This is a genomic window from Halomonas sp. G15 (assembly GCF_021282295.1).
Lineage (GTDB): Bacteria > Pseudomonadota > Gammaproteobacteria > Pseudomonadales > Halomonadaceae > Halomonas > Halomonas alimentaria.
Genome location: NZ_JAJSPA010000003.1, coordinates 1 through 55,547, shown reverse-complemented (window position 1 = coordinate 55,547; position 55,547 = coordinate 1). Strand labels below are relative to the sequence as shown.

Genomic DNA, 55,547 nt, shown 5'->3' with positions numbered 1-55,547 from the left:
GCCCCGGCGCCTGGATATGACCAACCTCCCCATCGTAGTGGAGGAGCGTATCCAGGGGGTCTACGGCATCGCCAAGGATGTCACTGAGCGCCAGGAGAACGAGATGCGCCTGCGTATTCTGGAGCGGGGAATCGAGGCCAGTGTTAACGGTGTTGTGATCGCCGATGCGCGCCGCCCGGATATGCCGGTGACGTATGTCAACTCGGCTTTTCTTGAGATGACTGGATATCAGCGGAATGAGGTGCTGGGGAGTAACTGCCGTTTCCTCCAGGGGCCTGAGACCGACCCCCAGGCACTGCAGCAGCTGCGAGACCAGCTTGCCGCAGAACAGGAGGTGCACGTCACCCTGCGCAACTACCGTAAGGATGGCCAGGCGTTCTGGAACGACTTGTATATCTCGCCCATCCTCAATGACGCCGGCCAGGTGACCCACTACGTCGGTATCCAGCACGACATCTCTGAACACAAGGCCTACGAGGCGCAACTGGCCTACCATGCCAGCCACGATGCGCTGACTGGACTTGGCAATCGAGCCATGCTTGAGGACCGGTTGGCACATGACCTGGCGCTGGCGGCACGCCAGGGGACTCGTTTGGGAGTGATGTTCATCGACCTCGACGAGTTCAAGCCGATCAACGACAGCCTGGGGCATGCCATCGGGGACCGCCTGCTCCAGCAGCTGGCACAGCGGCTGACTCAGGTGCTGCGACGAGGCGACACCCTGGCGCGCTTCGGGGGAGACGAATTTGTGATCCTGCTCAATGGCCTCAAGGAGGAAGAGCAGGCCTTGGAGGTGGCCGAGCGGCTGCTGGAGTTGGTGGCGCGTCCTTACCGGATAGAGGGGCACGAGTTGCACCTGACTGCCAGCATCGGCATCGCCGTCAGCGCTGATGACGGCACGCCGCCCATGGAGCTGATCCAGCAGGCAGACATGGCCATGTATCGGGCTAAGCAGCAGGGACGCAATGCTTACCAGTGGTTCACCCCAGAGATCACGGCGCGGGTTGGCGAACGGGTGGCGCTGCGCAACGAGTTGCAGGAAGCCATCGAGACAGAAGCCTTTGAGCTTCATTACCAGCCGCTGTTCGGCCGTGATGGCGAGGTTGTCGGCCTGGAGGCCCTGCTGCGCTGGCAACACCCCGATCGGGGCAACATCTCGCCGGCGACCTTCATCCCTTTCGCTGAGCAGACTGGCCAGATTATGCCGATCAGTCGCTGGGTATTATCGCGCGCCTGCCGGGATATGGAGACACTGCGCCGAGAAGGTCTGACCTCGCTGGGGGTGTCGGTGAACCTCTCCCCGCTGCAGTTCCATCGCGGCAACTTCCTCACCACCCTGCGCGAGACACTGCGGGAGACCGGACTACCGCCCCGTCAATTGACCCTTGAGCTCACCGAGGGCGTGCTGATGAACAATACCGATAGCACCATCGATACCCTCGATGCGCTGCGAGGGATGGGCATTCGCGTGGCCATTGATGACTTCGGCACCGGCTATTCGAGTTTCAGTTACCTGAAGAACCTGCCCATCGACACGGTAAAGATCGATCGCAGTTTCATTCGCGAGATCGAGCGCAACGACCGTGACTCTGCCATTACCCTGGGGATCGTTTCCATGGCTCACCACTTAGGGCTTAAGGTGGTGGCCGAAGGGATCGAGACACCAACCCAGCATCGGTTGGTGAAAGAGCATGGCTGCGACGTCTTCCAGGGATTCCTGCTCGCCAGGCCGATGCCGCTCGAGCGGCTCAAGGCGTTTCTGGATGTTTCGACCGAGGTGCGAGAAGGGCATATCAAGGAATGGCTTTAAGTTCCTGGCGCAAGGCCTCCAGTCGTGGGGTCAGGTCCTCTCCCAGTGATTCGAATGCCGGTCTGGCGTAAAAGAAGCCTTGCTGGCGAGTAATGCCGTTGCGGCCCAGCCAGAGTGCTTCACCATGGGTTTCGACGCCTTCGGCGATTAGCTCGATGTCCAGCTCCGTTGCCAACCCGCGCACTGCGTGTAGCAGCGCCTGACGCCGCGGATCCTGATCGCATCCCATGACCAGTTCACGATCCACCTTTATCTTGTCTGGCTCTAGCACGGTGAGCAGGTCGAGGTTGGCGTAGCCATTGCCGAAATCGTCCAGCGCGGTGGTAAAGCCCATCTCGCGGTAGCTGTCGATGATGTGCTTGAGGTGCGCCTGATCAGTTACTCGTTCGGTTTCAGTGAATTCGAAGACTAGCCTTTCGGTGGGCCAGCCAACCTTTTCTGATACCTCCAGCGTTGCCTGGATGCATGCTTCCGGTTCGTACACAGCGTTGGGCAAAAAATTGATCGACAGTCGCTCGCGCATGCCCAGCCGGCTGGCGATCTCGATGGCCTTCACGCGACATGCTTGGTCAAAGCGATACATCAGCTCATCGGTCACTTGAGAGATTACGCTCCAGGCGGATTCATCTCCCGGGCCTCGCACCAAGGCTTCAAACGTGGTCACTCGAGCGCTGGCGAGGTCGATGATAGGCTGAAACGCCATGGTGAAGTCGAATGGCAGTGGCCCATCGCAGCGGGCACAGCGGTGGGGTCCTCGGGCACACTGGGGCATTGCGCGTCCTTAAAGCGGTAAGTGAGATGGTTGCCACCATGCTGGGAGGGCTGGCCGCCTTTTCCCATATGATATTGATGTTTATCGGCCAGGCGGAGTTAAGCTCAAGTCTGGTGTATGGGAGGAGGTAGGAAGGGTGGCGTATCCTGTTGATTGATCACGACCAAGATCTCAACCAACAGAGTGGATACGCCATGACCGATTCTACCCTCCGGGCTCTTTCACAACTAGAACCCCAGGTCGCTGACCCGCTGCATGAGCTGCTGCGCCAAGGCGCCCGTGACCTGATTGCCAAGGCTGTCGAGGCTGAGCTGGCCACCTTCCTGGCGCAATATGCCGATCAGCGGCTCGACGATGGCCGCCAGGCTATGCGACGTCAACTACTTTGGCCGCTTGGCGACAATTAAAATGGCCGGTTGGGTGGGGTAATTGTCGTCAGTCTGACGACCCGGCTTTTCCTCCTTGTAATTGACGTTGATAAGCACGCTTACGGTAGCTTTCCCCGCTCAGCTCCATCAGCGTGGCGTGGTGCACCAACCGGTCGATGGCGGCCACCGCCATCATGCTGTCGGGGAAGATGCTGTCCCAGGCGCTGAACGGTTGGTTGGCGGTGATGATCAGGCTGGCCGACTCGTAGCGATGGGCGATCAGCTCGAACAGCACTGACGTCTCGGCCTCGCTGCGTTGGACGTAGCCGATATCGTCGATCACCAGCACGGCGTACTTGTCGAGCTTGATCAGGGCGTCGCTCAGGCGCAGTGCCTGCTTGGCAGCCTGGAGCTCCTGGACCAGGCTTGAGGCGGTGGCGTAGCGCACCCGGTAACCCTGGTCGACCAGCGTATGCCCGAGCCCGGCCGCCACGTGGCTCTTGCCGACGCCGGAGGGCCCAAACAGCAGCAGGTTGTGAGCCTGGTCGACCCACTGCGTGTCGCCGGCCAAGGCGCTCAGTTGCCGGCGCTGCTCGGCCGCGATGGCGTCGAACTCGAAGGACTCCAGCGTCTTGCCCACCGGCAGCCGGGCCTCCTTGAGGTGCCGGGCCAGCCGGCGTCGCTCACGCTCGGCCAGCTCGTGCTCGCATAGGGCGGCCAGTGTTTGTGGCAGGCTCCAGTTTTCGGCTCGGGCGCGGGTTTCCAGCTGGGGCCAGCAGGCGGCCATGGTGGGCAGGCGGAGCTGTCGCAGTAGCAGCGGCAGGGTCTGGGCATCAGGCATGGCAGCACACCTCTGTGGTCGGCACGCTGGGCACCAGATGGTTGTAGCTGGCGATGTCATGCTGAGTCACCTGGGGGAAAACCAGCGTGGCGCTCGGCGTGGCGGCGAAGCGGGCCTGGAGCTCGGCCAGCGTCGGGCTCTTCCCGCGCGCCAGGGCGCTCAGCCAGTAACTGGCGATCGCCTCGGCCTGGTCCTGCTCGGCGGCCAACGCCAGAGCGCCAACGATGCGCTTGCAGGCCTCGGCGACCGGCAAGGCGGCGGTCAGCCGGGCGTACAGCTCGCGCCACTCCGCACTCGGCAGCAGGTCGTCGCGGAACGTCAGCCCCGCCAGCGCCCGGGGCTTGCGGACCAGCCAGCCGATCACATGGCGGTAATCGATGACCCGCAACCGGCCGCTTTCCGGCGTGGCATGCAGCCGCCTCAGCGTCAGCAATGCTTGCTGTGCGTGATGCAGCACCAAGCGATCATCGTAAAGGTGCACCCGCAGGTTCTCGCCGATCAGCCGGGACGGCACCGAGTAGAGCACCTTGCGCACCTGGATGGTGCTGGAGGTAGTGACGCGCACCGTCACCTCGCTGTAGTCGGTACCGGGCCGGCTGGGCAGTGGCTGCAGCGCGCCACGCTCGACGGTGATCCGGGCCGCGTTGCGGCGGTTGATCGCGGTGGTCACCTCATCGAGGAAGGCCTGGTAGTCATCGAGGCTAGCGAAGTCCTGGGAGCCGCGCAGCGTCAGGCGCTGTTGCAGGCGCCGCTTGAAGTGGCCATGCGGCGACTCGATGCTGGCGTTTTCATGGCCGCGCCCCGGGTTATTACGGGTGGCCGTCATGCCGTAGTGAGCGCACAGGGCAGCATAACGCTCGGTGAGGTCGGCTTCCGCCTCCCGGCCGAGGTTGCGGAAGGCCGCCGACAAGCTGTCGGTGCGGTGCTCCGCGGGGACACCGCCAAGCCGCTCCAGCGCACGGGTCAGGCCTTCAGCCAGCGCCGGGTAGCTCTCGCCACCGAGCACCACCCGGACATAACACCAGCCGCTGTAGGCCAGGCGGAAGTGGTAGAGCCGGTGATCAAGCAGCTCCCCTGCCACGGTAATGACAATCCCCTTGAGCTCGGTGAAGTCGGAGAGGCCGCGCAGCCCGGGGCCATGGGTTTGCGGGAACATTACCTCTTTCTCCGGGCCATGCGCGGCTCGCCAGCCCTTGACCCGGCGCTGCAGGGTTCGCAGCAGGCTGTCCGGGTACTGGCCGGGGTGCTGCTCCTGCAACCACTCCAGCAGGGTCAGTGCCTGCAAGCCCGGGGCGGCGGCCAGCTGGGGGACGAGCGTGGTCTCCCACACATCGGCGAAGGGGTCGGGCCGGGTTCGCCAGTGCCGTGATGCCGGCGGCTCGGAGGACTCGGCCCGGCGTTCGAGGCGGCGAGCGGTTCTGACGGAGAGGCCGGCCTTGGCGGCGGCGACCTCCTGGGTCTGGCCTTGTTGACGTTGCGACATATAGAGCGTGACCTGTTGGCTGGTGACCGCCATACCGGCTCCCTGGTGGGTCGGGACAAGCGGTCAAGCTTAGGGCAACCGGTCACAGTAGTTGTCGTCGGCCGGCCAGAGTAATTGTCGCTCTATAGCCAGGCTGTGGTCCGCAACGGCTACCTGCCCGAGCGCACGATCCAGACTGGGATCGGGGATGTCAGCGTGCGGGTGCCCAAGGTGCGTGATCGCAGCGCAGGTGGCGCTCGCTTCAACAGCAGCCTGCTGCCGCCCTACCTGAAGCGTGCCCGCAGCATCGAGGAGCTGATCCCCTGGCTCTACCTGAAGGGGATCTCCACCGGCGACTACCAGGAGGCCCTGGCGGCGCTGCTGGGCGACCAGGCCAAGGGCCTGTCGGCCAACACCGTGTCACGACTCAAGAAACAGTGGGAAGACGAGCACACCGAGTGGCGGAAGCGGGACCTGGCCGACCGGCGCTACGTTTACTGGTGGGCCGACGGAATCTACAGCAACGTGCGCCTAGATGACCGTCTGTGCCTGCTGGTGATCATCGGGGTCACCGAGCAGGGTCGCAAGGAACTGGTGGCCGTCGAGGACGGCTTTCGCGAGTCGGCGGACAGCTGGGAGACCCTGCTGACAGGTCTGCGAGAGCGCGGCCTGACCGAGGCTCCCAAACTGGCGGTGGGCGACGGTGCCATGGGGTTCTGGGCGGCGCTGAGCAAGATTTACCCGGCGACCGACCATCAGCGCTGCTGGGTCCATAAGACCTCTAACGTGCTGAACAAGCTGCCGAAGTCGGTGCAGCCCAAGGTCAAGGCCGACCTCCATGACATCTGGATGGCCGAGACCCGTGACGAGGCGCATAAGGCCTTTGATCGCACGCTGAAGCGCTTCGAGGGCAAGTACCCCAAGGCGATGGCGTGTCTGGCCAAGGATCGGGACGAACTGCTGGCGTTTTACGACTACCCGGCAGAGCACTGGGTGCATATCCGCACCACCAACCCGATCGAGTCGACCTTCGCCACGGTCCGACTGAGGACCAAGCGCAGCCGGAACTGCTGTTCCCGGGCGACGACCCTGGCAATGGTCTTCAAGCTGCTCCAGAGTGCCGAGAAGCGCTGGAAGCGCATCAAGGGGTTTAGAAAGCTGGAGCTGGTTGTGAACAACGTCCAGTTCCGGGATGGAGAGCAAGTAACCGATCAGTCAGACAGGACTGCCGCCTGACCACCATCCACCAGATTTGACTATAACTCGCCAGGCGTGACAAATCTTGAAAACGTGATGTTGTATTCCCTCCGATATGGCCGAAGTTGCCGATAGAAGCTGGCCATCAGTGCCGAGGGCAGGGTGAGGGTGGTTGTGTCAGGCGGGGCGTCGCCCTAAGGTTGCTCTTTTCAAGCCACCCTCAGAAAGGCATGGGTAGATGATCGACGAGCACCGCGGACGCGGGCGGCATGACAACCTGATGCAGCCGCTGCCACCGGATGATGATCCCGGTGGTTGGATGATTAGTTACATCGATGTGATGACCCTGCTGGTGGCCCTGCTTGTGCTGGTGATCGCGCTGGGGAGGATCGGCGTAGGACCGGGTCTTGTGGATTCCGAAGCACCGGGAGTCGAGGCCGTGGCTTCAGCTCCAGAAAAGCCGAAGCTGGGCATACCATTGCCGGAGCCGTTGCTTGAGGCCGGGCTGCAGCGCCGGGCCGTATCGGCTCCAGCAGGACAGCTGGTGCCCTCGGCGATTGCCGCGGCACTGGGCGTGGCGGGGCTGCCTCGCCAGGCGCCGTCACCGCCGTTTCTGCTTGCTCGCCCCAAGACTCCCAAGAGCACGTCGCAGCTTGTTGCGCCCCCGTCCATTGTGCTGTCCAGCGGCCTGGATCTGAACGCCCCCCTTGCCGATACCCTGTTGATCCTCACGGACAACCCTCCGGCTGGATTTCAGGAGGTGGATGATCAGGCGATAGCCGGGGCGCGGTTCGTGTCGGAGTCGCTACGCCAGGCACCCTATCTGCCGGACCTCGAGGGCATGGAGGTCTCACGGATTCCCGAAGGCGTGCGGCTGCGGGTGGAGGATCGACTGCTTTTCCCCACTGCTGAAGCCGAGCTGACCGATGAGGGATTCGCGCTGGTCACAGGGAGGCTGCGCGAGCTGGTTGAGCGTTACCCCGGAGAGGTCTCGGTCGAGGGGCATTCCGACAGCCGCCCGATCAGTACCGAGCGGTTCCCTTCCAACTGGGCGCTGTCGAGTGGTCGTGCCATTGCTATTGTCGAGGCACTGGTGGCGGCGGGGGTCGAGCCGTCACGGCTTCGTGCAGTGGGGCTGGCGGATACGCGGCCACTGGAAAGTAACGATACGGCCGATGGCAGGGCCCGCAATCGGCGGGTCGAGGTGACGGTCCAGGCCCGGTGACTTTAGTTCCGACGCAGTAACGCCTGAAGGTCTTCATCCAGGGGTAGGCTCAGCTGAACGCTAGCCAGGATAGTGGCATTACGCGGTACCACCACACGCAGTGTCACATAGAGAGTCTCCTGCCCCTGAACGTAGGTGCCCATCAGTATGGCACCGTCATTGCCGATGTTTGTCTGCCGGAGTGTGCGATTCCTGGGGGTTGAAAGGCCATCCTGATTAACTAGAAGGTTGCTGCCCTCCAGCAAGACCTCTCGTGTTGTGATGCCGCCCTGGGCGAGGGAGGAGAGTGCCAGTTCGGCACCGAGGCGCCCGAAGGGGGTGGTAATGTCTGGAGCGTCAAGGTCGATCCAGCTTGCGGCTACAACGCTGGGGTTGCGCTCACTGAGGGCAGGAAAGGTCTCCAGCATCTCAGCGACAGAGCTGTTCAGGGCATCGTCAAGCGAAGGCGGCGGCGGTGCATTGTGAAGTGCGCCTTGGTGATTGGCACATCCTGCCAGGCTCAGGAGTAGTGCCAGGCAGCAGAGGGCATAGCGCATCGCGTTGCTTCTCCCAATGGTCGAGTTGCGGGTGTGATTATCCGTTGGCTTCTTTCCTTCCCCCAGCCTTCCAAGAAACGGCCTCGTGACGGCGGAGAGGAAAAGGGGGCTACCGTGCTCAGGTGAGGCGGACGGCTGCCCCTGAATCGCTTCGAGGGTTCCTGCTGGTGACGGCCTAACCACGCCACTCACTTCACAGGCTAACTATTCCAGGCTAGCGTGAAGTCGATCCGATGCACGAGCTTGAACCAGCCTTGGTCGAGAATGGCCCGATGGAGGCAGATTTTTACAGCAGCATCAGCACAGAGGGTAACTGGCTTGGGTGAAGCATCAGCATGCTGTCCCCCTGGGCGCCCTCTATGGGTTTTATGACGGCAAATTCCCCTTCCTCCAGATGAAATTCGTGAATCTCTCTTTCCCCTTCCGGTAGGCGGAGGTGGATGGAGCGATAGGGATCATCCTCGCCATAGATCAGTCGGTGGTAGACCTTGAACAGGGTGTATAGCCACAGACCATTGGTGAAGGAGGGCCAGCGTGAGGGGGTCTGGCGGGTCTCTTTATCAATTGTCATGCCATTCTGTTCGGCACGGCGGATGGCGTCTGCCAATGGCCTTGCCAGCAACTCGCCGGCTGCACCCTCGCAGCCAGTTTGGCACTCCAATGCCTCGTGGAGGCGGGCTTCGATGCTACACAGGCTGCCAAGAGAGTCTATTCGATAGTCGCGATGACACAGTGCCTCTGGTGAACATCCGCCATTCTCCCAGCCATGAATGACTCGCAACACGAGACTGCCCTGCCGGATAGGGCGCTCCACCAGTTCGGCAATCGCCACTCGCAGATGCAGCAGGCGCTCCGTGGTCATGTTGTCAAAGGCACTGTAGGGATCGGCGAAGATCTCATGCAGGCGGCCTGGTGCGTGTTCCTTGGCTTCAGTGAAGGGCATCGCAGGTGTCCGGCGGCTGGAAAAGGACGAATTGGGGTAAATGCTCGTGTAGCTATCGGCCGACATCCAGACAACTTTAGCTGGCGGTCCATCGCCAGCCCGATCACCCCAGTTTGCGAAGAATCTTAACATTCTTATCTTGGCGGCAGCGGTATCTGCCTTGGCCAGTCGTCGGCGACCAGGAAGACACGGTGCCAGCCGGCGTCGGGATGCCATAGGGCGATCTGCAGCGGGGCGGCCGGGATCTGGAAGTGCTCGCTGAGCTGAGCCTCCAGGTCGAGCAGGCGCAGCAGGTGCTCGGGGCGGGGCAGGGCGAGCCAGTGGGGCTTGTGAAGCTGGGTGCCATGGGTGCCGGGGGGCAGGCCGTCGCGGTAATGGTGCCAGTCCCGCCAGTAGAGCCAGCATCCACGCAGGTGATCGTGTGTCGCCTCCCGCGGGGGCGGCAAGGGGTGTTGCCAGGGGGCGAAGAGCACGCCGGGCATGGCTACCTGACGCTGCAGGTTCGCCAGCTCATCGGCCACATGTCCATGGGCTCCTAGCTTGGCCCTGATGGCGTCTCGTGTCTCGGGCAGGTCGGTCAGGCGCAGCTGATGGCGGTGCAGGTGCTCGCGCTTGCCGGCCAGGCTGTCGGCGCCCCCGGGGCCGATCCAGCGCGCCTGGCTCTGGGGCTCGCCCGGCCCCTCGAAAAGCCCCAGATAGAACTTGATGGCCACTTCTAGGTGGGTGATCGAGGCCTCGCCATGGCGTCGATAGAGCAGGTCCAGCTCGCCGAGGGTCAGCTTGCCGCTCATGACGCGCAGGTTGTGGGCGAGCAGTTCGGTGCCCGGTGCCCAGGCCAGCAGGAACTGCCAGAGCCGCTCGTGGTAGAGCCCCATGCGGCCATTGAGCGTGTTGCCGATGCATCGCTCCAGCGGCTGCGGCCAGGCCTCCAGGGTATCCAGCCAGCGGGCGGTGCGTTCATCGTCCTCCAGGCCCAACGTTTCCCGGCTCGGGCGGCCCGGCCAGGGCATGCGGATCAGGTCGGGGACCAGCAAAAGCCACGCCAGATCGCGCACCAGCGGGTGATGGCAGCGGTACAGCAGGGGCAGGACATCGGTGGTCATGCAAGCTTCCTGTGCGTTGGCGGTGGAACACTGCAGGTATTCCCTTGTTTCCTTATACTTCAGCGTACATCCATGACCCGCCAGGTGGTATTTCGCCATGCGACACGCCCTGCTTCCCATCGCCAGCCTCGCCGCCGCCGTTTCACTTGGCGCCTCGCCTCTGCATGCCCAGGAGCCGGTCACGGTCTCCTCCAAGATCGATACCGAGGGCTCGGTGCTGGGCGAGCTGATCATTCAGCGCCTCGAGGCCGGCGGTGTCGAGGTGGAAGAGCGCCTGCAACTGGGCGCCACCAGTATCGTGCGCGAGGCGCTGCTGGCTGGCGAGATCGATCTCTACCCGGAGTACACCGGCAACGGGGCCTTCTTCTTCGACATGACCGACAGCGACGTCTGGCACGATCCCCAGGCCGCCTATGAGACGGTCCGTGAGCTGGACGCCGAGAACGGCCTGACCTGGCTGACGCCGGCGTCGGCCAACAACACCTGGGCGATGAGCGTACGCGGCGAACTGGCCCGCGAGCACGAGCTGGCGACCCTGGAGGACCTGGTTCGCTATCTGGACGAGGGCGGTGAGTTCAAGTTCGCCGCCAGTGCCGAGTTCGTCGAATCCGAGCAGGCGCTGCCGGCATTCCAGCAGGCCTATGGCTTCGAACTGGACGATGATCAGCTGCTGGTGCTCTCAGGGGGCAACACCGCCTCCACCATGCGCGCGGCCGCCCAGCAGACCAGCGGCGTCAATGCCGCCATGACCTATGGCACCGACGGCGGCCTCAAGGCGCTGGACCTGGTGGTGCTGGAGGATACCCTGGGCGTTCAGCCGGTCTATCAGCCGGCGCCGGTGGTGCGTTCCGAGGTGCTGGAGACCTGGCCGGAGATCGAAAGTCTGCTGGCGCCGGTCTTCGAGGCCCTGGACCTCGATACCCTGCAGCGGCTCAACGGTGATGTGGCGGTGAACGGGCGTGCCCCGGCCGATGTGGCCGCCGACTTCCTCTCCAGCCTGGAGGAGTAGGCGAGTGCTGCGCAGGGACGCGCCTATCAACCGGGTGATGCTGTCGCTGGCACTGGTCGCGCTGGTGACCTGGCTTTCGCTCCCTCTGGGGAGCATCGCCCCCAACCGGATCGTGCCCGGCACGGCCCACGTCATCGCATCGACCATCGGCTGGCCGCTGGCGCTGGTGAGCTGCCTGCCGCTGGTGGGCCTGCTGGCGCTGGCCTGGCGGCCCGGCCGGAATGACTATCGCCTGGCGCTGGGCCTGACCCTGTTGCTGCTGCTGGCGCTGCCGGCCTGGCTGGCGCTGATGGCGTCACGGCATCTCGACCCCGAGCTGCCTCAGGCGCGGCTGGGTATCGGCGCGGCCTGGTGGCTGATGCTGTTCTGGCTCTCGCTGGTGTTGATTGAGCTGCGGACGCGCCTTGCCCTGGCCGGCTGGCGGTTGGCGCTGCTGATGCTGCCCGTGCTGGGCGGCTGGTGGTTGGCGGCCGGCTGGCTCGAGCCACTGGCGCTCTGGCAGGAGCTCTCAGGCCGCCGCGGTGCCTTCCTGGAGGCGGTGGTCGACCACCTGCTGCTGGTGGGTGGAGCAGTAGGCACGAGCCTGGTGGTGGGCGCGGGCATCGCCCTGGCCATGCGTCAGAATCCGCGTGTCGAGCGTCTCGGCTTCGCGCTTCTCAACTTCCTGCAGACCATTCCCAGCCTGGCGCTGTTCGGCCTGCTGCTGGCACCGCTGGCCTGGCTCGCCTCTCGGTTCGAGTGGCTCGCCACATTCGGGGTGAGCGGGATCGGTTGGGCGCCGGCCTTCCTGGCGCTGCTCGGTTATAGCCTCTTGCCCATGGTGCGTAACACCTTCGTCGCCCTCTCCGAGGTGGACCCCGGCGTGCTGGAGGCGGCACGCGGCATGGGCATGAGCCGTGGCCAGGTGTTTCGCCAGGTGCGCCTGCCGCTGGCCCTGCCGGTGGTCATCGAGGGCGTGCGCATCACCACCGTCCAGGCGATCGGCCTGACCGCCGTGGCGGCGCTGATCGGCGCCGGTGGCCTGGGCACCTTCATCTTCCAGGGGCTGGGCCAGGCGGCCATGGATCTGGTGCTGCTCGGTGCCCTGCCGATACTGGCCATGGCGCTGGCTGCCGATGCCCTGCTGGGTGCCCTGACGCGGCGCCTCGATCACCGCACCGACCTGGCCCCGGGAGCCACCCCATGATCGAACTCAAGAGTGTCACCAAGCGTTTCGGTGGCGAGACGGCGGTGGATGCCATCTCGTTGACGGTGAATCGGGGCGAGCTGTGCGCCCTGGTGGGCACCTCGGGCTGTGGCAAGTCCACCACCCTGCGCATGATCAACCGCCTGATCGAGCATGATGGCGGCGAGATCCATATCGACGGGCGGCCGATTCGCGAGTTCGACGGGCGGATCCTGCGCCGGCGGATCGGCTATGCCATCCAGAGCACCGGGCTCTTTCCGCACTGGACCGTGGCCCGCAACATCGGCCTGGTGCCGCGGCTGCTCAAGTGGCCGGCGGCCCGGGTCAATGAGCGCGTCGAGGAGCTGATGGCGCTGCTCGGGCTTTCCGTCGAGCAGTTCGCCGACAAGTACCCGTCCCAGCTGTCGGGTGGCCAGGCCCAGCGGGTTGGCGTGGCTCGGGCGCTGGCGGCGGATCCCGATATCCTGCTGATGGACGAGCCCTTCGGCGCCCTGGACCCGATCACCCGCGAGGGCCTGCAGGCCGAGCTACGCGACCTTCAGTCACGCCTGCAGAAGACCATCGTCTTCGTGACCCACGACATGGATGAGGCCCTGGCGCTGGCCGACCGCCTGGTGGTGATGAATGCCGGACGCATCGTCCAGCAGGGCAGGCCCCTCGAGCTGCTGCGGGCACCGGCCGATGACTTTGTGGCATCGCTGCTGGGCGGGGATGATCGCGGCCTCAAGGAGGCCGCCATTACTCGGGTGGCCGAGCGCATGCAACCGCTTTCGCCGCGTCTGCTGCCCCAGGCCCGGGTGCATCGCGACGCCACCCTGCGCCAGGCCCTGGCGGTGATGTTCCGTGAACATGCCGACAGGCTGGCGGTGGTCGACGACGAGGCGATGCCAGTGGGGGAGCTCTCGCTGCGGCGTATCGTCGGGGCGGGTCGCGAGGGAGGCAGTGACACGTGAGGATGGCCCTCCTGACACGCTGGTCCGCGCCGCTGGTCTGGCTCGCCCTGCTGCTGGCCCTGGCAGTGGGGGGCGAGTGGCTCGAGCCGCTGCTTCGCTGGAGCGAACCCGATGCCCGCCGGGTGCTCTACCCCCAGGCCGACCTGCTGACCTTGCTGGCGCGCCATGTGCAGGTGGTGGCGATCGCCTCCGGCCTGGCAGTGGTGATCGGGGTGGGGGCGGCGATCCTGGTGACGCGCCCCGGGGGGCGCGATTTCCTGCCCTTGGTGGCGCAGTTCGCCTCCATGGGACAGACCTTCCCCCCGGTGGCGGTGCTGGCCCTGGCGGTGCCGGTGCTGGGCTTTGGCACCTGGCCGATCATCGTGGCGCTGCTGCTCTATGGGCTGCTGCCGATCGTGCGCAATACCCTGGCGGGACTGGAAGGGCTCGATCCCGCGGTTGAGGAGGCCGCTCGCGGCATGGGCATGGGCGGCGGCCAGCGGTTATGGCAGGTGGAGCTGCCCCTCGCGGCACCGATCATCCTCGCCGGCATCCGCACCTCGGTCACCGTCAACATCGCCACGGCAGCGCTGGGGGCCACGGTGGGGGCGAGCAACCTCGGCGCGCCGATCATCGCCGGCATCGTCAACGGCAATACCGCCTATATCCTTCAAGGCGCCGTGATGATCGGCCTGCTGGCGCTGGCGGTTGATAGCTTGTTTGCCCGGTTGGTGCCAGCAAGGCAGTAATATCGTCTGCTGATATCGACCAAAGGTGAAGGCCTTTCTGCTGTCGATACTTACCAGTTTACGTTAACGTCATCTGGGGCTGCGTTGACCCCTCGGGAGTGATCCTCCTGGCAAGGGGCGAGACAAGCGACAACACTGCCCTCAAAAGGGGTAGAGGATGCCAAGTTGACTGCTCCCCGCCCTGAAGGAAGGAGATTCCCAATTCACCGAGAATCGGACACGGAGGCTGGCTCCATGCCGCTTACATTCTCTCCAAGGGCTAACACCGCCAGCCCGGCGGCTTTGATGTTGATCGCGGCGTTGATGTCGCGGTCGTGTTCCGCTGCGCACTCGGGGCACGTCCAGGCGCGAACCTGCAACGGCATCTCGGGCATCACATGCCAGCAGCCGGAGCAGCGCTTGCTGGTGGGATACCACGGGTCGATCGCCGACACCTGTCGGTCCGCCCAGGCCGCTTTGTACTCCAGCTGCCGGACGAACTCGCCCCAGCCGGCATCGCTGATCGACTTGGCCAGCGCGCGGTTGCGCAGCATGTTCTTCACCTTGAGGGACTCGACGCAGATCACTTGGTTCTCGTTGACAATCTGGCGGGACAGCTTGTGCAAGCGGTCCATCCGGCAATCGGAGATTTTGGCGTGAAGGCGAGCGACCTTCTGCCTGGCTTTGGCACGGTTCTTCGAGCCGAGCGTCTTCCTGCTCAGCCGACGCTGCGCCTTGGCCAGACGGGTCGCGTACTTCGCCGTGTGGCGGGGATTGCCGATTCGATGCCCGTCGCTGGTGACAAACAGGTCTTTCAGGCCGAGGTCGATACCTACCATTTTCGGGGTAACAGGCAGCGACTCGGGGTCGAACTCGCACAGGCACGCGACGAAGTAGCGCCCCGCCGAGTCCTTGGACACGGTGATGGTAGTCGGTTCGCTGGGCAGCTCGCGACTCCAGCGCACCGGGAGCGGCTCCTTGCACTTGGCAATAAACAGCTTTCCGTCACGGTACTTGAACGCCGAGCGCGTAAATTCCGCCGACTGGTGGTGTCGCTTGCTCTTGAAGTTCGGGTACTTGGCACGACCCTCGAAGAAGTTCTTGAAGGCCGTCTGTTGGTGGCGAAGGCACTGCTGAAGCGGCACCGAGCTGACCTCGTTGAGAAACGCGGTCTCGCTGGACTTTTTCATCCGCGACAGCTCGGCGTTCGCGGCCACATAGCCAATTCTTTCTCGCCGCTCATGGAAGGCATCGGTGCGGTAGCGAAGCACCGCGTTGTAGACAAAACGCACGCACCCGAACGTCCTGGCCAGAAGTTGCTCTTGTTCGGGCGTCGGGTAAAGGCGGTATCGGTAAGCGCGTTTTGTCATACACATACTGTATGAAAAAACATGTGTAGATAGCAACCATCAAAGAAGGAGGCTGCGAGAACAGGGTCGTCCTTGCGGACGACGCGCTATCCCTCCCGGCACTTAAAGTACCGGGTATCTCGCGCAAAACTTGATGACAACGACACAAGATATCCATTCGCCGCAGTTCCTCAGCGGCGACGAGTTCTCCATTCCCACCTTCCGCCTGCTGAAGCAGGACGGCAGCCTGTATGACGGCGCCGAGGCGCCCGAGCTCTCCCGCGAGCAGGCGCTGAAGATCTATCACACCATGGTGGCCACCCGGGTACTCGACGAGCGAATGATGGCGGCTCAGCGCCAGGGCCGGCTGTCGTTCTACATGCAGTGCACCGGCGAGGAGGCCGCGGTGATCGGTGCCACGGCGGCGCTCGACGATGCCGACATGATCATGGCCCAGTACCGCGAGCAGGGCGCGCTGGTCTATCGCGGCTTCAGCTACGACGAGTTCATGAACCAGCTGTTCGGCAACGAGCTCGACTACGGCAAGGGGCGGCAGATGCCGATCCACTACGGCTCGCGCAAGCTGCACTACATGACTATCTCCTCGCCGCTGGCCACCCAGATTCCCCAGGCCGCCGGCTACGCCTACGGTCAGAAGCTCGCCGGCGAGGGCCACTGCACGCTGTGCTTCTTCGGCGAGGGCGCCGCCTCCGAAGGTGACTTCCACGCCGCCCTGAACATGGCCGCGGTGCACGAGGTGCCGGTGATCTTCTTCTGCCGCAACAATGGCTATGCGATCTCCACCCCCTCTATCGAGCAGTTCGCCGCCGATGGCGTGGCGCCGCGGGCCTTCGGCTACCGCATGCACGTGATCCGTGTCGACGGCAACGACCTGCTGGCGGTGCTGTCGGCGACCCGCGAGGCGCGGCGCATCGCCGTGGAGCACAACAAGCCGGTACTGATCGAGGCGATGAGCTATCGTCTGGCGGCCCACTCCTCCTCGGACGACCCCTCGGGCTATCGCTCGAAGAAGGAGGAGGAGGCCTGGCGCGAGAAGGATCCGATCCTGCGCATGCAGCACTGGCTGACCGAGCAGGGGTGGTGGAACGACGACGAGGAGAAGGCGCTGCAGGAGTCGCTGCGCCGCGAGGTGCTGGAGACCATGAAGCGCGCCGAGAAGCGCCCGCCACCCCCGCTGGACAGCCTGGTCAGCGATGTCTATGCCGACGTCACCCCGGCGCTGCAGCGCCAGCTCGACCGCCTCAAGACTCATATCCGCCAGTATCCGGAGAGCTACCCGAAGGGGGCACGCTCCCTGGACCCGGACGTGAAGGTCCGCGACAACGAAAGCGCAGCCGATGCCCAGGGAGGGGAGTGAGATGCCGACCATGAACATGCTGCAGGCGATCAACAACGCCCTGGATATCGCCATGGCCGAGGACGACAAGGTGCTCTGCTTCGGCGAGGACGTCGGCATCTTCGGCGGCGTCTTCCGCGCCACCAGCCACCTGCAGGAGAAGTACGGCCGCACGCGCTGCTTCAACACGCCGCTGGTCGAGCAGGGCATCCTCGGCTTCGCCAACGGCCTGGCCGCCCAGGGCTCGGTGCCGGTGGCTGAGATCCAGTTCGCCGACTACATCTTTCCGGCCTTCGACCAGATCGTCAACGAGACCGCCAAGTTCCGCTACCGCTCCGGTGACCTGTTCAACGTCGGTGGCCTGACCATCCGCGCGCCCTATGGTGGCGGCATCTCCGGCGGGCTCTACCACTCCCAGTCGCCGGAGGCCTATTTCGCGCATACCCCGGGGCTCAAGATTGCGGTGCCGCGCAATCCCTATCAGGCCAAGGGTCTCCTGCTGGCGGCGATCCGCGATCCCGACCCAGTGCTGTTCTTCGAGCCCAAGCGGCTCTATCGCGCCTCCACCGGCGAGGTGCCCGAGGAGGACTACCAGCTGCCCCTCGGCGAGGCGGAGGTGACCCGCGAGGGCACCGACGCCACCGTGCTCGGCTGGGGTGCGCAGATGGAGGTGATCGACCGCGCCGTGGAGCTGGCCGAGAAGGAGGGCATCTCCTGCGAGGTGATCGACCTGCGCTCGATCCTGCCCTGGGACGAGGAGAGCGTGGTGGAGTCGGTGCTCAAGACCGGGCGGCTGGTGATCACCCACGAGGCGCCGCTGACCGGTGGCTTCGCCGGCGAGATCGCCGCGACAGTGCAGGAGCGCTGCTTCCTCTACCTGGAGTCGCCCATCGCCCGGGTGACCGGCCTGGATACCCCCTTCCCGCTGACGCTGGAGAAGGAGTACCTGCCGGACCACCTCAAGGTGTTCGAAGCGATCAGGGCCAGTGTGGCCTTCTGATCCGATATCGGAAGCGACCAGTCGAGGAGACGACGAGATGAGCGATTTCATGCTGCCCGATATCGGCGAAGGTATCGTGGAGTGCGAGGTAGTGGAGTGGCGCGTGGCCGAGGGTGACGTGATCGAGGAGGACCAGCCGGTGGTCGAGGTGATGACCGACAAGGCGCTGGTGGAGATCACCGCGCCGGAGGCGGGACGCATTACCCGGCTGCATGTGGCGAAGGGCGACACGGCCCGTGTGCATGCGCCGCTGTTCGCCTATGAGGCGGAGGGTGAGACAACGAGCGCGGCGGCTGCCGAGCCGTCGGCCGGTGCCGCGGAGAAAGTAGCCGCGCCGGAGCCCTCGCCTGCGCCGGCTGCCACCGGAGGCAAGACCAAGGACTTTATCCTGCCCGATGTGGGGGAGGGGATCGTCGAGTGCGAGGTGGTCGAGTGGCGGGTCCAGGAGGGCGAGACCATCGCCGAGGACCAACCGGTGGTCGATGTGATGACCGACAAGGCGCTGGTTGAAATCACCGCGCCCGAGGCGGGGGTGGTGAGCAAGCTGCATGTCGCCCAGGGCGAGATCGCCCGGGTCCATGCGCCGCTCTATGCCTATCGCCCGGAACATGCCGAAGGCGAGGGTAGCGAGGTTTCCGGCGCCGCCGAGCCAGAGCCGAAGCCTGTGACCCGAAGTGTATCGTCCGCCGATAGTGGCGATGCACGGGAGGCAGAGCCTGGCCGGGGCCCCTCAGAGCCTGGCCGGGGCCCCTTTGGACGGATCCCCGCGGCGCCGGCGGTACGACGGCTGCTGCGCGAGCACGGCCTCTCCCTGGAAGCGGTCCCCGGCAGCGGCAAGCAGGGGCGCGTGCTCAAGGAGGATGTGCTGAGCTATCTAGAGAAGGGCAAGCTAGAGAAGGGCGAGTTCGAGCAAGGCAAGGCGAGCGCCGCCGGCGAGAAGGCGACGGCCGCTTCCTCTGCGCCCCCCGCCCAGGGAGAGCCCCGGGTGGAACCGCTGCGTGGGGTGCGCGCGGTGATGGCCAGACGCATGGTGGAGGCGGCCAGCACCATTCCCCACTTCCAGTATGGGGAGGAGATCGATGTCACCGAGTTGCTGGCGCTGCGCGAGCGGTTGAAGCCGATGGCCGAGGCCGAGGGGGTGCGCCTGACGCTGATGCCCTTCTTCATGAAGGCCATGGCGCTGGCGGTGCGCGAGGCACCGATCCTCAATGCGCGCCTCAACGAGGCGGTTGACGAGATTCACTACCTGCCTTCGGTCAACGTCGGCATGGCGGTGGATAGCCGTGCGGGACTGCTGGTGCCCAACGTCAAGGGTGTGGAGCGCCTCTCGCTGCTGGGCATCGCCGCCGAGGTGGCGCGACTTACCGAGGCGGCGCGCTCGGGCAAGGTGGCCCAGGAGGACCTGCGGGAGGGCACCATCAGCATCTCCAATATCGGCGCCCTGGGCGGTACCTATGCGGCCCCCATCATCAATGCCCCGGAGCTGGCCATCGTCGCCATCGGCAAGACCCAGTGGCTGCCACGCTTCGATGCCGAGGATCGGGTGGTCAAGCGGGCGATCATGACGGTGACCTGGGCCGGCGATCACCGGGTCATCGACGGCGGCACCATCGCGCGCTTCTGCAACGCCTGGAAGGGCTACCTGGAAGCGCCCGAGACGATGCTGCTGAACTTGAGCTGATACCCATGCCCCAGGCGCCCCTGCAGCAGTTCTATATCCCCGAGGAGCAGTCGGTCTACCTGCTCAGCCAGGACGACGCCCGCAAGCTCAAGGCGTGGGTGGCGCTCTGCCAGGAGCAGCTGGAGCAGCTTGGCTATCGGGATATCGAGCTGGTCGGCAAGGGTGCCTACGGCTTCGTCTTCGCCGGCGTCACCGCCCTGGGGGACCAGTACGTCTTCAAGTTCACCCGGGTCAACCTGCCCCAGCATCTGCAGGATCGCCTCGAGGAGGAGGCCTTCATGCTGGAGCAGGTCGACCATCCGCGGGTGCCGCGGTTGATCGCCTATCAGCGGGTGCGACACCAGTCGATCCTGGTGATGCAGCGTGCGCCGGGCTTGAACCTCGAGGAGGTCTCGCTGCGTGAGGGGCGACTCTCGCCTCGGCTGGTCGTGCGCATCGCCGACCAACTCGCCGATATCCTGCGCGCCCTGCGGCGCGAGTCGGGCCCCGCCGGCAAGCCCATCGTGCATGGCGATATCAAGCCCTCCAACCTGGTGTTCGATGCCCGCGACGAGACCATCGCCCTGATCGACTGGGGCTCCTCGGTGTTCGCCCAGCTCGATGCCAACCAGCAGTTCGTGGCTTCCAATGTCATGGAGCTGATGTCCGACAACCTGCAGCAGACCAATGCCCGGCTGGGGGATGTCTACTTCATCGGCGAGGAGCAGTTGAACGGGGCGCTCTCCTCGCCGCGCTTCGACGAGCAGGGCGCCGCCGGCACCCTGTATGCGCTGGCCTCGGCGCAGTCCTGTCGCTTCGGCTATCACGCCATCCCGGCCACCTCGCTGGGGCTGCCGGTGGAGTTCGCGCGCATGCTCGACGGCATGCTGGATCCCGACCCGCGCCTGCGGCTCAAGGCCGGCGACCACTTCATCCGCGAGATGCCGCGCCTGGCGCGCACCGTGATGATCGACCTGCCCGAGGCGGCCGAGGTGGCGCTGGTACCGGTATGGGCACGCCCCACCAGCCGCGAGATCGATACCGTGGTATACAGCTCGCGCAAGGCCTTCCTGCGCGAAGAGGGCGCTCCGGAGACCCTCAACGACGTCAATGATGTGCAGCTCGATCGCTACTACAAGAACTTCATGCAGGGCATGGGGGAGACCGAGAAGGCCTTTCTCGCCGCGGTGAGTCGACTCGGCCGCTATCCGGTGGTGGGGGGACTGGCGGTACGCTGGGAGAGCGACGGGGTGTATATCGATACCACCCTGAACCTGCATGATCCGGCGCTGAAGCCGGCCTTCATCGCCGCGGTCAACAACATGGTCAACCTGGCGCGGGCCATCTACCGTCGGGGGATCTTCAAGAGCTGCCTGTTCAATGCCCGCGATACCCTGCACCTGGAGCGTGAGAGCCCGGAGCAACCATTCGAGATCGAGCCGGGCATGCGGCTGCACTACGAGGTGAGTGCGGTGCCGGAACTGGAGGATCGGGCGCGCCTGCACAGCTACTTCGAGGATGGTCCCGACCCCGAGGAGTTCCTGGTGCTGCCCGAGGCGATCATCAGCTCGCTGGAGGCCCTCAACGATATTCACCACACCGGCATGATCATCTTCGAGGCGCTGCCGGCGCATCTGAAGATCCACAGCTACTACCGCCTGCTGGATCCCTCCCGGGAGGCCGAGTTCCGAGCCCGGCTGGAGGAGATCCTCGCTGCCGTGGGGCTGATCGAGGGGCTCGGCGTCTCCGGCTTCATGAAGATGCCCTACAAGGACACCCGCTTCTTCCCCCATGTGGAGCGCCAGCCCGAGCGCTTCTACCCGCGCAACCCTCGCCAGTTCTTCGACTAGAATGCTCCGTGTCTCGTGATAATTTTACTATTATTGTGTCTGTAGACACATGGCGCGAAGGGGTTAACCATGGTCACCATGGAAGCACCGGCAACCGACAGGTCGAAAAGTGCCACTGGGTTGAAGTCTGCCGTCGCGATCCTGAAGAAATGGGGAGCGAGCGGTGAACAGGTCGCGGCAATCCTGAGGGTGTCGCGCAGCACCTATGCCCAGGCCAAGCGAGCTGATCCCGAGTGGCGGGTCAACCTGGACGAGGATCAGCTGACGCGTGTCAGCCTGGTGCTTAACCTCCATGCAAGCCTGCGGGTCCTCTTCGACAATCCCCGCAACCTCTATGGCTTTATGGCCATGGCCAACCATAATGCGCCGTTCTATGGACGCTCGCCGCTCGAGGTGATCTCGGGTGGCGACATGCTGGCGCTCTACGATGTCTTTCGCCATATCGATAACCTGCGAGGCGCCCAGTGGTAGCACTGTCATCGCTACCGCGGCTGGTGGCGGGTGAGCAGCAGGGCTATCGCCTGGTCAACTCCAAGTTCCCACCCATCCACCTCTTCGACGATGTTGCCAATGCGGATGAGTTCCAGGCCCTCCATCCAGAATCTGCAGGGTACCCACACCGTCCAAGGTGTGCGGGGGAATGCGGTGTGAGCCGCAGGCTCACTGGGGTGCCCTTTGCAGCCCCCTTTGTCACTGCTACTATGTACGCATGTACAGTCATGAGGCGGTCTTGATGAAGCGCCAGCTCGGCTTGAAGTATCGCCTTGACCCGACGCCATAACAGGCGGCGCGGCTGCGCGTACTGGCCGGTCATGCACGCTTCGTCTGGAATCACGCCTTGGCCGAATGCCTCGCGGCCCGCCAGCGGGGCGAACGGGTGCCGCGCTATGGCACCATGGCCGGCTGGATCACCACCTGGAAACGCCAGGAGGCCACGTCCTTTCTCACTGAGGCCTACACCGACAACCTCCAGCAGAAGCTCCGCGACCTCGACACGGCCTGGCAGCGGCATTTCACTCCGGGCTTGGCCGCCGACGCGCCTCGCTTCAAGAAGAAAGGCAAGTCACGCGACGGCATCCGATTCGTCAACTTTCCCAAATACTGCCGGCTCGATCATCGTCGCGTGAAGCTGCCCGCCGGCCTGGGCTGGGTGCGCTTTCGTCAGTCGCGTCCGGTAGAGGGCAAGATCACCAGCTGCACCGTGGGCCTCGATGGCGGCCACTGGCACATCAGTTTCCAGGTTGAGCTCGAGGTGGCGGAGCCGCCACGGCACCCAGCCACCTCAGCCGTGGGCCTGGACATGGGCGTTAAGCACTTCGCCGTGGATTCCAATGGCACTCCCCATGCCGGACGCAACAGCTTCCGGCAACTGGAACAGCGTATCGCCACGGCGCAACGCCGACTCAAGCACAAGACCCGGTTCTCCCGGAACTGGAATAAGCAGAAAGCTCGCATCGCCCGGCTGCACCAGAAAGCCGCCAACGTCCGTCACTGTGGGATGAAAACAAAGTTTCATCCCTAGAAATAAAGATTCATCCCCGCAGGCTCAGCACTGATCTGCTTCTGAATACTTTCAGGCCACACTCAGTGAAGGCACCGCACTGACGTCTACTTCGCGTTCGGCATGCCAGGCGTCGTGAGCCGCCTGAAGACGCAGCCATAGGCTGGGTCCGTTGCCGAATAGCTTGCCAAGACGTGCTGCCATTTCTGGCGATACTGGCTTACGCGCGGCCAGGATGGCGTGCAGCTGCTGGCGTGAGATGCCCAGCATCCTCGCGATGGCACTCTTGCTGAAGTCCAAATCCTCCAGCATGTCTTCGATCACCTCTCCGGGGTGCGGCGGGCAAAGGTTGGGGTTCTGCTTTGCGGTAATAGTCATAGTGGTTCCACCTCACTCAGTGGTATTGCTCAAAATCAACCTGATAGGCGTTGCCTCCCTCGAATTCAAAAGTGAGGCACCATGGACCGTTCACATGCACGGTGTAACGTTTGGGGTTGAAGCCTTGCAAGCCGTGGAAGTTATAGCCCGGTAAGTTGATCTCCTCAACGCTTGCGGCCTCGTTGATCACGGCCAACCGGATCAGGATGCGCCTATGCATACGCTTGTCGATCTTGGATTTACCGGTTTCCCACAGAGTCGCCAGGTCCTTGCTCTTGAAGGTCTTGATCATGGGGTTAGTGTAGCCTGATAGATTACACCTGTAAAGCGTTAGATTACAGTGCGGGCGTGATAGCGCCTCATATGAACCTAGAAAGATGATACTTTATCTCATGGAGGCTCCATAGGTTCACGATGAATCAAAGGGTTATGAGAGCCAAAGGGATGCGACTTTATTTTCCACCTACAGTCACGACACCCTCCACAAGCTCTCGACCGTCATCAGCCAAAACCACGCCATGGTGGCCGTCGAGGATCTGCGGGTGTCTAATATGTCGGCCTCCGCCAAAGGCAGCCTTGCAGCACCGGGCAAGCGGGTGAAACAAAAGGCGGGGCTGAACAAGGCCATTCTCGACCAAGGCTGGTTCGAGTTCCGGCGCCAGCTTACCTACAAGCAGGCGTGGCGGGGCGGCCTGCTGGTCGCCGTGCCACCTCACCACACCAGCCAGACGTGCCCCGAGTGCGGGCATGTTGAGGCGGCCAACCGCCTCAGTCGAGCAAGCTTTCGTTGCCAGGCCTGTGGTCATGCCGACCACGCTGAGGTCGTCGGCGCTAGGAACATCCTGGTGAAAGCGCATGAGTACCTTTCAGGGCAGGATTTGTCCGTAGAGCCTGTGAAGTGAACGGTGCGGTAAGGCCGTCAGCAGCAGGAACCGGCCACCCGAGCGATCGGGCTGGCACCCGAAAGGGAATCCTCTTCCTGAGTCGCGATAGTGCGAAGGGAGGGGAGGAGGTCAAGAGCTCCAGGCATTGACCAACCCCCGGCTACGCGCCGAGGTAGGGGGTCTGAGTCTGCTGCCCATCGAGGAGATTCCCTTTGATACCCCGGGCTGCTCCTATGCCGTGGCACCTTTCACCTACGCCAATCCGGCAGGGTTGCGCTTCAGCTCGGGAGAGTACGGTGTGCTATATATTGCCGATGCCTTGGCTACAGCACTGTCCGAGGTGCGACATCATCAGGAGGCCTACTGGCGCAATCTGCCTGATCTTAACTATGAGCGCTTCGTGTTGCGGGGCTTGAAGTGCCGATTCCACGAGACAGCCATGCTGGATGCTCTCGGACTCGCCGCAACTCACCCGATGTATGACCTGGACGACTACACGGCGGCCCGGACATTGGGGCAAAGCGTTAAACGCGCCGGCCTGCCGGGGCTTCGTTACCGCTCGGTACGCCGTCCCGGTGCTGCCTGCTGTGCGCTGCTTACCCCGAAACCGGTGATCTCTATGGTCCAGACCGCTCACTATGAGATGGTCTGGAATGGCACCATCACCGGCGTTAACCGGCTGTCCTCCCCCTGAACAGGAACCCAGATGTTAGAGCCCATGCTGTTCAAGCTGCTGGCCACCGCCGGCATCGTCATCCTCGTCGCCCTGGCGGTGGCCCGGGTGGGGCCGCGCCTGGGCGGCATCCTCGCCGGCACCCCGGTGATCCTGGGGCCTGGGTATTTCTTCATGCTGCGCGAGCAGGCCCCGGCCTTCGTGCAGGAGGCGGTGCTCTCGACGCTGCATGCGCTGGTGGCCACACTGCTGTTCACGGTCTGCTTCGTGATCAGCGCCGCCCGGCTGTCGGCGGTGAAGAGCCTGGGGCTTGCCAGCCTGCTGTGGGTACCGGCGGCGCTGCTGTTCACCCAACTGCCGGGTGGGCTGATGGGCGCCCTGGGGGCCTATCTGGTGGTGCTGCTGGTGGCCTAAGGGATCAATCGCTGGCTCAGGCTGGGGCAGCCGGTGGTGGTGGCGAGCTCGGGATGGCTCGACCTGCTCTTGCGGGGGCTGCTTGCCGGTGGGCTGGTGAGCCTGGCTACCACCCTGGCGGCCCGGGCGGGACCGGGCTTCTCCGGCATCATCCTAGGATTTCCGGCCGGCATCCTGACCATCGCCTGGGCGCTGCATGAACGCTACGGGGCGGAGGTGGCGCGTATGACGGTGAGCATGACCCAGCGCGGCATGCTCAGCCTGCTGGCCTTCTGTGCGGTGAGCTATCTAGGCGTGGGTCGGTTACCCGGGATGGTGGTATTCATGCTCTCCCTAGGGGCCTCGATGGCCACCAGCTCGCTGCTGTTCATGTTCAGCCTGTGGCGGGCGCGGCGACTCTACGCCCGCGAGGCGGGCTGAGACCGCCTCGCGGGCTATAGCGAGGCCGCCGCCCGGGCGGCCTGGTCGTAGAGACCCGACATGGCGCGCAGCATGCCGGCCAGCCGGCTGGTCTCCTCGGGTTCGATACCCAGCGAGGAGAGCGACTCGATCAGACAGTCCTCACGAATCTCGGCATAGCGCTGGCAGGTGCTGCGCCCGACATCGGTGGTGCGGAAGAAGGTCTCCTTGCCGTGCTTCTCGCCGAGCACCAGTTCCAGCTTGGTGAGTTTCTTGAGCGCGTAGGTCACGGTATGGCTGTCCTCGACGTTGAGTACCAGACAGATGTCCGAGAGTCGCTTGGCGCGCTTGCGATGGTTCACGCTGTGCAGCACCAGCACGTCCAGGGGGCCCAGCTCCGGGTAACCGGCGGCGGTCATGCAGCGTACCATCCAGCGGGTGAAGGCGTGGGACGCGATGATCAGGCCGAACTCGAACTCCGACTGCTCCTGGGCCCGGTGCGAGAGGTGTTCCGAGGAGACGATAGGGCCGCTGGTGCGGCCCTTGGGGGAGGAAGTGGAGGATGCTGGCATGTCTAGTTGCTCATGGCGTTGGGCAGGTAGGTGACGATCGCGGGGAACAGGCTGATCAGCACCACCCCGAGCATCATCAGGAAGAAGAACGGCATGGCGGCCCAGGCGATGGAGAGGATGTTGCGCCCGGTCATGCCCTGGAGCACGAAGAGGTTGAAGCCCACCGGCGGCGTGATCTGTGACATCTCCACCACGATCACCAGGAAGATGCCGAACCATATCAGGTCGATACCGGCCGCTTCCACCATGGGCAACATGATCGAGGTGGTCAGCACCACCACCGAGATACCGTCGAGGAAGCATCCCAGCAGGACGAAGAAGAGGGTCAGGGCGGCCAGCAGCATCCAGGGCGACAGGTCCATGGTGCCGATCCAGGCAGCCAGGTCGCTGGGCAGGCCGGTGAAGCCCATGGCAGCAGTCAGGAACGAGGCGCCGGCGAGGATGAAGGCGATCATGGTCGAGGTGCGCACCGCGCCGAGCAGGGCATCGCGGAAGGTGGTGCGGTTCATGTTGCCCTGTACGCGGGCCAGGATCAGCGAGAGTACGACACCCACGGCGGCCGCCTCGGTGGGGGAGGCCAGGCCGGTGTAGATGGAGCCGATGACGCCGACGATCAGCGCCAGCATGGGAATCAGGCGGCGTGCGCGGCGCAGCTTCTCGGCCAGTGGCAGGTTCTCCTCGGCGGGCGGGACGCGATCCGGATAGCGCCAGGACCACAGCATCAGGTAGAGGCCGAACAGCGAGATCAGCATCAGCCCAGGCAGGATGCCGGCCATGAATAGGCGCGAGATGGACTGGTCGGTGGCCACGCCGAACACGATCAGGATGATCGACGGCGGAATCAGCAGGCCCAGGGTGGCGGAGCCGGCCAGGGTGCCGATGATCAGGCTCTCGTCGTAGCCGCGGCGGGTCAGTTCGGGAATGGTCATCTTGCCCATGGTGGCGCAGGTCGCCGCCGAGGAGCCCGAGACGGCGGCGAACAGTCCGCAGCCCACCACGTTGGTATGCAGCAGGCGGCCGGGGATGCGCTGCATCCAGGGCGACAGGCCGGTGAACATGTCATCGGCCAGGCGCGAGCGGAACAGGATCTCGCCCATCCAGATGAACATCGGCAGGGCGGTCAGCTCCCAGCTGTAGCTGGAGCCCCAGATATCCGAGGCCATGATATCGCCGGTGGGCATCGAGGTGAACTGGGAAAGGCCCAGCCAGCCCAGGGCGAGTAGCGAGAAGCCTACCCAGATGCCGCTGCCGAGCAGCAGCAGCAGGGCGCCGAAGAGGACCAGCATCATGATAAGCATAGGGAGTCTCCGGGGCTCACTCGTGGCCGCTGTCGTCGATGGTGAAGGCGTGCGGTGCACGCACGGCGGCAATCAACGTCTGGACCAGGCTTTCGATCAGCACCAGGCAGAACAGCACCACGCCACTGAGCATGGCCGACTGGGGAATCCACAGCGGGATGCTGACGAGTCCATAGGAGGTTTCGTTGAAGGCGATGCTGTCGTCGAGCAGCCAGTAGAGGTACCAGGCGAGATAGAGGGCAAGGGCCAGCGCGATGGAGAGGCAGAAGACCTCTACCCAGGCGCGCAGCGCCGGGGGCAGGCGGCCGATCAGCAGGGTGACGCGAATATGACCGCCGTGCACGAAGGTATAGGCGAGTCCCAGGAAGCTGGCGCCGACCAGCAGGAAACCGGAGATATCGGAAAGCCCGGGGATCGCCAGGCCGATCCGCTCGCCGCCGATGGCGGTGGCGATCTGGTCGATGATGCGGCCGACGATCTGGGCGGTAATCAACAGGCAGATCAGGGTCAGGCAGGCGGCGGCCAGATAGCCGCCGAGGTTATACAGTGGGCGTAGTCGATAGGTCATGGATGGCATCCCGTGGGGAGTTTGGCCTTGGAAAGCTCGGGATCGCCCCGGCCAGTGGCCGGGGCGGTCGGGTCGGGATTACTCCCGGGCGCTCTGGTAGGCCTCGAGGATCACCTGACCCTGTTCACCGGCGCTCTCGACCCACTCCTGGGTCATGGTCTCGCCCACTTCCTTGAGCTTCTCGGCCAGCGCCTCGCTGGGCTCGCTGACCACGATGCCGTTTTCCTCCAGCACCGCGATGGCGTCATCGGTCTCCTGGCGGCTCATCTCCCAGCCGCGGGTCTCGGCCTCGGCAGCGGCGTCGAGCAGTGCCTGCTGGGTGGCCTCATCCAGGCGCGAGAAGGCTTTCTCGCTGACGATGATCATGTTTTTGGGCAGCCACAGCTGGGCGTGGTTGAAGTGGCTCAGGTAGTCCCAGGCCTTGGTGTCGGCACCGGTGGCCGGCGAGGTGATCATGGCCTCGACGCGACCGGTGCTGAAGGCGGTGGGGATGTCGGGGACCTCGACCTGGGTAGGCACCGCGCCCACCAGCTGGGCGATGCGCTCGCTGGCGGTGTTGTAGGCGCGCATGCTCAGGTTCCTGAGGTCGTCGCCGCTCTCGATGGCCTGGTTGGTGTAGATGCCCTGGGGCGGCCACGGCACGGCGAACAGCAGGCGCAGGCCCTGTTGCTCGAGCTCCTCGGCGATGATCTCGCGAGAAGACTCCCACAGCGTCCAGGCATCCTTGTAGCTGGCGGCCAGATAGGGCACCGAGTCCACCTCGAAGATGGGGTTCTCGTTGGCCAGCCGCGACATGATCACCTCGCCCATGGGCACGATGCCCCGGCGTACGGAGTTCTTGATTTCGGCGTGGCCGATCAGTGAGCCGTTGGAGTGCACGGTGATATCCAGCTCGCCGTTGGTGGCCTCGCGCACGTCGTCGGTGAACTCGCGAATGTTCACGGTATGGAAGGTGCGATCCCCATAGGGGGTGGGCATGTCCCACTCGGTGGCCGCCTGGGCAGAGGTGCCGAGGGTAGCCAGGCTGACGCCGAGGGCCGCGGCGGTGGCCAGGTGGGGAAGCCGCGATTGGATAGCAGGCATCGAGATGTCCTCGTGTAATGATCGTTGTTGTGAAGGTCACATGGGAGATGTCACCGACTACGCTTTCAGAGTGTAGTGGGTGGAAGGCCGAGAGGTTAGGCGCTGGCCGTTTGTCGAGTCAACGATACCTAGATGAATGGATGATGTGTTATTGGTAAAACGCTGATAAATTAATTTCATAATCTTGATCAGGAGACTCGCATGCCGTCACGTCCCTTGCTGCTCAATGCCGATATGGGCGAGAGCTTTGGCCCCTGGGTGATGGGGATGGATCATGAGGTGATGCCTCACGTCGACCTGGCCAACGTGGCCTGCGGCTTTCACGCCTCGGATCCCGATGTGATCCGCATGACGGTCCGCCTGGCCGCCAAGCATGGGGTGCGGATAGGCGCCCATCCCGCCTACCCGGACATGGTGGGCTTCGGCCGTCGCTCCATGGCCTGTTCGGCAGAGGAGGTGGAGAACCTGGTCCTCTATCAGCTGGGGGCGCTCTATGGGCTGTGTCGCGCCGAGGGCGTATCGGTGAACTATGTGAAACCCCATGGCGCCCTCTATAACGACATGGCCCGCGAACCCGAGATCATGGGGGCGGTGATGCGGGCGATACTCGCCTTCGACCCCGGCCTGCCGCTGATGACCATGGCCACCCGGGACACCCTTGCGGTGCGTGAACTGGCCGAAAAGCAGGGCGTCACCCTGTGGTTCGAGGCCTTCGCCGACCGCGCCTACGACAGCGAGGGCCGGCTGGTCTCCCGCCGCGAGCTGGGGGCGGTACACCACGACCCCGAGGTGATTGTCGATCAGGCGGTACGCATCGCCAGCGGCAAGCCGCTTGTCGCCAGCGACGGCAGCGACCTGATACTGGCGGCCGATACCCTCTGTGTGCATGGCGACAACCCCGAGTCCATCGCCGCGGTGAAGGCGATCCGCGAGGCCCTGTGCCGGCTCGGAGCCGAGGCATGAGTCGCGCGATGAACCGTAAGGAAGGATTGCCACGCATCGAGTCGGCCGGCCTGGATGGCTGGATGGTGCGGCTCTTCGAACGAATCGATGAGGAGAACCTGGCCTGGTTGGGCGCGCTGGCACGCCGCTGCGAGGCCGAGTTCGGTGCAATGCTGGTCGACCTGGTGCCGTCCTACACCACCCTGCTGGTGGTGTTCGACCCGCTTCGGCTCTCGCCTGCCTCGGCAAGGCAACGCCTGGCGGCGCTGCTTGTGGATCTCGAGCCGGAGACGGTGGCCGCGGGTGGTGAGGTGCGTGAACTGCCCACCTGGTATGACCCCAGCGTGGGCCCGGACCTCGAGCGAGTCGCGCGGCATGCCGGCATGAGCGTGGAGGCAGTGATCGACTGCCATGCCGGGCGGGAATATCGCGTCTTCGCCCTGGGGTTCGCCCCCGGCTTCGCCTTCATGGGGTTGCTCGATGAGCGCCTCGAGGTTCCGAGGCTCGACACGCCCCGCCAGAGGGTGCCGGTCAACAGTGTGGCCATCGCCGGGCGACAGACCGCTGCCTACCCGGCGGTATCACCGGGCGGCTGGAACCTGCTCGGGCGCACCGCGGCACGCCTGTTCGATCGTGATCGTGAGGGCTTCAGCCTGCTTAAGGTGGGGGACCGGGTTCGCTTCGTGCCGGTGGATCGAGCTACCTTCGAGCGCCAGGGCGGCAATGCGACGCCGGTGGAGGGGCACAAATGAGTAAATATACCGTTATCGGATTTCGTGTTGAGCGTGCCGGCCCACTGGCGCTGTTGCAGGACGCCGGTCGGTTCGGCGTGCGCCGCCTTGGTGTGACCCAGGGCGGCCCGGCCGACCTTCACGGCTGGGCCTGGGCCAACCGCCTGGTCGACAATGCCTGGGGCACCCCGGCGCTGGAGATCACCTTCGGCGGTCTCAAGCTGGTTGCCGAGCGTGACCTGACGATCGCAGTGGCGGGGGGCGACCTGAGTGCCACCCTGGAGGGGAGGCCTCTTTCCCTGTGGCAGCCGGTAAGCCTGCGGGAAGGTCAGGCCCTGGCATTCGCTGCGCCGCGCAACGGCCTGAGGGCCTATCTGGCCGTGGCAGGGGGCTTCCAGGCCGAGCCGGTGCTGGGCAGCGTGAGCTGCGTGGTGCGTGAGGGGCTGGGCGGTTTCGATGGACGCGGTGGCAAGCTCGCGGACGGTGATCGTCTGGCGGTGACCGCCGATGCTGGTCGGCGCGTCCAGGAAAAGGGGGTACCCGCGGCGGAATGCCCGGACTATGCCTCGCCGGCAACGCTGGGGTTGCTGCCGGGTGCCCAGGTGGCTGATTTTACCGGTGACAGCCTGTTCGCCGCCTTCAACCGTCCCTGGCGGGTGGATGATCGTGCCGATCGCATGGGAGTGCGCCTGACCGGACCGAAGCTGACGTGCCGGATCGGTTCGTTGATCTCGGAAGGGATCGGACTGGGGGCGGTGCAGGTGCCCCCCGACGGGCAGCCCATCGCGCTGCTCAACGACCGTCAGACCATCGGCGGCTATCCGCGGCTGGGAGCGCTGACGCCGCTGTCAGCATCGCGCCTGGCCCAGTGTCTGCCGGGCCAGGAGGTGCGCCTGGCCGCCACCACGCTGGAGCGCGCGCTTTCCAGGCAACGCCGCTTCCGCGACGCCGTGGCCGGCTGAACGCCCTCAGGCGCCCAGGCCGCTCTCGCGCAGCAGCTGGTCGATGCTGGTGGGCGCCCGGGAAGCCTGGCCGCCCTCCATCAGCAGCTCGGCCTCGAGTGCCGCGACGCCGCCTTCCAGGCAGCGTTCGATAAGTAGCGTCTTGCTCAGGCCGGTGGTCTGGACGAGGTGCTCGAGACGTTCATCCAGTTCACGCGGAAGTCGCAGTAGATGAGGCATGTCACGTTCTCCATTATTAGAGGCTTGCCGTGTTACCCGACATTGGCCATCCTTGCAGGCCTTCATGTCGCTACCATGACAGATTTTAAGGAGTGTGGCACCGGGACGACCCGGCTTGCCTTCCACGCTGCGGGGACGGCCTCGCCAAGCAAGGGATGAACGACCATGGGAATGGCCTGGACGCTACTGGTCCTGGCGGGGCTGCTGGAGGTGGCCTGGGCATTAGGGCTCAAGGCCTCGGAAGGTTTTACCCGGTTGTGGCCAAGCCTGTTTACCGTGACCACGATGCTGGTCAGTTTCTATCTGCTGGCCCAGGCCATGAAGGCACTGCCGGTGGGCACCGCCTATGCGGTGTGGGTGGGCATCGGGGCAGTGGGCACGGTGCTGCTCGGTATCCTGATCTACGGTGACAGCGCCTCTCCGCTGCGCCTGGCCAGCCTCGCGCTGGTGCTGGTGGGGCTGGTGGGCCTCAAGCTGGCGGGGTGATGCTGAGTAGGGGATCAGGTCAGCCCCTGATGGCGCATCGCCTCGGTGATGATCGGTACCGGTGTCATCAGGTGTTCGCGCATCATCTCGGTGGCGCGTTCGATATCCCGGGCCAGGATCACCTCGACCAGATCGGTGTGCTCCTGGTGCTTTCGGGCCAGCGCCGCTTCGGAGAGCACCGTCTCGCGCAGCCACAGATGGCGATAGCGCTCGACCTGGTCGAACAGGCTCTCGCGGATCTGCAGCAGGTGCGGTGACTGACAGCCGCTGACGATGGCGGTATGGAAGGCCTGGTGGCGAGTGTCCCAGACGTCGAGCAGCTCGTCGGCGGAGTTCAGTTTCATGACCTTGGAGAGGGTGTGGGCCCGGGCCAGAATCTCCGCTTCCCAGCTGTCGTCGCCACGCTCGATGGCGAGCCGGAGCAGTAGCCCCTCGATCTGGGCCCGGGCATCGTAGAGATCGGCCAGCTCGGCCAGCGACATCGGTGCCACCCGAAAGCCGCGCTGGCTGATGGCCACCACCAGACGCTCCGCCACCAGCTGGGAGAGTGCCTCGCGCAGGGGACCGACGCCCAGGTCGTAGCGCTCCTTCAGCCGGCTCATCAGCAGCTTCTCGCCGGGCTTGAAGACGTTGCGGATGATGTCCTTCTTCAGGCGGTGATAGGCGCTGATACCGAGGTTCTCGCGGGTCGCCGCGTTGTCGAGAGTCGAAGAGTCCATGCTGTCGTCATTTTGTCCATGTGCCTGACATGATAGCCGAATATCGCCACTCTCGGTAATGCCTCACTGGGCCAGACCCGGCTCCTCGCTGTCAGCGTCGTCTGCCGGGCTCGGCTTGAGTGCCTGCCAGGCGGCATAGGTGCTGAGAAAAACTCGGCCGGTCAGGTCATCCAGGAAGTCGCTGCGCTTGAGGCGGTCCATCACCGGGCCCTTGACCTCGGCTAGGTGCAGCGTCACTTCCGCCTCCCTGAGGCGCTCGTTGATGGCGTCCAGGCTCTCCAGTGCCGAGGCATCGATCAGGTTGACCGCCGAACAGATCAGCACCACGTGGTCCAGGCCCGGCTGACGCGCCACCATGCGCAGCACCGTGTCCTCCAGGTAACGGGCATTGGCGAAATAGAGGCTCTCGTCGATGCGCAGGAAGGCCACGCTGCTCAGGGTCTCGACCTCGTGGCGCTGGGTGCTGCGGAAGTGCTCGGTGTCGGGGATGCGACCCACCACCGCGCTGTGGGGGCGGCTGGTGCGGTAGAGGAAGAGCCCGATGGAGAGCAGCACGCCGCTGATGATGCCCGCCTCGACCCCCTCTACCAGCGTCAGCAGGATGGTGACCGCCATGGCCGAGAAGTCACTGCGCGAGTAGCGCCAGGTCTGGCGAATCAGCGGGATATCGACCAGGGTGAGGATCGCCACGGTGATGGTGGCGGCCAGGGTGGCAATGGGCAGGTGGTGGAGCAGCGGGGTGAACAGCAGCGTCACCAGGCCGATGCCCAGGGCGGCGAAGAGTCCGGCCAGCGGGGTCTGGGCTCCCGCCTCGTCATTGATCACGGTGCGCGATAGTCCCCCGGTCACCGGCATCCCGGCGGTGAAGGCCGCGGCCAGATTGGCGCCACCCAGTCCGACCAGTTCCTGGTTGGGGGAGATGCGCTGGCGCCGCTTGGCGGCGAGCATCTGAGCCATGGAGATCGATTCCACGAAGCCCACCACACTGATCAGCAGGGCGGGAATCAGCAGGGCGCGCCACAGGGTGAGGTCCATGCTCGGCAGGGTCAGCGGCGGCAGCCCGGCGGGAATGGCGCCGACCACGGCGACGCCGCGTTCGGCGAGCCCCAGGTGCCAGCTGAGCAAGGTAGTGGCGACCACCGCCAGCACCGGGCCGCTGCGCGCCACCAGGCCGGCGGTGGAGGCGGCGAGCCCCAGTCGCGTCAGCAGGCGGGTGGCATAGCGGCGGCTGACGACCAGGAAGAGCAGGGTCCCCAGACCCATCGCCAGGGTGGGCCAGTGCAGCCGATTCAGCTGGCTGGCAAGGCTGGTCAGCAGGTCGAGGGCGTTGTAGCCGCTGGCCGAGATCCCCGCCAGGTGGGCCGTCTGGCTGATGGCGATCAACAGCGCCGACGAGGAGAGGAAGCCGGCGATCACCGGGTGGCTCAGGAAGTTGGCGAAGAAGCCCAGGCGCAGCAGGCCCATGGCGACCAGCATTGCACCGGAGAGCAGCGACAGGACCAGCGCCGCCTGCAGGTAGGCGTCGCTGCCTGGTGTGGCCACATTGGAGAGCGCTGCGCCGGTCATCAGTGCGATGATCGCCACGGGGCCGATCGCCAGGGTGCGACTGGTGCCGAGCAGGGCGTAGAGCACCGCCGGCAGCAGGCTGGCGTAGAGCCCCACCACCGCCGGCAGTCCGGCGAGCAGCGCGTAGGCCAGTGACTGGGGGATCACCATGATGGTAACGATCAGCCCCGCCAACAGGTCGGCACCCAGCAGGCGAACGTTGTAGTGAGGCAGCCAGGTCAGTACCGGCAGATAGCGCTTGAGCATCCTGTCCCTGATCGGCTTGGGGAATAAGGCGTTAGCCTAAACGATATTAGTGCTTACGTTCAGGGTTGGTTAGCATCGGGTGAAACCGACAACACCCCACAACAGCCCCACAACACGCAAGGACACGCCATGCAACGCGAAACCATCGCCCTCCATCACGGTTATGCCCCCGACGACCAGCATGCGGTGGCGGTACCGATCCACCAGACCACCTCGTTTTCCTTCGACAGCGCCCAGCATGCCGCCGACCTGTTCGACCTCAAGGTCGAGGGCAACATCTATTCGCGGATCATGAACCCCACCTGCGCGGTGCTCGAGCAGCGCGTGGCGGCGCTGGAGGGCGGCATCGCCGGCCTGGCGGTAGCCTCGGGCATGGCGGCGATCACCTACGCCATCCAGACCATCGCTTGAGGCGGGGGACAATATTGTCTCCATCAGCGAGCTCTACGGCGGCACCTACAATCTCTTCGCTCATACCCTGCCGCGCCAGGGGATCCAGGTACGTTTCGCCGACAAGGATGATCTCGCCGGCCTCGAGGGACTGATCGACGAGCGCACCAAGGCGGTATTCTGCGAGAGTGTCGGCAACCCCTCCGGCGGCGTGGTCGACATGCAGGCCCTGGCCGAGATCGCCCATCGCCACGGTGTGCCGGTGATCGTCGACAACACCGTGCCCACGCCCTTCTTGTGGCGGCCCATCGAGCACGGCGCTGATATCGTCATCCACTCGGCCACCAAGTATATCGGCGGCCATGGCACCACCGTGGGTGGGGTGATCGTCGACTCCGGCAAGTTCCCCTGGGCCGACAACGCCGAGCGTTTCCCGCTGCTCAACCAGCCGGATGTCTCCTACCATGGCGTCTGCTATACCCGTGACCTGGGCGAGGCGGCCTTCATCGGGCGCGCCCGCGTCGTCCCGCTGCGCAACATGGGGGCGGCACTCTCCGCCCAGGCGGCATGGCAGCTGCTGCAGGGCCTCGAGACTCTGGGGCTGCGCATCGAGCGCATCTGCGACAACGCCCAGCGCATCGCCGAGTACCTGCAGGGCCACGACGCCGTGACCTGGGTGCAGTATGCCGGCCTCGAGACCCACAAGGACCACGCCCTGGCGCAGAAGTACATGGGCGGTCGCGCCTCGGGCATCCTCAGCTTCGGTATCAAGGGCGGCCGCGAAGCCGGCGCGCGCTTCTACGATGCCCTGGGGCTGGTATTGCGCCTGGTCAATATCGGCGACGCCAAGACCTGCTCGTCGATCCCGGCCGCCACCACCCACCGCCAGCTCAATGACGAGGAGCTGGTCAAGGCGGGCGTGACGCCGGACATGGTGCGCCTCTCCATCGGCATCGAGCATGTCGACGACATCATCGCCGACCTCGACCAGGCGCTGGCGGCGAGCCAGGCTTGAGACGTCCCGGGGCCGCTCACGGTCCCGGTTTTTGCTATTTCCCGGCCGGCTGCGTGACCTCACGCGGCCGGCTTTGCCATGCCGACCACGAGTAGAGGGCGAGTCCGGTCCAGATCAGCACGAAAGTGATCAGCTGCGCACCGGATAGCGCTTCGCCGAACACCAGCAGGGCGATCAGGAACTGGATGGTGGGGTTGAGGTACATCAGGAAGCCCAGTGTTGCCAGGCGAAGTCGCCTGGCGGCCCCGGCGAAGGCGAGCAGCGGCAGGGCGGTGATCACCCCGCTGGCGATCAGCAGCAGAGTGGTCCGCGTGTCCCCCAGGAAGTGCGAGAGGTCGGCCTGGGTCAGCCAGCCCAGGGCGAGCAGCCCCAGCGGCAGCAGCAGCAGGGTCTCCACGAATAGCCCCGACAGGCCATCCAGGGGCACCTGCTTGCGCAGCAGGCCGTAGGTGCCGAACGAGAAGGCCAGCGCCAGGCTGATCCACGGCAGCTCGCCCAGCATCACCAATTGCAGGACGATCGCCAGCGCGGCGAGGGCCACGGCCACCGCCTGCAGGCGGTACATGGTCTCGCGCAGCACCAGCATGCCCAGGGCCACGTTGACCAGCGGGGTCATGAAGTAGCCGAGGCTGGCCTGGAGCACATGGCGGGTCTCCACCGAGTAGATGTAGAGCCCCCAGTTGAGGGCGATCAGCAGGGCACAGCCCAGCACCCGCCCCAGGCGCCGCGGCTGCCCCAGGGCCTCGCGGATCGGCGCCCAGCGCCCGAGCAGGGTCACCAGGCACACCAGAAACAGGCAGGACCATAACACCCGGTGGATCAGTATCTCGAAGGCGGGCACTCCCTCGAACAGCGCGAAGAACAGCGGGAAGCAGCCCCACATGGTGTAGGCAGCCAGTCCGAACATGACACCCTGGCGGGCTTGCGTGTCGGCGGTGGGCGTGGTGGTCATTTCTTGGCTCGTTGAGGATCAATCTGCCAACTTAGCAGCCTATTGAGCGTCATTCCACGGCCCAGGCTGACGCTGCCGGTGCAGTGGGGTAGTCTGGGCGCCAATATCGTCACCGCAAGGGGAAGAAGGATGAGCGAGCTGAGAACCACCCTGGTGCAGTGTGACCTGCGCTGGGAGGATCCGGTGGCCAACTGCCGGATGCTGGAGGATACCCTGGGTGATCTTGGCGGCGAGCAGACCGATCTGATCGTGCTGCCGGAGATGTTCGCCACCGGCTTCACCATGAACTCCCGTGAGATGGCCGAGCCCATGGAGGAGAGCGCGACCGTGGCCTGGCTGCGCGAGCAGGCCTGGCAGCGGGGCTGCGTGGTCACCGGCAGCGTGGCGATCGTCGAGCATGGCGACTACTTCAATCGCCTGGTGTGGGCGCGGCCGGATGGCTCCTGTGCTACCTACGACAAGCGTCACCTGTTCCGCATGGCCGGCGAGCACGAGCGCTATGCCATGGGGCACGAGCGGGTGATCGTCGAGCTCAAGGGGTTTCGCATCCTGCTCAGTGTCTGCTACGACCTGCGCTTCCCGGTGTGGCTGCGACAGCAGCCCGGTCCCGGCGAGCACTTCGAGTATGACGCCCTGCTGTGCGTGGCCAACTGGCCGGCGCCGCGTCGCCACCCGTGGCGTGTCCTGCTGCAGGCCCGGGCGATCGAGAACCTGTGCCCGGTGATCGGCGTGAATCGTGTCGGCGAGGACGCCAAGGGGCTGCCCTATGCCGGGGACTCCATGCTGATCGACGCCAAGGGCGAGGCGCTGATCGACGAGCCCAAGGGCGAAGCCTTCGTCAAGACCGCCAGCCTCTCCCTGGACGAGCTGCGGGCGTTTCGCGACAAGTTTCCCGCCTGGCGCGATGCCGACCATTTCAGTCTCGCCGATGGGGTGGGCAGCTGATGCGCCTCGATCGTTTCCTGAGTGAGTCCACCGAGCTGACCCGCAGCCTGGCCAAGAAGGCGATGCACCGCGGCGAGGTCAGCGTCGACGGTGAGGTCATCAAGAACCCGGCCACCCAGGTGGACGAGACCAGCCGGGTGACCTGGAACGGCCAGCCGCTCGCCCTGGTGGGGCTGCGCTACGTGATGCTGCACAAGCCGGGCGGCGTGGAGTGCACGGCGCGCCGGACCCTCTATCCCCGGGCCATCGACCTGATCGAACTGCCCATGCTCGAGCGCCTGCAGACGGTGGGGCGCCTGGATGTGGATACCACTGGTCTGGTGCTGCTCACCGACGACGGTCAGTGGTCGCATCGTGTCACCTCGCCCAAGCGTCGCTGTGGCAAGGTCTACCGGGTGACCCTGGCCGACCCGCTCGAGGGGGCCGTTCTCGATGACGCCATCGCCCGCTTCGCCGAGGGGCTACTGCTCGACGGCGAGGAGAAGCCTACTCGCCCGGCCGAGCTCGCCATGCGCGAGCCGATCGTCGCCGAGCTGACCCTCTTCGAGGGCAAGTACCATCAGGTGAAGCGGATGTTCGCTGCCATCGGTCATCACGTTGTGGCCCTGCATCGTGAGTCCATCGGTCCGCTGTCGCTGGGCGAGTTGGCCGAGGGCGAGTGGCGCGAGCTGAGCGAGGAGGAGGTCGCGGCCTTCTAGCCGGCGGCGGCCGGCGGCAGTGGCTCAGCGGCGAGCGATGACCAGGTGGCGCTGCGATTGCGCCCCTGGTATTTCGCCTGGTAGAGCGCCTTGTCGGCCAGGCCCAGCAGGGCGATGGGTTCCCGGGAGTGGCAGGGATAGGTGGCCACGCCGCAGGAGAGGGTGACCGTCGGCAGCGCCTGGTCTCCGTGGTGCAGGGTCAGACGTCGGACCCGTTCGACCAGCTCGCCGGCCCGGGCCTCGGCGCGTTCGGTCGTGGCGCCGGGCAGCAGGGCGACGAACTCCTCGCCTCCCATGCGACACACCACGTCGGCGTCGCGGAAGTGATCCTGGAGCAGCTCGGCCACCGCCATCAGTACACTGTCCCCCACCTCGTGACCGTACTGGTCGTTGATCTGCTTGAAGTGATCCAGGTCGATCATGATCAGCGACAGCGGCGCCCCCTCGCGGTCGGCGCGACTCGCCTCGTGCTGCATCAGCTCGTCGAAGTAACGACGATTCTTGAGCCCGGTGAGCGGGTCCTCGTAGGAGAAGCCCTCGAGCTTGCGCACCAGGCAGTCGAGCTTGGCGGTGCGTTCGCGTACCTGCTCCTCGAGGTGCCGGTTGAGACGCGACAGCTGGCGCTGGGTGCGGCGATAGTGCCACAGCGATACCCCCACGATCGCCAGCGAGAAGGCCAGCAGCCCCAGGCTGACCGGTACCTTGCGCCAGTCCAGCAGACCATGGGCCACCGCCATGTCTGCCATCAGCAGCCCCGCCATCAGCGCGAAGCTGCCTATGATCCAGCGCTGTTCGGTTTCCAGGCGCCGCAAGTGCCAGGCAGCCAGGGCCAGCATCAGCGGCAGGGTGATCGACAGCATCAGATCGAAGGGGGGAAAGGTGTTGGCCACGGTCACCAGACCCAGCTGGCTAAGCCCCAGTGCGGCGCCGAGATAGGCCAGATGCAATCGCCAAAGTATGCCCATGAGGCGTTGCGGTGTGCCCGAAAGCCAGTGCGTGAGCAGCAGCCCCATCCCCACCGGCAGCGTGAAGTAGCCGGCGGCGGCCAGGCTGTCCCACAGCAGTGGTCGGTCGAGGAGCAGCTGACTGAACTGCGTCTCGGCGAGGATCATGGTGCTGGCCGCCAGCGAGAAGAGGGCCACCGCTCCCAGGCTCTGGCGCTGGGCCCCGATGAGCGCAAAGCTGCCTGCGAGCAGGGCCAGGAGCAGCGAGAAGGCGCTGATCACCACATCGTCCCAGGCGCGATGCACGATCATCGTCAGTACATCCAGTCGATCCATGACCCTGGCCTCGCCCCACAGGCCGATATCGGTGTAGTCGGAGAAGATCCTGACGTGAAGCGTCTTGCCGGCGAAGTCCTCGGGTAGCTCGATCATGTGCCAGGGCCAGCCGGCGAAGCGGCCGCGCCCCTCGGCGTCAAACTCGCCGTACTGGTAGAGCGGCTCCCCGTCCAGGAAGAACTGGGCGATCAGGTCGATGCTGTAGATGTAGATCACCGGGTCACGCCACTCCCCTTCGGGAAGCACCGTGCGCAACCACAGGTGCTCCTGACCGGCACGGCCGGGGGGATTGGACGGGAAGTCGATGGCACGCCATTCGCCGCTGCCGGCGTCATCGAGCCAGGCGGGGGTGCCCGAGGCATCCCGGGGAGAGTCTCCCCAGCGCCACTCCCAGCCGGTCAAGTCCCTGGGCGGCGCCGTGGCAGCAAGTAGTGCCTCGGACAGAAGCAGGCTCAGCAGAACGCTGACAGCAAGAATCAAGGGGCGCATCGGACACCCATGGATGAAAAGGATGCGCCGAGTATAGGTCAGGGCACGGGCCGCGGCCCTGTTCAAATGAAGGGGGCCATCAACGCATGCCGGGTGTCAGGCCGGCGGCCTTGACCAGCGCCCGGGTGTAGTCGCTGCGCGGATTGGCCAGCACCTCGAGGCACTCGCCTTCCTCGATCATCTCGCCCTCCTTGAGCACCATGATGCGATGCGCCATGGCGCGCACCACCGCCAGGTCATGGCTGATGAACAGGTAGCTCATGCCGCGGCGCGCCTGGAGGTCGCGCAACAGGGCTACCAGCTGCTTCTGCACGGTGCGGTCGAGCGCCGATGTGGGCTCGTCGAGCACCAGCAGGGCGGGTTCGAGGATGATCGCCCTGGCCACGGCGATGCGCTGACGCTGACCGCCGGAGAACTCGTGGGGATAGCGGTCGGCGCAGTCGGCCGGCAGGCCCACTTCGCGTAGGGTATCGGCCACCCGGCGGCGCACCTCGGACTCCGCCAGCTCGGGATGGTGGAAGCGCAGCCCCTCGCTGACGATCTCGGCGACCGGCAGGCGGGGTGAGAGCGAGCCGTAGGGATCCTGGAAGACGATCTGTAACCGCTGGCGCATGCGGCGCAGGGCACCACCGGACAGGGTATCCAGTCGGGTGTCATCGAGGTGGATCTCGCCGTGGCTCTCCACCAGGCGCAGCAGCGCCATGGCAAGCGTCGTCTTGCCGGAACCGGATTCGCCGACGATGCCCAGCGTCTCGCCGCGACCCAGGGTGAGCGACAGTGGCCTGACCGCCTCGAAGGCTGGCGGGCGCGGCATGAAGAGCTTCTTGGGGCGCTGGAAGCGCACGCCCAGACGATCAGCGCGCAGCAGCGGTTGCCCCGCGCCGGCCGGCTCGGGGCGTCCCTCGGGCTCGGCCGCAAGCAGGGTGCGGGTGTAGGCGCTCTGGGGGGAGGCGAACACACGCTCCACTGGCCCCGTCTCCTGCTCGCGGCCCTGGTAGAGCACGCAGACCCGGTCGGCGTGGCGGCGCACCAGGTTGAGGTCATGGGTGATGAACAGCATGCCCATGCCGTGGTGATCGCGCAGCTCAGCGAGCAGGGCGAGGATCTCCTGCTGCACGGTGACATCCAGCGCCGTGGTGGGCTCGTCGGCGATCAGTAGCTCCGGGTCATTGGCGATCGCCATGGCGATCATCACCCGCTGGCGCTGGCCGCCGGAGAGCTGGTGGGGCCAGGCGTCGGCGAGCTCCTCGGCGCGCGGCAACTTGACCTGGGCCAGCAGTTCGATGACCCGGGCACGTGCCGCACGGCCGGAGAGTCCCTGGTGCAGGCGCAGGGTCTCGCCGATCTGCTTGCCCACGGTGTGCAGGGGGTTGAGGGAGGTCATCGGTTCCTGGAACACGAAGCCCACCCGGCCGCCGCGCAGGCCCTGCCAGTCGCGGTGGCGCAGGCGCGCCAGGTCGGTATCGACCAGGATTCGACCGCCGCTGACGCTGGCATTGCCCGGCAGCAGGTTCATGGCACCCAGCGCCGACACCGACTTGCCGGAGCCGGACTCGCCCACCAGGGCCAGGGTCTCCCCCCGTCCGACGCTGAGGTTGAGTCGGTCGACCACGGTGACGCCGTCGAAGGCGATGGAGAACTCCTCGAGACGCAGCAGATCAGGCATCGGCGGGACTCCTCTCGACGGCCGGGGCCGGGGCAGGGTGCTGGATATGGCGAGGGTCGAAGGCGTCACGCAGCCCCTCGCCGATGAACACCAGCAGCGACAGCATCAGCGACAGGCTGACGAAGGCGGTGATGCCGAGCCAGGGGGCATGCAGGTTGTTCTTGCCCTGGGCCACCAGTTCACCCAGCGACGGCGAGCCCGGCGGCAGACCGAAGCCCAGGAAGTCCAGCGCGGTCAGGGTGGTGATGGCGCCGGTAAACAGGAAGGGGATGAAGGTCAGGGTGGCGACCATGGCATTGGGCAGCACGTGGCGCCACATGATCAGCCGCGGGGTCAGCCCCATGGCGCGGGCGGCACGCACGTATTCCAGGTTGCGGGCGCGCAGGAACTCGGCGCGCACCACATCGACCAGGCCCAGCCAGGAGAACAGCAGCATGATCCCCAGCAGCCACCAGAAGCCGGGCTGCACGAAGCTGGCCAGGATGATCAGCAGGAAGAGCACCGGCAGGCCCTGCCAGATCTCGGTGAAGCGCTGGCCGATCAGGTCGGTCTTGCCGCCGAAGTAACCCTGGATGCCGCCCACCAGCACGCCCATGGCCAGCGAACCGGCGGTCAGCACCAGGGCGAAGGCCACCGAGAGGCGGAAGCCGTAGATCACCCGGGCCAGGACATCCCGGCCCTGGTCGTCGGTCCCCAGCCAGTGGCGGGCGTCGGGCGGCGCCGGAGAGGGGCGCATCATCTGCATGTCCAGGGTCTGGTAGGAGAACGGGACCGGTGGCCACAGCGCCCAGCCGTGCTCCTCGATCTGGGCGCGGACGAAGGGGTCGTGATAGTCGGCGGTGGTGGGCAGGAAGCCGCCGAACTCGGTCTCGGGGTAGTCCACCAGCAGCGGTACATACCACTCGCCCTGGTACTGCATCACCAGCGGTTTGTCATTGGCGATCAGCTCGGCGACGAGGCTCACCACGAACAGCGCGGCGAAGATCCACAGCGAGACCCAGGCGCGGCGATTGGCGCGGAACACGCCGAAGCGGCGCCGGGTGATGGGCGAGAAGCGTTGTGCCAGGGGCGTTGCGGCATGGGCCATCGGCTCAGGACTCCCGTGTCTCGAAGTCGATGCGCGGGTCCACCCACACATAGGTCAGATCGGAGACCAGCTTCAGTAGCAGGCCGATCAGCGTGTACAGATAGAGGGTGCCAAAGATCACCGGATAGTCGCGCTGCATCACCGCCTCGAAGCCGAGCAGGCCGAGTCCCTCAAGCGAGAAGATCACCTCGATCAGCAGTGAGCCGGTGAAGAAGATCGACACCAGCGCGCCGGGCAGGCCGGCGATGATGATCAGCATGGCGTTGCGGAACACGTGTCCGTAGAGCACGCGCTGGTCGCTGGCGCCCTTGGCCCGGGCGGTGAGCACATACTGCTTGTGGATCTCGTCCAGGAAGCTGTTCTTGGTGAGCATGGTCAGGGTGGCGAAGCTGCCGATGGTCATGGCGATCACCGGCAGGGTGATGTGCCAGACATAGTCCTTGACCTTGCCCCAGGCCGAGAGCTCGTCGAAGTTAGGCGAGGTGAGCCCGCGCAACGGGAAGAGGTCCCAGTAACTGCCCCCGGCGAACAGCACGATCAGCAGGATCGCGAACAGGAAGCCGGGGATGGCGTAGCCGACGATCACCAGTCCCGAGGTCCAGACGTCGAAGCGCGAGCCGTGGTGCAGCGCCTTGCGAATGCCCAGCGGGATGGAGATCAGGTAGACCAGCAGGGTAGTCCAGAGCCCCAGCGATACCGACACCGGCAGGCGTTCGATCATCAGCTCGATCACCGGTCGGTCGCGGAAGAAGCTCACCCCGAAGTCGAAGGTGGCATAGTCGGCCAGCATGCCCAGGAAACGCTCGTGGGCCGGCTGGTCGAAGCCGAACTGCGCCTCGAGCTGCTCGATGAAGCGCGGATCGATGCCCCTGGCGCCGCGGGACTCGTCCTGGACCACCACCTCGCCACCGCCGGTATCCAGACGCGTACTGGACATGCTGTCGACACCCTCGAAGCGGGCCAGCATCTGGTCGATGGGCCCGCCGGGGGCGGCCTGGACGATGATGAAGTTGAGCAGCATGATGCCCAGCAGGGTGGGGATCATCAGCAGCAGGCGACGCAGGACATAACGGCTCACGTTCGCGGCCCTCTCCGGTTGCAGGTCACGTCGACGCTCGGCATCTCCCTAGCCTCCCCGTTGTCGGCGTTCGATGGTCGCCGCGCGTTCGGGGTCCACCCACCAGGCCTCGAGGTCCATGCCGTACTCGGGAGATGGCTCGGGCCAGCCGAACTTGTCCCATACTGCGAGCCGCGTCTCGCCCGAGTGGTAGTGGGGGATGACGATGAAGCGATGGCGCAGCACGCGGTCCAGGGCGCGGGTGAGGGTGTTGAGTGACTCGCGGCTGTCGGCGCGGATCAGGCGGTCGACCAGGTCGTCCACCACCGGGTCGGACAGGCCCATCAGGTTGCGGCTCTGGGGCACCTCGGCGTAGTCGCTGGTCCAGAACTCGCGCTGTTCGTTGCCGGGGTTGTTGGACTGCGGGAACTGTCCGACCACCATGTCGAAATCGAAGCTGCGCAAGCGGTTGAGGTACTGGTTGATATCGACGATGCGGATGGTGCCACGGATGCCCAGGCGTGCCATGTTGCGCAGCATCGGCTGGACCACCCGCTCCATGCCGGTGTCGTAGAGCAGTACCTCCAGCTCCAGCGGCCGTCCCGAATCGGCATCCACCAGGCCGCCGTCGCGGACTTCAAAGCCCGCCTCGCGCAGCAGCGCCAGGGCCAGGCGTAGCCGCTCGCGCAGCGTCTCGGGATGGTCCATGGGCAGCGGCTGGCTGAAGACGTCGTCGGGAAGCGCGTCCCGCCAGGGCTCCAGCACCTCGAGCTCGGCGTCACTGGGCAGCCCCTCGGCGGCCATCTCGGAGTTCTGGAAGAAACTCTCGGTGCGCCGGTAGGCGTCGTAGAAGATGTTGGCGTTGAGCCAGGGGAAGTCGAAGGTCAGCGCCAGGGCCTCGCGGACCCTCGGGTCCTGGAACGTCTCCTTTCGCAGGTTGAAGATAAAGGCCTGCATCGGTGCCGGCTGGCCATCGGGCACGCTGACCTTCTTCACCAGCCCCTCCTCGAAGGCCGGGAAGTCGTAGCCGGTGGCCCAGGTGGCGGCACGGGCATCGACGCGGTAGTCGAGGATACCCGCCTTGAAGGCTTCCCAGGCAATGTCGCGGTCGCGGTAGTAGTCGTAGATGAGGCGATCGATGTTGTGGCGCCCTCGCTTCGCCGCAAGGTCGCGCCCCCAGTACTCCTCCACCCGCGCATAGACGATGCGCCTGCCCGGGTCGACCTCGGCGATGCGATAGGGGCCGGAGCCGGGGTGGGCATCGAGGGTCGGGGAGGTGAAGTCACGCCCTTCCCAGTAGTGCTTGGGCAGCACCGGCAGCTGGCCGACGATCAGCGGCAGCTCCCGGGAGTGGTTGGACGCAAAGTCGAAACGCACCGTGTCCGCGTCCAGGGCGGTGACGCTCTCCACGTCGGCGTAGTAGGCGCCGTAGAAGGGGTTGCCCTGCTCGGTCAGCAGGCTGAAGCTGAAGACCACGTCCTCGGCGGTGACCGGCTCGCCGTCATGGAAGCGCGCTTCGGGCCGCAGGTCGAACTCGATCCACTCGCGTTCGGGGTCCAGCCGGATGCCCTCGGCCAGCAGGCCGTAGAGCGAGAAGGGTTCGTCGGGATTACCCTCCAGGAGGGTGTCGTAGATACGCGAGACGCCGGCCGCCGGCGTGCCGCGGATGATAAAGGGGTTGGTGGAGTCGAAACTGCCCCCCACTGCCGCCTGGGTCAGGGTGCCGCCCTTGGGTGCCTCGGGGTTGACGTAGGGGAAGTGCTCGAAGCCTGCAGGGAGTTCGGGTTCTCCGTAGAGGGCCAGGCCGTGGACGGTGGCCACCTCCTCGTCGGCCGGGGACTGGGCCACGGCCGGCAGGCCGCTCAGGCTCAACAGGCCAGCCAGCAGAATGGCAGCGGGCCGGGCGAAAGGCGTAACGGCAGCGGGCCGGCATGAAGGTATTGGCATTCTGACATCCCGTGTCGACAGTGACGCCGGCCAGTGCCGGCGTCGTACCCACTAGGCTTCGCCAGTTAAGGTGTCAGCCCCGGGCATGAAAGACAATACCTGCCTCCTGCTCGGCGGGGCCATCCACGGCCCCGGGGTGCGTTCAGCGCGAGGCGAGGCTGCGCGTCGGCAGCTCGAGCGCCTGTCCGGGCTGAATCAGGTTGCCGGCGATGCCGTTGGCCTGGCGCAGCTCGGCAACGCTGATGCCCTGGCGGGCGGCGATATCGGCCAGGGTGTCGCCGCGGCGTACCACGTAGCTGTCGTCGCCGGCCCCGGCGCTTGCCAAGGACGAAGCGGGCGATGCCAGGCGGGCCATCAGTGCGTCGGCTCGCTCGCTGGGCACCAGCAGTACCCGGTCGTTGCCGGGATGGATGGCGCCACCGGTCACTCCCGGGTTGAGCTCGGCGATGGTGACCTGGGAGACGCCGGCGAGGCGGGCGGCCTCGTCCAGGCGCAGCGGGCGCTCCACGGGGATCTTGGCGAAGGCCGGGGCGTCCTCGATCTCGGGGAGGGCGACCTGGTAGTCGTCAGGGGCGTTGATGATGGCGGCGATGGCCTTGAGCTTGGGGACGTAGTTCATGGTCTCCCGTGGCAGCGAGAGGCTCCAGTAGTCGCCACCCTTGCCCTGGGCCATGGCCCGGCGACGGGCCTTGTTGACGGTGCCGGCACCGGCATTGTAGGCCGCCAGGGAGAGTTCGATGTCCCCCTCGTACCACTGGTCCGCCTGGTACTCGATATAGTCGAGGGCCGCATAGGTGGAGGCCACCACGTCGAGGCGTCCGTCGTAGCCGCGCTGGCGGGATAGCCCCAGGGAGTCGCCGGTGCGTGGCATGAACTGCCACAGGCCGGCGGCGCCGCGGTGGGAGCGTGCGGCCGGGTCGAAGGAGCTCTCGATGAAGGGGATCAGGGCGATCTCCCCGGGCAGACCCCGCTCCTCGACCTTCTCGGTGATCCAGGCCAGCCAGGGGCGGGCACGCTCGGTGATCTCGGCAATGTTGTGCGGGGACTGGCGATAGTGATCGATCCAGGCCTGCACGCGTGGATCGTGCAGGTCGTCCTGCCACTGGAAGCTGTCGCGCAACCGGCTCCAGGCGTCACGGGTCTCCAGCGCCAGGGCGTCCCAGAAGTGCTGGGTCATGTTGCCGGGGGCGGGCTGAATCGCGCCGTGCTGTGCGGTGCCGGTGTGGCCGCGTTCGAAAGTGGCGGCCTGGCTGTGGGCGCCGGCGGTCATCAGGGCGCCCAGCAGGGCAGCGCTGCTGGCGAAGGCGAAAAGCCTGCGGCGAATGGTGTGGTAGGTCATTCGGGCGTGTACCTCCAAGGCGCGTCTAGGCCGTCCGATCGTGTCGGAGGCATGGGGCGTCCAGGGATCGAGTTCAAAAGTTGTCCTTCCAGGCGCGCAGGGTGGCGAAGGTCGCCTCGTCGCTGTCGACGTCGCCATGGGCCGAGGCGGCCTGGCGTACGCCGGCATCTGCCACGCGCAGGAAGGGATTGATGCGTTTCTCGCGGGCCATGGAAGTGGGCAGGGTGGGGCGTTCAAGCTCCCGTGCCCGCTGGCACTCCTCCATGGCCTGGGCCACGTCCGGGTTGTGGGGGTCGGCGGCCAGTGCAAAGCGCAGATTGGCCTGGGTATATTCATGAGCGGCGAACACAAGGGTGTCGTCGGGCAGGGCAGCAAGCTTTTCCAGCGAGGCGTGCATCTGCTCTGGCGTGCCCTCGAAGAGGCGGCCACAGCCTGCGCTGAACAGGGCATCGCCGCCGAACAGCAGCGGCGGGATGCCGGCGGTGAAGAAGGCGATATGATCCAGGGTGTGCCCGGGTACCGCGATCACCTCGAACAGCCGTCCCATGACGCGAACCTCATCCCCTTCGGTCACCGGGGTATCGATGCCGCCGATGGAGTCGTTGTCGGGCCCGATCACTCGCGGGGAATAGCGCTCGATGAGCTCGGCAAGGCCGCCGGTGTGGTCCCGGTGATGATGAGTGATCAGCACCGTGGAGAGCGTCAGCGACTCGCGCTCGAGCAGTTCGATGACCGGGGCGGCATCGCCCGGGTCTACCACGCACACATCGGGGGTCGTGTCCTGGCGTAGAAGCCAGATATAGTTATCGCTAAAGGCGGGAATCGGTGTCACGCTCAACATGGGCTGAGTGTCCTGAATGGGCATGAACGGTTCGCAAAATCCAGCCAATATGAAGAGCAGGGAGGGACATGTCAACCGAGACCAGCGCCCAGCGCCTTGCCGCGCTGTACCGAGAGGGCCAGGCCTTCTGGTCCTCACCGGCGGGCCAGGCCGTGCGTCACGCCGAGCGAGCCTGCCTGGGGCCGGCCTGCGAGAGGCTCTTTGGTGTGCACAGCCTCGAGCTGGGTTTCGGTGATCTGCTGGCCGACATGTGCCCGGTGCGCCATCCATTGAGCTGGGCCCCCACCCGCGAGCTGGCAGAGACATCCTCCACCCTGGTCTGCGCTCCCGATGCGCTGCCGCTCCCCGATGACAGCCTCAGCCTGGTGGTGGTGCACCATCTGCTGGAGGTTGCCCCGGACCCCCACCACATGCTGCAGGAGGCGGCGCGGGTGACCGCCGACGAGGGGCGGCTCATCCTTTTCGGCTGGATGCCTTTCTCCGCCGGGGGCATGGGGCGGCTGTCGCCGGCCCGGCGACGGGCGCTGCCGTGGCGCGGCCAGTGGCGCGCTCCGGGACGATTGCGGGACTGGCTGGCGTTTGTCGACTTCGAGATCGAGCGGGTAGACTACTGCGCTTTCCACCTGCCCGGCCGGCTGCCCCGAAACACGTTATTCGAGACGCTGGGTCGCCGTCACAATCTGCCGTTGGGCGACAGCTACATGATCCAGGCGTGCCGCCGACCGCAGCTTATCCAGTCTCGGGGAAGCCGACTGCGCTTTACCGCGCCCCTCGGGGGCTCGGCGTTAGGCGCGGCCCGCCTGAATGCCGACCCAGAGGCCCCTCGAGAGGGCGCTTGCCACAAGCAGAGGAGGCCGGCGCTTGAGTGAGCCAGACCTCGGTGATTTACCATCCTTGAGAGAGAAGTGATGCGTCAGATTGTTCTTGATACGGAAACCACGGGTATCGACCCCAGGGAGGGCCACCGGCTGATCGAGATCGGCGCGGTGGAGATGGTCAACCGCCGGCTGACCGGGCGGAGCTACCATCAGTTCATCAATCCCGAGCGCGAGATCGAGGCGGAGGCGATCTCGGTACACGGTATCACCAATGAACGGGTCGCCGACGAACCGCGTTTCGCCGAGATCGTGGATGACTTCTGGGCCTTTATCGAAGGCGCCGAACTGGTCATCCACAACGCCCCTTTCGACGTGGGCTTCATCGACCACGAGCTGTCGATGCTCGACAGTGCTCGTGGCGAGTCACGCCTGGGGCCGGTTGCCGAGCATTGCCGCATCCTGGATACCCTGCAGATGGCTCGGGACAAGCACCCCGGTCAGCGCAACAGCCTGGACGCGCTGTGCAAGCGCTACGAGATCGACAACGGCCACCGTGTCCTCCACGGCGCCTTGCTCGACGCCGAGATCCTGGCCGAGGTCTACCTGGCCATGACCGGCGGGCAGACCGCGCTGCTGCTGGATGCCTCCATGGGCGCGGAGGGCAGCCGGCAGGCGGGGATCCAGCGGCGTCCGGTAGAGCTTTCCGGGGGGCAGCTGAGGGTATCGGCTCCCAGTGACGAAGAGCTCGCCGCCCATCGCCAGAAGCTGGCGCGGATCCGCGAGGCGGCAGGCGAATGCCTGTGGGACGGTATCGAGGGGATCGTGCACTGATGTTGCGTCGTGAGCTGCCTCTGGATGCCCGGCAGGGCCATGTGATTCGCCTGGCCGAGGGACGTATCGCCCCCGCGCCCGATGGCGGTGTGCTGCAGCCGGTGATGCCCTGGACGGCGCAGATGCAGCCGCTGGGCTACTGGCACGATGTGCCCCTGGCCCTTTCCCTCGAAGCGAGCGCCGGCAGCGACTGGCCGACGGCCAGAGACTGGCTGGCACACCTGCCCGAGTCGCGCTTCCCGTTGGTCTCCACGGCCCTCCAGGTGGGCGCCTGGTTGCGTGACCATCGGTTCTGCGGCCGTTGCGGGGCACCGTCCGAGCGACTCGATGCCGAGTTCGCGATGCACTGTCGCGCCTGCGGGCACCGCAACTATCCGCGCATCTCACCCTGCATCATTACCCTGGTGACCCATGGCGAGGCCCTGCTGCTGGCGCGCAGCCCACGCTTCCCGCCGGGGCGTTACTCGACGCTTGCCGGCTTCATCGAACCGGGAGAATCGGCGGAGGAGGCGGTACGCCGCGAGATCTTCGAGGAGGTGGGGATTGCCGTGGGACGGGTTCGCTATTTTCGCAGCCAGGCCTGGCCCTTTCCCCACTCGCTGATGCTGGGCTTCTTCGCGGAGGCGGCCAGTCGGCGCATCCGTATCGACGGCGTGGAGATCGCCGATGCCGCCTGGTTCTCCCCACGCCAGCTGCCCCAGCTGCCGCCGCTCTATTCGATCTCACGGGCGCTCATCGAGACCCATCTGGCCGAGGTGGCGGCACGCTAGCGAGGCAGCGGGTCATCGAGGACCGCGCGGCACATCACGGTGGGGTGTCACTCGGCAGGGAACAGGCTGGTCAGCTTGGTGGCCAGCATCACGTTACCGGTGGCCTTCAGCTTGCCGGTCATGAAGGCGGTCATGCCGTTGACGTCGCCGGTCATCAGGCCCTTGAGCGTCGCGGTGCTCATGGACAGGCTGACGGACGGGTCGTCATGTTCTCCTTCCGCGACGCTCAGCTCGCCATCCTTGATGACCAGGTAGTGGCTGTCGGCATCATCGAAGTGGAACTGGAAGACCTCGTCCATGCCGCTGGCGGCCTGTGGGTCGAAGCGGGAGGTCAGCGTGTCGAGGGTGGACTGACTCATTCGTGGCTCCTGGTGGGTGTTTGACCCCGGGAGCGTATTTAAAACGATTGTTTAAATCAAGCGGCCCGACAGACCGCCGACGCACTCAAGCGGGCGGAGGCCGCTCACGCTATCGAGCGGTCGGAGCCGCAGAGGAGGCGACGATGGGAGATTGGCTGGCGGATTTCGGACTGTTCCTGGCCCAGCTGACGAGCCTGGTGGTTATCGTTGGACTCGCTGTCACGGTGGTGGCCAGGCTACGCAGCGAGGCGGGCAGTGACTCGCGCCTCAAGCTCGAGGAGCTCAACCGGGGGCGTGATGACAGGAAGCGGCGACTGCGCCTGGCGGCCAGCGAACCGGGGGCCCGCAAGCGCCTGATCAAGGCGTTCCGCCGTGAGGACAAGACGCGTGGCAAGGCTGGCAAGGGGGAGCAGGGGCAGGGCCGCCCGACGGTCTGGCTGCTCGACTTCCACGGTGATATCCGGGCCAGCGGTACCGGCCGCTTTGCCGAGGAGATCTCGGCGGTGATCGCAGCCGCCGAGTCGGGGGACGAGGTGGTGGTGCGCCTGGAGTCCGCCGGGGGCCTGGTGCATGCCTATGGGCTGGCGGCTGCCGAGCTGGACCGCCTGCGCGAGGCGGGGCTTGCTACCACGGTCTGCGTCGACAAGGTGGCCGCGAGTGGCGGCTATCTGATGGCATGCGGTGCAGACAGTGTCCGGGCGGCACCGCTGGCGGTGCTGGGGTCGATCGGCGTGGTGGCCCAGGTGCCCAATGTGCACCGCCTGCTCAAGCGTCACGACATCGATGTTGAGGTGCTGACCGCCGGACGCTACAAGCGGACCCTGACGGTACTCGGCGAGAATACCGAGGAGGGGCGCGAGAAGTTTCTCGACGACCTGGAGACAACCCACGAGCTCTTCAAGCGCCACGTGGCGAAGCGTCGCCCGGCACTGGATATCGAGGCGATCGCCACCGGGGAGGTCTGGTATGGCAGCGAGGCCCTCGACAAGGGGCTGGCCGATGCGCTGGGGACCAGCGAGGCCTATCTGGTGGAGCGCATGCGCGAGGCGAAGGTCATCCGGGTACGGCTTGAACCACCCCGCCGGCTCGCTGAGCGCCTGGGGATGGCAGTATCGATGGGAATCGAGCGCGCACTGCTGCGCGGGGCGGAAGTGCTCGACGCCAGTCGCTGGCAGAAGCGCTAGCCCCGGGAACCACGGTCTGGGGATTTTCCCCGATTCAACCGTCAGCCATGCCGAGGTTGACCAGGGTGGCGATGATCGCCCTGGCACTATCTCCCTGCAGCGAGTAATAGATGGTCTGGGAGCTGCGACGCGTGGTCACCAGCTCCTCGCGGCGCAGGATCGCGAGGTGTTGGGAGAGCGCCGACTGGCTCAGGGCCAGGTGTCCGTTGAGTTCGGTTACCGACAGCTCGCCAGCGTCGAGCAGACAGAGGATATGCAGTCGATTGTCGTTGGCCATGGCCTTGAGCAGGGCAGTGGAGCGATCGATGGCGCCGCTTCCCCCCTCGATAAGTCTTTCTGCCTCGCGGCTGGGCGTATGCATGGCGTGTCCCCGCGCTGCGCGTGAGTGGAGAGATCGGGCCCGACGCCGTCGCGCGTCGTGACCGTATATTGGGCTTTACTCAAGCATAGTCTAGTCCGGGTTTTGCGTGTGCGTTGAATCGTCGTCTTCGATGCTTCGGCTCCGTCGCTGTTGTTGACAATAAATCTCCATGCTCTGCATCTTTCGTCGAAAATTAGCCTATCGTATGAGGGTATTCCGGCCCCTGTGCTTTACAGTGTCAACAATCATCCGCACTGGACCGTGACAGGAACGCCATGAGCACCTACACCAACGAATTCCGCCGTTCGATCGACCATCCCGAGGCCTTCTGGGCCGAGCAGGCCCGACGCATTCCCTGGTTCAAGGAGCCCCTGCGCATCCTCGACTACGACGAGGCCAATCACGCGCGCTGGTACGGTGATGGTGAGCTGAACATCGCCTATGCCGCCCTCGACCATCATGTCGAGCAGGGCAGAGGAGACCAGCCGGCTCTCCTCTGGGACTCTCCGGTAACCGACAGCAAGCGCACCATCACCTACCGCGAGATGCGCGACCAGGTGGCGAGCTTTGCGGGGGCGCTCAGGGACCTGGGTGTGGAGAAAGGCGACCGGGTGGTGATCTACATGCCCATGGTGCCCGAGGCCCTGGTGGCCATGTACGCCTGTGCCAGGCTCGGTGCCGTGCACTCGGTGGTGTTCGGTGGCTTCGCTCCCCATGAGCTGGCCGTGCGTATCGAGGATGCCGCTCCCAAGGTCGTGGTGGCGGCCTCCTGTGGCGTCGAGGTCAACAAGGTCCTGCCCTACAAGCCGATCATCGATGCGGCCATCGAGCAAAGCGCCCACAAGCCCGATGCCTGCGTGATCTTCCAGCGCGAGCAGCACGTTGCCGAACTGGGGCAGCGCGACCATGACTGGGCAGCCCTGGTGGAGAAGGCGACGCCCGCCGACTGCGTCCCGGTGAAGGGTACCGACCCGCTCTATGTGCTCTACACCTCCGGCACCACCGGCAAGCCCAAGGGCGTGGTCCGCGATACCGGTGGCTATGCGGTGGCGCTGGCCTACTCCATGGATGTGATCTACGACGTGGCCCCGGGTGAGGTGTTCTTTTCGGCTTCGGACGTGGGCTGGGTGGTCGGCCACTCCTATATCGTCTATGCGCCGCTGCTGCGCGGGGCTACCAGCGTGGTCTACGAGGGCAAGCCGGTTAAGACGCCCGATGCCGGTGCCTTCTGGCGGCTGATCGAGGAGTATCGGGTGAAGAGCTTCTTCACCGCGCCGACCGCCTTCCGCGCTATCAAGAAGGAGGACCCCGACGGCAAGCTGCTGGCGGAGTACGACATCTCCAGTCTCAAGGCGCTGTTCCTGGCCGGCGAGCGCCTCGATCCGCCCACCTTTCATTGGCTCGACGACCTGCTCGACGTGCCGGTGATCGACCACTGGTGGCAGACCGAGACCGGTTGGCCCATCGCCGCCAATCTGCACGGCCTGGAACCCATGCCTACCAAGGCGGGGAGTGCCACCGTGCCGGTGCCGGGGTTCGACGTGCAGATCCTCGATCGTGAGGGGGAGCAGGTTGGGCCCATGGAGCAGGGCAGCGTGGTGATCAAGCAGCCCATGCCGCCGGGTTGCCTGACCGGGGTGTGGGGTGACCCGCAACGCTTCCACTCGGCCTATATGGCGGCCTTCCCGGGCTACTATCTGACCGGGGACGGTGGTTATGTCGATGAAGATGGCTACCTGTTCATCATGGGACGCACCGATGACGTCATCAACGTCGCGGGCCATCGCCTCTCCACCGGCGAGATGGAGGAGGTCGTGGGCGCGCACCCTGCAGTGGCGGAGTGCACCGTTATCGGCATCCATGATGCGCTCAAGGGGCAGCTGCCGGTGGGCCTGGTGATTCCCAAGGACGGTTTCACTGGCCGCGAGGTGGAGCTGGAGGAGGAGCTGATTGCCCTGGTGCGCGAGAAGATCGGCCCCATCGCCTGTTTCAAGCAGGTGCTGGTGGTGGACCGCCTGCCCAAGACGCGCTCCGGCAAGATCCTGCGCAAGCTGCTGCGCAATATCGCCGACGGCAAGGAGTTCGGCATACCTTCGACCATCGATGATCCGGCGAGCCTCGAGGAGATTCATGAGGCCATGAAGGCCCGCGAGGTCGGCGCCGCCCACGACGCCCGCCAGGTCTGACCCGCGAGTCATCCAGCGACAACGCACGCCGCCCCCTTGGGGGCGGCGTGCTGCGTTTGGTGGGGCAGGGATATCGCAGATGGCTACACCGCTCAAGGCTTTCCCGGCGACAGGCCTTCGAGGGGGCGCTGTGAACCCGTATATGGTCTCCTCCCGGCTTGCAAGGCTCCGTTACTCGATGCAGGTACAGGTTGCTGCCATATATCCGGCCTGTGAATGAGGCGCTGATTGCTGGTGCCTCTGGCCTCGATGAGTATCCGCGCGCACCGTCCTTATCATCCCTTAGGCTTCGTGAGCCGGTGGGTTCATCAGGTTTTCAGCACGCCGGTCTGACCTGTCGTGACATCGCGTGATCGTTGCCTT

Annotated in this window: 52 protein-coding genes and 4 pseudogenes (1 of these 56 running past the window's edge); 30 read left to right on the top strand and 26 right to left on the bottom strand. The window is 65.5% G+C overall.

The window, feature by feature from the left end:
- Positions 1–1,810 carry the 3' end of an EAL domain-containing protein gene (locus tag LWH48_RS02950; RefSeq protein ID WP_232911194.1) on the top strand. It extends 2,189 nt beyond the left edge of the window, so 1,810 of the gene's 3,999 nt are visible here — the last part of the coding sequence; its start codon lies beyond the left edge, outside the window; it ends in the stop codon at positions 1,808–1,810.
- Here the strand turns inward: LWH48_RS02950 and LWH48_RS02945 are convergent.
- Positions 1,794–2,582, bottom strand: coding sequence for an EAL domain-containing protein (locus tag LWH48_RS02945; RefSeq protein WP_232911193.1), 789 nt, complete (start codon positions 2,580–2,582; stop codon positions 1,794–1,796). The two genes, LWH48_RS02950 and LWH48_RS02945, sit on opposite strands and share 17 nt — an antisense overlap.
- Before the next feature lie 194 nt (positions 2,583–2,776).
- On the opposite strand from LWH48_RS02945, the pseudogene LWH48_RS02940 reads away from it, so the two are divergent.
- Positions 2,777–2,959, top strand: a pseudogene (locus LWH48_RS02940) (IS256 family transposase); the annotation flags it as partial.
- A 58-nt stretch (positions 2,960–3,017) separates the two neighbouring features.
- Here LWH48_RS02940 and istB read toward each other — a convergent pair.
- A complete protein-coding gene (istB, locus tag LWH48_RS02935; protein ID WP_133483961.1) occupies positions 3,018–3,791 on the bottom strand; it encodes an IS21-like element helper ATPase IstB in 774 nt (257 codons plus the stop codon).
- Complete coding sequence (gene istA, locus LWH48_RS02930; protein WP_442908287.1) at positions 3,784–5,307, bottom strand: IS21 family transposase; 1,524 nt, start codon at positions 5,305–5,307, stop codon at positions 3,784–3,786. Before istA ends, istB begins: the two co-directional genes overlap by 8 nt.
- A 96-nt stretch (positions 5,308–5,403) precedes the next feature.
- Between istA and LWH48_RS02925 the strand changes: the two are divergent.
- Both LWH48_RS02925 and LWH48_RS02920 read left to right on the top strand, forming a co-directional pair.
- A pseudogene (locus LWH48_RS02925) lies at positions 5,404–6,489 on the top strand (IS256 family transposase); the annotation flags it as partial.
- A gap of 199 nt (positions 6,490–6,688) precedes the next feature.
- Entirely contained in the window at positions 6,689–7,675 is a 987-nt protein-coding gene (locus LWH48_RS02920) for an OmpA/MotB family protein (RefSeq protein ID WP_232911192.1), read from the top strand.
- A 2-nt stretch (positions 7,676–7,677) separates the two neighbouring features.
- Here LWH48_RS02920 and LWH48_RS02915 read toward each other — a convergent pair whose 3' ends face one another.
- The 3 genes from LWH48_RS02915 to LWH48_RS02905 form a co-directional block, all read right to left on the bottom strand.
- Positions 7,678–8,211, bottom strand: a complete 534-nt coding sequence (locus LWH48_RS02915; protein ID WP_232911191.1) for a FlgO family outer membrane protein — start codon at positions 8,209–8,211, stop codon at positions 7,678–7,680.
- Positions 8,212–8,497: 286 nt separating this feature from the next.
- On the bottom strand, positions 8,498–9,154 hold the full coding sequence (locus tag LWH48_RS02910) for a hypothetical protein (protein ID WP_232911190.1): 657 nt from the start codon (positions 9,152–9,154) through the stop codon (positions 8,498–8,500).
- A gap of 134 nt (positions 9,155–9,288) precedes the next feature.
- A complete protein-coding gene (locus LWH48_RS02905; protein ID WP_232911189.1) occupies positions 9,289–10,257 on the bottom strand; it encodes a DUF1853 family protein in 969 nt (322 codons plus the stop codon).
- A 97-nt stretch (positions 10,258–10,354) separates the two neighbouring features.
- Between LWH48_RS02905 and osmF the strand changes: the two genes are divergently transcribed.
- From osmF to LWH48_RS02885, 4 genes are read left to right on the top strand one after another with little or no spacing between them, the layout of a single operon-like run.
- Positions 10,355–11,266: a glycine betaine ABC transporter substrate-binding protein OsmF gene (gene osmF, locus LWH48_RS02900; protein ID WP_232911188.1), complete on the top strand. Its 912-nt coding sequence runs from the start codon at positions 10,355–10,357 to the stop codon at positions 11,264–11,266.
- Positions 11,267–11,273: 7 nt separating this feature from the next.
- Positions 11,274–12,452 (top strand): ABC transporter permease, encoded by a 1,179-nt coding sequence (locus LWH48_RS02895; RefSeq protein WP_232911254.1) that lies wholly within the window; start codon positions 11,274–11,276, stop codon positions 12,450–12,452.
- Entirely contained in the window at positions 12,449–13,405 is a 957-nt protein-coding gene (locus LWH48_RS02890) for an ABC transporter ATP-binding protein (protein WP_232911187.1), read from the top strand. Before LWH48_RS02895 ends, LWH48_RS02890 begins: the two co-directional genes overlap by 4 nt.
- Before the next feature lie 2 nt (positions 13,406–13,407).
- Complete coding sequence (locus LWH48_RS02885; protein WP_232911186.1) at positions 13,408–14,133, top strand: ABC transporter permease; 726 nt, start codon at positions 13,408–13,410, stop codon at positions 14,131–14,133.
- A gap of 203 nt (positions 14,134–14,336) precedes the next feature.
- On the opposite strand, the gene LWH48_RS02880 is transcribed toward LWH48_RS02885, so the two are convergent.
- Entirely contained in the window at positions 14,337–15,482 is a 1,146-nt protein-coding gene (locus tag LWH48_RS02880; RefSeq protein WP_232911185.1) for an RNA-guided endonuclease InsQ/TnpB family protein, read from the bottom strand.
- A gap of 133 nt (positions 15,483–15,615) precedes the next feature.
- On the opposite strand from LWH48_RS02880, the gene LWH48_RS02875 reads away from it, so the two are divergent.
- The 6 genes from LWH48_RS02875 (at position 15,616) to LWH48_RS02850 (ending at position 22,850) form a co-directional block, all read left to right on the top strand.
- Entirely contained in the window at positions 15,616–16,839 is a 1,224-nt protein-coding gene (locus LWH48_RS02875) for a thiamine pyrophosphate-dependent dehydrogenase E1 component subunit alpha (protein ID WP_232911184.1), read from the top strand.
- A gap of 1 nt (position 16,840) precedes the next feature.
- The gene (locus LWH48_RS02870; protein ID WP_232911183.1) at positions 16,841–17,818 is read left to right on the top strand and encodes an alpha-ketoacid dehydrogenase subunit beta; all 978 of its coding nucleotides are present in this window, start codon (positions 16,841–16,843) and stop codon (positions 17,816–17,818) included.
- A 37-nt stretch (positions 17,819–17,855) separates the two neighbouring features.
- Positions 17,856–19,499 carry a dihydrolipoyllysine-residue acetyltransferase gene (locus tag LWH48_RS02865; protein ID WP_232911182.1) on the top strand — a complete coding sequence of 548 codons (1,644 nt, stop codon included), beginning with the start codon at positions 17,856–17,858 and terminating at the stop codon, positions 19,497–19,499.
- A 5-nt stretch (positions 19,500–19,504) separates the two neighbouring features.
- Positions 19,505–21,328 (top strand): protein kinase domain-containing protein, encoded by a 1,824-nt coding sequence (locus LWH48_RS02860; RefSeq protein ID WP_232911181.1) that lies wholly within the window; start codon positions 19,505–19,507, stop codon positions 21,326–21,328.
- A gap of 69 nt (positions 21,329–21,397) precedes the next feature.
- Positions 21,398–21,799, top strand: a complete 402-nt coding sequence (locus LWH48_RS02855; RefSeq protein WP_232911180.1) for an antitoxin Xre-like helix-turn-helix domain-containing protein — start codon at positions 21,398–21,400, stop codon at positions 21,797–21,799.
- Positions 21,800–22,121: 322 nt separating this feature from the next.
- Positions 22,122–22,850, top strand: a complete 729-nt coding sequence (locus LWH48_RS02850) for an RNA-guided endonuclease InsQ/TnpB family protein (protein ID WP_332875605.1) — start codon at positions 22,122–22,124, stop codon at positions 22,848–22,850.
- 51 nt (positions 22,851–22,901) lie between these two features.
- Here LWH48_RS02850 and LWH48_RS02845 read toward each other — a convergent pair whose 3' ends face one another.
- Positions 22,902–23,207, bottom strand: coding sequence for a HigA family addiction module antitoxin (locus tag LWH48_RS02845; RefSeq protein ID WP_089675871.1), 306 nt, complete (start codon positions 23,205–23,207; stop codon positions 22,902–22,904).
- Between the two features lie 16 nt (positions 23,208–23,223).
- On the bottom strand, positions 23,224–23,499 hold the full coding sequence (locus LWH48_RS02840; protein WP_089675872.1) for a type II toxin-antitoxin system RelE/ParE family toxin: 276 nt from the start codon (positions 23,497–23,499) through the stop codon (positions 23,224–23,226).
- 190 nt (positions 23,500–23,689) lie between these two features.
- Here LWH48_RS02840 and LWH48_RS02835 point away from each other — a divergent pair.
- From LWH48_RS02835 to LWH48_RS02820, 4 genes and pseudogenes are all read left to right on the top strand, one after another.
- Positions 23,690–24,109: pseudogene (locus LWH48_RS02835) on the top strand (RNA-guided endonuclease InsQ/TnpB family protein); the annotation flags it as partial.
- A 127-nt stretch (positions 24,110–24,236) separates the two neighbouring features.
- The gene (locus tag LWH48_RS02830) at positions 24,237–24,785 is read left to right on the top strand and encodes an RES family NAD+ phosphorylase (RefSeq protein WP_232911177.1); all 549 of its coding nucleotides are present in this window, start codon (positions 24,237–24,239) and stop codon (positions 24,783–24,785) included.
- 12 nt (positions 24,786–24,797) lie between these two features.
- Positions 24,798–25,178, top strand: coding sequence for a hypothetical protein (locus LWH48_RS02825; RefSeq protein ID WP_232911176.1), 381 nt, complete (start codon positions 24,798–24,800; stop codon positions 25,176–25,178).
- A 39-nt stretch (positions 25,179–25,217) separates the two neighbouring features.
- Positions 25,218–25,598 carry a hypothetical protein gene (locus LWH48_RS02820; RefSeq protein ID WP_232911175.1) on the top strand — a complete coding sequence of 127 codons (381 nt, stop codon included), beginning with the start codon at positions 25,218–25,220 and terminating at the stop codon, positions 25,596–25,598.
- Positions 25,599–25,612: 14 nt separating this feature from the next.
- Here the strand turns inward: LWH48_RS02820 and LWH48_RS02815 are convergent, their stop codons facing one another.
- The 4 genes from LWH48_RS02815 to LWH48_RS02800 form a co-directional block, all read right to left on the bottom strand.
- Positions 25,613–26,149 carry a winged helix DNA-binding protein gene (locus tag LWH48_RS02815; RefSeq protein WP_232911174.1) on the bottom strand — a complete coding sequence of 179 codons (537 nt, stop codon included), beginning with the start codon at positions 26,147–26,149 and terminating at the stop codon, positions 25,613–25,615.
- 2 nt (positions 26,150–26,151) lie between these two features.
- Positions 26,152–27,447 carry a TRAP transporter large permease gene (locus LWH48_RS02810; protein WP_232911173.1) on the bottom strand — a complete coding sequence of 432 codons (1,296 nt, stop codon included), beginning with the start codon at positions 27,445–27,447 and terminating at the stop codon, positions 26,152–26,154.
- A 16-nt stretch (positions 27,448–27,463) separates the two neighbouring features.
- Complete coding sequence (locus LWH48_RS02805) at positions 27,464–28,015, bottom strand: TRAP transporter small permease (protein WP_232911172.1); 552 nt, start codon at positions 28,013–28,015, stop codon at positions 27,464–27,466.
- Between the two features lie 78 nt (positions 28,016–28,093).
- On the bottom strand, positions 28,094–29,098 hold the full coding sequence (locus LWH48_RS02800; RefSeq protein ID WP_232911171.1) for a TRAP transporter substrate-binding protein: 1,005 nt from the start codon (positions 29,096–29,098) through the stop codon (positions 28,094–28,096).
- Positions 29,099–29,299: 201 nt separating this feature from the next.
- Between LWH48_RS02800 and LWH48_RS02795 the strand changes: the two genes are divergently transcribed.
- Genes LWH48_RS02795 through LWH48_RS02785 form a run of 3 tightly spaced genes read left to right on the top strand, consistent with a single transcriptional unit; the run spans position 29,300 to position 31,733 of the window.
- Positions 29,300–30,061, top strand: a complete 762-nt coding sequence (locus LWH48_RS02795) for a 5-oxoprolinase subunit PxpA (RefSeq protein WP_161432063.1) — start codon at positions 29,300–29,302, stop codon at positions 30,059–30,061.
- A complete protein-coding gene (pxpB, locus tag LWH48_RS02790; protein ID WP_232911170.1) occupies positions 30,058–30,792 on the top strand; it encodes a 5-oxoprolinase subunit PxpB in 735 nt (244 codons plus the stop codon). Before LWH48_RS02795 ends, pxpB begins: the two co-directional genes overlap by 4 nt.
- Entirely contained in the window at positions 30,789–31,733 is a 945-nt protein-coding gene (locus LWH48_RS02785; protein WP_232911169.1) for a biotin-dependent carboxyltransferase family protein, read from the top strand. The genes pxpB and LWH48_RS02785 overlap by 4 nt, the downstream gene beginning before the upstream one ends.
- Positions 31,734–31,739: 6 nt before the next feature.
- Here the strand turns inward: LWH48_RS02785 and LWH48_RS02780 are convergent, their stop codons facing one another.
- Positions 31,740–31,952, bottom strand: a complete 213-nt coding sequence (locus LWH48_RS02780; RefSeq protein ID WP_232911168.1) for a ribbon-helix-helix protein, CopG family — start codon at positions 31,950–31,952, stop codon at positions 31,740–31,742.
- A gap of 171 nt (positions 31,953–32,123) precedes the next feature.
- Here LWH48_RS02780 and sugE point away from each other — a divergent pair, with 171 nt between their 5' ends.
- On the top strand, positions 32,124–32,438 hold the full coding sequence (sugE, locus tag LWH48_RS02775) for a quaternary ammonium compound efflux SMR transporter SugE (protein WP_161432065.1): 315 nt from the start codon (positions 32,124–32,126) through the stop codon (positions 32,436–32,438).
- A 14-nt stretch (positions 32,439–32,452) separates the two neighbouring features.
- Here sugE and csiR read toward each other — a convergent pair whose 3' ends face one another.
- Both csiR and LWH48_RS02765 read right to left on the bottom strand, forming a co-directional pair.
- A complete protein-coding gene (gene csiR / locus LWH48_RS02770) occupies positions 32,453–33,157 on the bottom strand; it encodes a DNA-binding transcriptional regulator CsiR (protein ID WP_161432066.1) in 705 nt (234 codons plus the stop codon).
- Positions 33,158–33,220: 63 nt separating this feature from the next.
- Entirely contained in the window at positions 33,221–34,969 is a 1,749-nt protein-coding gene (locus tag LWH48_RS02765; RefSeq protein ID WP_232911167.1) for a SulP family inorganic anion transporter, read from the bottom strand.
- A 129-nt stretch (positions 34,970–35,098) separates the two neighbouring features.
- Between LWH48_RS02765 and LWH48_RS02760 the strand changes: the two are divergent.
- Positions 35,099–36,374, top strand: a pseudogene (locus tag LWH48_RS02760) (O-acetylhomoserine aminocarboxypropyltransferase/cysteine synthase family protein).
- 34 nt (positions 36,375–36,408) lie between these two features.
- Here the strand turns inward: LWH48_RS02760 and rarD are convergent.
- Positions 36,409–37,326 carry an EamA family transporter RarD gene (gene rarD, locus LWH48_RS02755; protein ID WP_232911166.1) on the bottom strand — a complete coding sequence of 306 codons (918 nt, stop codon included), beginning with the start codon at positions 37,324–37,326 and terminating at the stop codon, positions 36,409–36,411.
- A 129-nt stretch (positions 37,327–37,455) separates the two neighbouring features.
- Between rarD and LWH48_RS02750 the strand changes: the two genes are divergently transcribed.
- Positions 37,456–38,271, top strand: coding sequence for an amidohydrolase (locus tag LWH48_RS02750; RefSeq protein ID WP_232911165.1), 816 nt, complete (start codon positions 37,456–37,458; stop codon positions 38,269–38,271).
- On the top strand, positions 38,271–38,969 hold the full coding sequence (locus tag LWH48_RS02745; protein ID WP_232911164.1) for a pseudouridine synthase: 699 nt from the start codon (positions 38,271–38,273) through the stop codon (positions 38,967–38,969). The genes LWH48_RS02750 and LWH48_RS02745 overlap by 1 nt, the downstream gene beginning before the upstream one ends.
- Here LWH48_RS02745 and LWH48_RS02740 read toward each other — a convergent pair.
- From LWH48_RS02740 to gloB, 7 genes are all read right to left on the bottom strand, one after another.
- Positions 38,966–40,738, bottom strand: coding sequence for a GGDEF domain-containing protein (locus LWH48_RS02740; RefSeq protein ID WP_232911163.1), 1,773 nt, complete (start codon positions 40,736–40,738; stop codon positions 38,966–38,968). The genes LWH48_RS02745 and LWH48_RS02740 overlap by 4 nt on opposite strands.
- A 79-nt stretch (positions 40,739–40,817) precedes the next feature.
- Positions 40,818–42,404, bottom strand: a complete 1,587-nt coding sequence (locus LWH48_RS02735) for an ABC transporter ATP-binding protein (protein ID WP_232911162.1) — start codon at positions 42,402–42,404, stop codon at positions 40,818–40,820.
- The gene (locus LWH48_RS02730; protein ID WP_232911161.1) at positions 42,397–43,491 is read right to left on the bottom strand and encodes an ABC transporter permease; all 1,095 of its coding nucleotides are present in this window, start codon (positions 43,489–43,491) and stop codon (positions 42,397–42,399) included. Before LWH48_RS02730 ends, LWH48_RS02735 begins: the two co-directional genes overlap by 8 nt.
- A gap of 4 nt (positions 43,492–43,495) precedes the next feature.
- Positions 43,496–44,569 (bottom strand): microcin C ABC transporter permease YejB, encoded by a 1,074-nt coding sequence (locus LWH48_RS02725; protein WP_232911160.1) that lies wholly within the window; start codon positions 44,567–44,569, stop codon positions 43,496–43,498.
- Between the two features lie 48 nt (positions 44,570–44,617).
- Positions 44,618–46,495: an extracellular solute-binding protein gene (locus tag LWH48_RS02720; RefSeq protein WP_232911159.1), complete on the bottom strand. Its 1,878-nt coding sequence runs from the start codon at positions 46,493–46,495 to the stop codon at positions 44,618–44,620.
- 142 nt (positions 46,496–46,637) lie between these two features.
- Positions 46,638–47,834 (bottom strand): transglycosylase SLT domain-containing protein, encoded by a 1,197-nt coding sequence (locus LWH48_RS02715; protein WP_232911158.1) that lies wholly within the window; start codon positions 47,832–47,834, stop codon positions 46,638–46,640.
- Between the two features lie 73 nt (positions 47,835–47,907).
- Complete coding sequence (gene gloB / locus LWH48_RS02710; RefSeq protein WP_232911157.1) at positions 47,908–48,675, bottom strand: hydroxyacylglutathione hydrolase; 768 nt, start codon at positions 48,673–48,675, stop codon at positions 47,908–47,910.
- 68 nt (positions 48,676–48,743) lie between these two features.
- On the opposite strand from gloB, the gene LWH48_RS02705 reads away from it, so the two are divergent.
- The 3 genes from LWH48_RS02705 to nudC are packed head-to-tail and all read left to right on the top strand — an operon-like array spanning position 48,744 to position 51,094.
- Positions 48,744–49,544: a class I SAM-dependent methyltransferase gene (locus LWH48_RS02705; RefSeq protein ID WP_232911156.1), complete on the top strand. Its 801-nt coding sequence runs from the start codon at positions 48,744–48,746 to the stop codon at positions 49,542–49,544.
- Between the two features lie 39 nt (positions 49,545–49,583).
- Positions 49,584–50,324, top strand: coding sequence for a DNA polymerase III subunit epsilon (gene dnaQ / locus LWH48_RS02700; RefSeq protein WP_232911155.1), 741 nt, complete (start codon positions 49,584–49,586; stop codon positions 50,322–50,324).
- The gene (gene nudC, locus LWH48_RS02695) at positions 50,324–51,094 is read left to right on the top strand and encodes an NAD(+) diphosphatase (RefSeq protein WP_232911154.1); all 771 of its coding nucleotides are present in this window, start codon (positions 50,324–50,326) and stop codon (positions 51,092–51,094) included. Before dnaQ ends, nudC begins: the two co-directional genes overlap by 1 nt.
- A gap of 47 nt (positions 51,095–51,141) precedes the next feature.
- Here the strand turns inward: nudC and LWH48_RS02690 are convergent, their stop codons facing one another.
- Entirely contained in the window at positions 51,142–51,453 is a 312-nt protein-coding gene (locus tag LWH48_RS02690; protein ID WP_232911153.1) for an SCP2 sterol-binding domain-containing protein, read from the bottom strand.
- A 143-nt stretch (positions 51,454–51,596) separates the two neighbouring features.
- Here LWH48_RS02690 and sohB point away from each other — a divergent pair, with 143 nt between their 5' ends.
- On the top strand, positions 51,597–52,637 hold the full coding sequence (sohB, locus tag LWH48_RS02685; RefSeq protein WP_232911152.1) for a protease SohB: 1,041 nt from the start codon (positions 51,597–51,599) through the stop codon (positions 52,635–52,637).
- 34 nt (positions 52,638–52,671) lie between these two features.
- On the opposite strand, the gene LWH48_RS02680 is transcribed toward sohB, so the two are convergent.
- On the bottom strand, positions 52,672–52,998 hold the full coding sequence (locus LWH48_RS02680; protein WP_232911151.1) for an ArsR/SmtB family transcription factor: 327 nt from the start codon (positions 52,996–52,998) through the stop codon (positions 52,672–52,674).
- A gap of 254 nt (positions 52,999–53,252) precedes the next feature.
- Here LWH48_RS02680 and LWH48_RS02675 point away from each other — a divergent pair, with 254 nt between their 5' ends.
- Positions 53,253–55,184, top strand: a complete 1,932-nt coding sequence (locus LWH48_RS02675; RefSeq protein ID WP_269816065.1) for a propionyl-CoA synthetase — start codon at positions 53,253–53,255, stop codon at positions 55,182–55,184.
- Positions 55,185–55,547: the final 363 nt, after the last annotated feature.

Coding starts and splice junctions, on each gene's coding strand:
- LWH48_RS02730 (WP_232911161.1), bottom strand. CDS start 43,491: ATGGCCCATGCCGCAACGCCCCTGGCACAACGCTTCTCGCCCATCACC.
- LWH48_RS02795 (WP_161432063.1), top strand. CDS start 29,300: ATGCCGTCACGTCCCTTGCTGCTCAATGCCGATATGGGCGAGAGCTTT.
- LWH48_RS02800 (WP_232911171.1), bottom strand. CDS start 29,098: ATGCCTGCTATCCAATCGCGGCTTCCCCACCTGGCCACCGCCGCGGCC.
- LWH48_RS02765 (WP_232911167.1), bottom strand. CDS start 34,969: ATGCTCAAGCGCTATCTGCCGGTACTGACCTGGCTGCCTCACTACAAC.
- LWH48_RS02860 (WP_232911181.1), top strand. CDS start 19,505: ATGCCCCAGGCGCCCCTGCAGCAGTTCTATATCCCCGAGGAGCAGTCG.
- LWH48_RS02815 (WP_232911174.1), bottom strand. CDS start 26,149: ATGCCAGCATCCTCCACTTCCTCCCCCAAGGGCCGCACCAGCGGCCCT.
- LWH48_RS02690 (WP_232911153.1), bottom strand. CDS start 51,453: ATGAGTCAGTCCACCCTCGACACGCTGACCTCCCGCTTCGACCCACAG.
- LWH48_RS02905 (WP_232911189.1), bottom strand. CDS start 10,257: ATGACCACCGATGTCCTGCCCCTGCTGTACCGCTGCCATCACCCGCTG.
- LWH48_RS02735 (WP_232911162.1), bottom strand. CDS start 42,404: ATGCCTGATCTGCTGCGTCTCGAGGAGTTCTCCATCGCCTTCGACGGC.
- rarD (WP_232911166.1), bottom strand. CDS start 37,326: ATGACCACCACGCCCACCGCCGACACGCAAGCCCGCCAGGGTGTCATG.
- LWH48_RS02880 (WP_232911185.1), bottom strand. CDS start 15,482: ATGACAAAACGCGCTTACCGATACCGCCTTTACCCGACGCCCGAACAA.
- LWH48_RS02680 (WP_232911151.1), bottom strand. CDS start 52,998: ATGCATACGCCCAGCCGCGAGGCAGAAAGACTTATCGAGGGGGGAAGC.
- dnaQ (WP_232911155.1), top strand. CDS start 49,584: ATGCGTCAGATTGTTCTTGATACGGAAACCACGGGTATCGACCCCAGG.
- LWH48_RS02865 (WP_232911182.1), top strand. CDS start 17,856: ATGAGCGATTTCATGCTGCCCGATATCGGCGAAGGTATCGTGGAGTGC.
- LWH48_RS02750 (WP_232911165.1), top strand. CDS start 37,456: ATGAGCGAGCTGAGAACCACCCTGGTGCAGTGTGACCTGCGCTGGGAG.
- LWH48_RS02920 (WP_232911192.1), top strand. CDS start 6,689: ATGATCGACGAGCACCGCGGACGCGGGCGGCATGACAACCTGATGCAG.
- LWH48_RS02875 (WP_232911184.1), top strand. CDS start 15,616: ATGACAACGACACAAGATATCCATTCGCCGCAGTTCCTCAGCGGCGAC.
- LWH48_RS02910 (WP_232911190.1), bottom strand. CDS start 9,154: ATGCCCTTCACTGAAGCCAAGGAACACGCACCAGGCCGCCTGCATGAG.
- osmF (WP_232911188.1), top strand. CDS start 10,355: ATGCGACACGCCCTGCTTCCCATCGCCAGCCTCGCCGCCGCCGTTTCA.
- LWH48_RS02810 (WP_232911173.1), bottom strand. CDS start 27,447: ATGCTTATCATGATGCTGGTCCTCTTCGGCGCCCTGCTGCTGCTGCTC.
- LWH48_RS02845 (WP_089675871.1), bottom strand. CDS start 23,207: ATGACTATTACCGCAAAGCAGAACCCCAACCTTTGCCCGCCGCACCCC.
- LWH48_RS02840 (WP_089675872.1), bottom strand. CDS start 23,499: ATGATCAAGACCTTCAAGAGCAAGGACCTGGCGACTCTGTGGGAAACC.
- istB (WP_133483961.1), bottom strand. CDS start 3,791: ATGCCTGATGCCCAGACCCTGCCGCTGCTACTGCGACAGCTCCGCCTG.
- nudC (WP_232911154.1), top strand. CDS start 50,324: ATGTTGCGTCGTGAGCTGCCTCTGGATGCCCGGCAGGGCCATGTGATT.
- istA (WP_442908287.1), bottom strand. CDS start 5,307: ATGGCGGTCACCAGCCAACAGGTCACGCTCTATATGTCGCAACGTCAA.
- LWH48_RS02715 (WP_232911158.1), bottom strand. CDS start 47,834: ATGACCTACCACACCATTCGCCGCAGGCTTTTCGCCTTCGCCAGCAGC.
- LWH48_RS02870 (WP_232911183.1), top strand. CDS start 16,841: ATGCCGACCATGAACATGCTGCAGGCGATCAACAACGCCCTGGATATC.
- LWH48_RS02780 (WP_232911168.1), bottom strand. CDS start 31,952: ATGCCTCATCTACTGCGACTTCCGCGTGAACTGGATGAACGTCTCGAG.
- gloB (WP_232911157.1), bottom strand. CDS start 48,675: ATGTTGAGCGTGACACCGATTCCCGCCTTTAGCGATAACTATATCTGG.
- sugE (WP_161432065.1), top strand. CDS start 32,124: ATGGCCTGGACGCTACTGGTCCTGGCGGGGCTGCTGGAGGTGGCCTGG.
- LWH48_RS02720 (WP_232911159.1), bottom strand. CDS start 46,495: ATGCCAATACCTTCATGCCGGCCCGCTGCCGTTACGCCTTTCGCCCGG.
- LWH48_RS02805 (WP_232911172.1), bottom strand. CDS start 28,015: ATGACCTATCGACTACGCCCACTGTATAACCTCGGCGGCTATCTGGCC.
- LWH48_RS02745 (WP_232911164.1), top strand. CDS start 38,271: ATGCGCCTCGATCGTTTCCTGAGTGAGTCCACCGAGCTGACCCGCAGC.
- LWH48_RS02885 (WP_232911186.1), top strand. CDS start 13,408: ATGGCCCTCCTGACACGCTGGTCCGCGCCGCTGGTCTGGCTCGCCCTG.
- LWH48_RS02740 (WP_232911163.1), bottom strand. CDS start 40,738: ATGCGCCCCTTGATTCTTGCTGTCAGCGTTCTGCTGAGCCTGCTTCTG.
- LWH48_RS02705 (WP_232911156.1), top strand. CDS start 48,744: ATGTCAACCGAGACCAGCGCCCAGCGCCTTGCCGCGCTGTACCGAGAG.
- LWH48_RS02915 (WP_232911191.1), bottom strand. CDS start 8,211: ATGCGCTATGCCCTCTGCTGCCTGGCACTACTCCTGAGCCTGGCAGGA.
- LWH48_RS02890 (WP_232911187.1), top strand. CDS start 12,449: ATGATCGAACTCAAGAGTGTCACCAAGCGTTTCGGTGGCGAGACGGCG.
- pxpB (WP_232911170.1), top strand. CDS start 30,058: ATGAGTCGCGCGATGAACCGTAAGGAAGGATTGCCACGCATCGAGTCG.
- sohB (WP_232911152.1), top strand. CDS start 51,597: ATGGGAGATTGGCTGGCGGATTTCGGACTGTTCCTGGCCCAGCTGACG.
- LWH48_RS02785 (WP_232911169.1), top strand. CDS start 30,789: ATGAGTAAATATACCGTTATCGGATTTCGTGTTGAGCGTGCCGGCCCA.
- csiR (WP_161432066.1), bottom strand. CDS start 33,157: ATGGACTCTTCGACTCTCGACAACGCGGCGACCCGCGAGAACCTCGGT.
- LWH48_RS02855 (WP_232911180.1), top strand. CDS start 21,398: ATGGTCACCATGGAAGCACCGGCAACCGACAGGTCGAAAAGTGCCACT.
- LWH48_RS02825 (WP_232911176.1), top strand. CDS start 24,798: ATGTTAGAGCCCATGCTGTTCAAGCTGCTGGCCACCGCCGGCATCGTC.
- LWH48_RS02945 (WP_232911193.1), bottom strand. CDS start 2,582: ATGCCCCAGTGTGCCCGAGGACCCCACCGCTGTGCCCGCTGCGATGGG.